Origin of the sequence: Prevotella sp. CAG:255, assembly GCF_000431195.1 — a bacterium.
GTDB lineage: Bacteria > Bacteroidota > Bacteroidia > Bacteroidales > Bacteroidaceae > Prevotella > Prevotella rara.
On record NZ_HF986801.1, the window covers coordinates 1 to 57,671 of the forward strand.

Genomic DNA, 57,671 nt, shown 5'->3' on the forward strand with positions numbered 1-57,671 from the left:
TCGAATTTATTGATTGGCAACTTGCGGACATTCATATAAAATATATAAACCATGCGGACTGAATACATTAACATCTGAAAACAAATCTCATATGAAGAATAATCACATTGCATTGTATATAGACCTTTTATTCTGCTTAATTATAATGCCATTGACCATAATGCTGCTTCCTGTTGACCGTTGGATTGTGCACAACACGGCCTTCCTGCTCACACTGATAGCCTATATATACATTATTTACTTCATATACCGATGGGTATGCCTACCAAAACTCTTCATGCAGAAAAAATACATACACATAGCCGGCTTACTGATCACTTTAACTGCAACAACATGGCTGTTCACTTATTTTCCTGTACCATCAGACCATACAGGCTCACCACGGCAAATGGAAGCCAGAATGAATATGCGCACACAAACAATATGGTTCTTTTTTCTCATGGTAACCGGATTTTCGCTTGCAATCGAACTGACATTCGAACTATTTAGGCAAATACTGGCAAAACAGGAAATTGCCGCAGAGAAAAACAAAGCAGAACTGGCACTCTATAAAGCACAAATAAATCCACACTTCATGTTCAACACTCTCAATATGCTTTATGCACTTGTACTTTCTGGGTCTGATAAAACAGAATCTGCCTTCGTGAAATTTTCAAATATTCTGAGATACATGTATGCACAAACACATTCCGAAAACATTCCCATAGGACAGGAAATAGAATATATCAGGCAATACACTGATTTGCAGAAACTCAGATTAAACCATCATACAAGGGTTACACTAACAGCCCAAACCGACAACGAAACGACTCCTGTACCATCTATGATATTTATCACTTTTGTAGAGAACGCATTTAAGTATGGCACATCTGCAGACACAGACTGCAACATCCAAATAAACATATGCCTAAAGAACAGTCTGCTAAGTTTCGATACTGTCAACACTATTATAAGACATGTAGATTCAGAGCACGAAGGCATTGGGATAGCCAACTGCAGAAAACGACTTGAACTATTATACCCAGGGCGATACGAACTTGAAAATGGCCCAATAGGAAACGTATATATAGCAAAACTAAAAATACAACTGTGATGAAAAATATAAGTTGCATTGCCATTGACGACGAGCCCATGGCATTGCTCGTTATCGAACAGTTCTGCCAACGTCGCGGCGGCATAGAACTAACGACATACAGCGAACCTCAAAACGGCATAGACGAAATTATAAGAACCAAGCCACAACTTGTGTTTCTTGACATACATATGAGCTGTATAAACGGCCTGGACATAGCGCGTAGCATACCTCACGAAACATGCATTATATTCACAACAGCACATGCTCAGTATGCTCTAGAAGGGTTTAATCTCGATGCCGTAGACTATCTGCACAAACCTTTCGCCTATGAACGTTTCTGCCGTGCTGTAGATAAAGCTATGCGACGAATGAGCACAACCTCAGTAAATCCACAACGCCACATCACAGTAAAACAAGAATACTCAAACGTAAACATTCTGCTAAACGACATCCTCTATATAGAAGCTTTAGGCAATTATGTAAAAATTGTCAAAGTCACAGGAGGAAATGTACTTACACGTACAAACATGAAAACACTAATGCAGATGCTTCCACAAGAAACATTTGTGAGGATTCATCGTTCATACATAGTTCCGTTGAATAAAATTAATAGTTTTACAAGACACAACGTATTCATAAACGGTACAGATTCCCCCTTACCTATAGGCCACCAATACGCAAATGAATTATCGGAGCGCATCCTGCACCATTCTCATCTGATATAGAAATTCTCCGTCAAGCTGCTGTACCATTCTGACCGCGACATATCATCATTATTAATACATTCTTCTGTTTGTTCAATCCTGTCTGCAGGATGCTTACGATATGCCAAAAGATAACGGCTGACGGGCTTACGTGGTATGGTTCTAATGGCACAGATCCTTGAAGGGAAAAGACCTGCCATGGCTGCTTCGGCATCAATGGCCGTGCGCAGTGCGGCTGGTATGACAACAGAGAACTCGCCATCGTCGGCCAATAACCGTGATGCACCGCTCACAAGTTCAGCATGGGTAAGTGTGTCGGCATGACGTGCCATGGCCTTTTGCCCGTCTCTGTTTTTCAGCGAATTGACGAAAAACGGCGGATTGCATACTATAGAACCGAACTGCCCTGCACAGAACTCTTGTAAAGGTTTTTCTATTATGGTTATCCTGTCGCTGAATGCAGAATTATATACATTGATACGCGCTTGTACGACAGCGCCGGCATCAACGTCAATGGCAACAATCTTCCCCGATGGATATCGTTGAGCCATGAACAAGGCAATTAGCCCTGAGCCCGTACCGATATCCAAGATAGTATCGCCACCACGTGCCCATGCTCCAAGCAGCACCCCATCTGTACCCACCTTCATGGCACACCTGGTATGCTCTACTGTAAACTGTTTGAATCTGAAATAATTATTTGACATGATGTTCCAATTATTTGCATCTTATCAGGCTTAAGCCATTAAAGCACTAAAAACATATAAGATGACTGATAGCTTTTATTTTCGCGAATAAAAAAGACGCTTTCGAACGCTCAATATTCGTCCATAACCCCTAAGCCGTCAGCCATCCAAACAATCATTTTTCCAGGTCCTCGATGACACCATGCATAATATGGTATAAGCTTTACAGTGCGATTAGCAGTGTTTATGCGTCCGTCTGGCGTTTGATCCAACAAAGTACCTCTTGCCGTTATCATCTTTATGCCGCCCAAAAGTCCCGGACTGTCGGTCACAGTCATAGAACTGTCAGCGTCGAAAACAAAACGGAATAAATCATAATCATTATCAGCCCATTCTGCACAATACACAAGAGGGCCTCGCTCAACAGCAATACGGCCATGACAGGCAGCAACCTTATCATCCGCCTTCACGATACGAGGCTTCATATCAAAATGTACGTCTATGCGGTCACCACGCTTCCATTTCCTGTCGATGACAAAATATCCGTCAATCAACTCTGCCGCAACATTTATACCATTTACAGCAACAGAATATTTCAGACTCAAGCCATCTGCATAGCTGTAAAGACCACCCGGTGTAACCTGATCGCGTACCCATCCCGGCACTCTTATCCTGATACAGAACTTTCCGGCACTGTTGTTCACGACATTGAGCCGCACATCGCCGTCCCAAGGATAGTTGGTTTCCTCACGCAACACAACCTCACCTTTTCCGACAGAAATAGTCGAAGTGTTGTCTGCAAACAGGTTTACATAAACATCGTTATCCCTTACAGCATACATATATCCTGGTACTGATGGTATAAACCTGCAAAGATTACTAGGACAACATGCACATCCGAACCAAGGCTGACGCTCAAGCGTATTGTCGGCGTTAAACCTGTATTTGCCATCTGAAGCCAGCGGATTGGGATAAAAGAACCTGCCGCCGTCAATGCTCATGCCACTTATAACGCCGTTATACAACGTACGTTCCAGACAGTCTATATATTTTGAATCACCATGCAACATGAACATTCTCTGGTTTAAATACACCATTGCAATGGCCGCACACGTCTCGTTGTACGCCGTAATATTCGGTAGTTCATAATTCCGTCCGAAAGCCTCACCGTCATGCAAGGCTCCCACTCCACCCGTTATATAATACTTTTTAGCAACAATGTTGTTCCATATATCATCTATTGCCTTGATATAGGCCGAATCGCCTGTAAGTGCAGCCACATCTGCCATACCTGAATACATATAGCCCGCACGGACAGCATGACCTACAGCCTCATGTTGTTCTACAACAGGCAGATGGCTCTGACTATAAGAATTTCTGACCTTTGTCTTCCCTCTATAGTCGAGAAAAAACTTTGCCTCGTCAAGATATTTCTTTTCACCCGTGAGTACGTAAAGACGGGCCAATGCCATCTCTGCTATCTGATGTCCTGGCACTACACATGCCTGACCATCAGAAGGTCCAACCTCGCGGACGACACAGTCTGCATAGCGCCGGGCTATATCCAAAAATTTCGTTGAACCTGTAGCCTGATAATGTGCACATGCAGCGTCAACCATGTGGCCAAGATTATACAGCTCGTGGCTCAGCACTTCTTCATTGCTCCAACGCTCCATGCCCGCCCATCTATGCGGATTTTTCGGGTTTATGGTACGCGCGGTATAAAGATATCCGTCGGCTTCCTGCGCAGCAGCTACTATATCAAGCACACTGTCTATATATTCCACAAGTTTTTTATCAGGGAAAGTCTGAAGCACATAACTGGCCCCTTCAATGGTTTTATATACGTCCGTATCGTCAAACGAAAACCCCATAAACGACGACACATCATAACTGTCATCTGGATGAGCAGCCTTAACAAAGTTATCATATCGGCCTTCTGTCTTACATTTACTAAAAGCCAAAGGTATCGTGACATCACGCACAGCCTTTATCCTACTACCCCAAAAAGAATTTTGGCTTATCTTCACAGATGTAAACGGCACCTGTCTTACTGAATAAAAATATTTCTTTATATTTCCGGCAACTCCACGGCAAACCATAGAAGATATAACCAATGAAGCCAATAAAACTCTTTTATTCAACATGGTATATTTAAATAATAACGTATATAAACGAAAAATTATCTTTAATATGCAAAATTAAGTTATTTTATACAGACAGCAATAATATGTTTTTAATTTAACACTAAAAAATGCCGACAACTTAAATATGACATAAAAATTTGTTATGCACCGGCAACCGTAAAATATGACCCTAAAAATCGTAACATTTCACGTGATGAATATTTCGAATCAAACAGTATCAGCCACTATTTTATTCATTTTATAAGAACAGCATCCCTTTTTATTGCAAAATATAAGTAATAGAGTTTTGAAGCAAAACTCAGCCATTTTTGCATGAAAAACGGCAAGTTTCTGAATCAGAAATCAATGGTTTTCCAATCATGATACATATTAATTAAATGAAAATAATTACTGGGTATCAATATTATATCAATTAAAATGAGTAAATTTGCACCCCAATAACGAATTGCAAATTATGAGAAAAGATATAAACAACGCATTTTCTATGATAGCAGACTACGAAGGAGATGTTGCCAAACTTTTTGAAGAGAGCATTGACGGTGACGTACCTGTATTAGCCACAAGAAATTTGGTATTATTTCCGGGAGTAGTTTCGCCGGTGTTGATTGGCAGGATTCAAAGCCTTAACTTGATAAACCATCTAAAAGAAAATCAAAATTCCATATTCGCTATATTTTGTCAGAAAGACTCTGACCAGGAAAATCCGTCTCTGAAAGACTTATACGAAATTGGAGTATATGCCAAGATTATACGTGTATTAGAGATGCCTGGCGCCGGCAACAATCTTACTGTCATTGTACAGGGCCTTGGACGCTGCAACCTCTCTGACATAAAGAAAACCCAACCTTTCATTGTTGGAACGGTAACAAATGCACCGGAAGAAATCCCGTCTTCTGACGACAAGGAGTTTATGGCTGCCGTTGATGACCTTAAGAACACATCAATAGAATATGTTAAGAAAAACGAGGATATACCAGATGAAGCCCAGTTTGCATTACAGAACATCAACAATGCAGTAATACTGTTGAACTTTATCTGTACCAGTCTGCCATTCAGCGTTGAAGAAAAAATAAAGCTCTTAAAGGCCAACTCACTGAAAAACAGAGCATTAAAAATGCTGAAAATAATATATCGCGAGTTGCAGCTATTAGAGATAAAGCATAATATCAGAACTAAGACACGTGAGGATATTGACGAGCAGCAGCGAGAATATTTCCTTCAACAGCAAATCAAAAACATCAAGGAAGAATTAGGCAATGGCGATACTTATCCTGAACGTAAAGAGCTGCTCGAAAAGGCCAAGAATAAAAAATGGCCTGAGGATGTTGCTAAGACTTTCAGCAAAGAATTAGACAAACTTGACATTCTGAATCCGCAAAGTCCGGAATTCAGCGTACAGCTGACATATCTGCAGACCATGGTAAATCTGCCGTGGGAATATTACACCCAAGACGATCTTAACCTTAACCGTGCTGAAAAGATATTGGACAAGGACCATTATGGCATGAAAAAGGTTAAAGAGCGCATCTTGGAATATATGGCTGTGTTAAGTTTAAGAAAGGATCTTAAATCACCGATTATATGTCTTTACGGCCCTCCCGGAGTAGGTAAGACGAGTCTGGGAAAAAGCATAGCCAATGCCATGAAGCGAAAATACGCACGCATATCTCTGGGTGGTCTGCATGATGAAGCTGAAATCAGAGGTCACAGAAGAACGTATATCGGAGCCATGCCCGGCAGAATAATAAAGAACATACAAAAGGCAGGTTCGTCCAATCCTGTATTTATTCTGGATGAAATTGACAAGATTACACAGAACACCGTAAATGGCGATCCCGCATCAGCGCTGCTTGAAGTTCTTGATCCGGAACAGAATCATGCATTCCACGACAACTATCTTGATGTAGACTATGACTTGTCGAAAGTGCTGTTCATTGCAACTGCCAACGATTTGAACACCATTCCGCGCCCACTGCTCGACCGTATGGAATTGATTGAAGTGAGCGGATACATCACAGAAGAGAAGGTTGAGATAGCCAAGAGGCATCTTATACCAAAGGAAAAAGAGAATACAGGCCTGACTGACGAGAAAAAACTTACGTTCAGCAAACAGGCTATTGAGAAAATAATTGAACAATATACAAGAGAAAGCGGAGTAAGACAACTTGAAAAACAAATTAACAAGTCGCTCCGCAAGCTGGCATACCTGAAAGCGAAGGAGGCAACACTGCCATACTATAAGATAACGCCCAAAGAAATTGAGTCGCTATTAGGCAACCCGCCATTCTATCGCGACATATACCAAGGCAACGATTATGCAGGAGTTGTAACCGGTCTTGCATGGACAAGTGTAGGTGGCGAGATATTGTTTATCGAAACGAGCCTGAGCAAAGGAAAGGGTTCTAAGCTCACGCTTACAGGAAACTTGGGAGATGTCATGAAAGAATCTGCCATACTAGCTTTAGAGTATGTAAAAGCCCACGCAGACAAACTTGGCATTGACTATCGTATATTCGACCACTGGAACATACATATACACGTCCCCGAAGGTGCAACGCCTAAAGACGGCCCATCAGCAGGTATTACAATAGCAACATCTCTTGCATCGGCACTTACTCAGAGAAAAGTACGCAAGAATACGGCCATGACAGGAGAAATAACTCTGCGTGGAAAAGTGCTGCCTGTCGGCGGTATCAAAGAAAAGATTCTTGCTGCAAAACGAGCCGGTATAACGGAAATCGTTATGTGCAAAGACAACAAAAAAGATATTGAAGAAATATCACAGGAATATATTGACGGGGTTAATTTCCATTTTGTTGAAAATGTTCAAGATGTCTGGGACTTTGCCCTGACTGACGAGAAAGTAAAGAACCCAGTAACATTTGATATAGAAGATTAAACATATATGTTATTTGAATTACAGCATACAGACACCGGCAGCGATGCACGCGCAGGACTAATAACCACAAGCCACGGACAGATAGAGACTCCGATTTTTATGCCCGTTGGTACATGTGGCAGTGTAAAAGGCGTACATTTCAGTGAACTCAAAGAAGAGGTGCAAGCCCAAATTATCTTGGGCAACACCTATCATTTGTATCTTCGCCCCGGACTTGACATTTTAAAATCTGCCGGTGGACTGCACAAATTCAATACTTGGGACAGACCGATTCTGACTGACAGCGGCGGATTCCAGGTGTTCTCACTTACAGGAATACGCAAGCTCAAAGAAGAGGGCTGCGAATTCCGTTCGCACATTGACGGCTCAAAACACTTTTTTACGCCGGAAAATGTCATGGACACCGAAAGAATTATAGGCGCTGACATCATGATGGCTTTTGACGAGTGTCCTCCCGGCCAAAGCGACTATCAGTATGCCAAGAAAAGCCTAATGCTAACACAAAGATGGCTTGACAGGTGTATCAAACGCTTTAATGAAACCGAACCGCTATATGGATACGAGCAGACCCTGTTCCCCATTGTTCAAGGCTGTACATTCAAGGACCTGCGCCGTGATGCTGCCAAATTTGTTGCAGACAAAGGAGCAGACGGAAATGCTATCGGAGGATTGGCCGTAGGCGAACCGACGGAAGTCATGTACGAGATGATTGAAGTTGTAAACGAGATATTGCCAAAGGACAAGCCAAGATACCTGATGGGAGTTGGCACACCGCAAAATATTCTGGAAGCCATAGAACGCGGAGTTGACATGTTTGATTGTGTCATGCCGACAAGAAACGGCAGGAACGCCATGCTGTTTACATATAATGGTACAATGAACATGCGAAACAAGAAATGGGAAAAAGATTTTTCACCAATCGATCCGGACGGATGTCATGTAGACCAGATATATTCTAAAGCATATTTACATCATCTGTTTAAGGCTCAAGAACTGTTGGCCATGCAGATCGCAAGCATTCACAACCTGGCCTTCTACCTTCGCCTTGTAAAAGATGCACGTAAGCATATAATATCCGGAGATTTCGTTAAATGGAAATCATCGGTAATTGACCAACTTGGCAAACGCATATAACACTTACGATGAAAATTAAGAACATCAGAAGATTTAGGAGAATATTAAAATTATTGAGATGGATGAAAGTTCATCTTAAATGGTTATTCGCCTTATTTTCATGGTTAGGTAAGAAGCTTAACTGGATGAAATACCTCAATCCGTTCAGACATCTGAAGATACTGGATTGGTATATCATAAAGAAGTTTATTGGCACATATTTCTATTCAATTGCTCTCATCATTTCAATTTCCATTGTATTTGATATTAATGAGAACTTGGCAAAGTTCACACAATACCACGCTCCGATTAAAGCTATTGTGTTTGATTATTATATGAACTTTGTGCCATACTTTGCCAACCTGTTCAGTCCGCTGTTCGTTTTTATCGCAGTAATATTCTTCACTTCAAAGCTTGCCGGTAATTCAGAGATTATATCCATGCTTGCCGCTGGTGTAAGTTTTAAGCGACTGATGCGGCCATATATGGTTTCTGCAGCAATCATTTCTGTTATGACATTCTTTTTGGGAGCATATATAATTCCCAAAGGAACCATCATCAGGCAGAACTTCGAATCAATGTATAAAAACAAGAAAAAGATAACAGCTGCAGAAAACGTACAGTTGCAGGTAGGCAAAGGTGTTATTGCCTATATTCAGCATTATGACAATAATCTAAAAAAAGGCTATGGATTCTGTCTTGATAAATTTGAAAACAAGAAACTGGTAAGCCACCTTACTGCAGCCGAAATACAATATGACACAATATCAGATACGAAATATCATTGGAAAGTCAGCAACTGGAGAATACGCCAACTGAAAGGACTACGTGAAACCATTACCAGTGGTGCCAGTAAGGACACAACGATTATGATGGAACCTACAGACCTTGTATTCTCTAAAGGACAGCAGGAAACATTCACCAGCCCGCAACTTAGAGACTACATAACCAAACAGATTGACCGTGGTTCTGGAAACGTTGTGCAATATGAAGTGGAATACCATAAACGTATTGCAACGTCATTTGCTTCATTTATTCTAGCAACTATAGGTCTTTCATTATCATCAAGAAAAAGAAAAGGCGGCATGGGAATGTATCTTGGCATAGGACTGGCCCTCAGCTTTACATACATCATGTTACAGACAGTTTCTGCAACATTTGCGATAAACGCAAATACCCCTCCAATGCTAGCTGCATGGATTCCGAATATAGTTTTCACAATAGTGGCATATTTCTGCTACCGTAAAGCCCCTAATTAATAAATATGGATTTTTACAATTTAGATTTAAGCGATAACACCCTTGATGCAATCGACGACATGAGGTGGACAACATGTACGCCCATACAGGAAGAGTGCATCCCCGAAATACTTGAAGGAAAAGATGTTCTTGGAATAGCCCAAACCGGAACTGGCAAAACTGCGGCATACCTTCTTCCTATATTGAGCCGTCTTGACGAAGAAAATTTCCCGGCCGACTCAATAAATTGTGTAATTATGAGTCCAACAAGAGAACTCGCACAACAAATTGATCAGGCTATGCAAGGATTCTCTTATTATATGGAGGATGTAAGCAGTGTTGCTGTATATGGAGGAAACGACGGCAACAGATATGAGCAAGAGAGTCGTAGCATGAAAATGGGTGCAGACATAATAATTGCAACACCCGGCCGCCTCATAAGCCACATAACGATGGGAAACGTCGATTTCAGTAAGGTGTCTTTCTTTGTATTGGATGAGGCAGACAGAATGCTTGACATGGGTTTTTACGATGATATTCTGTCAATAACAAAGCTGTTGCCGAAGACATGTCAGGTAATAATGTTCTCAGCTACGATGCCGAACAAAATAGAGGAATTGGCTAAAACAATATTAAAGAATCCGACTATTATAAAATTAGCAGTAAATAAACCAGCTGAAAAAATAAAGCAGATTGCATGTGTCTGTCATGAAAATCAAAAGCTAGGCGTTTTAAAGGATATATTCAAAAAATACGGGCATAAGAGAGTTATCATATTCTCAAGCTCAAAACTGAAAGTAAAAGACATAAACAAGACACTCAGATCAATACATATTAATAGCGGAGAAATGCATTCAGACCTCTCACAAAGCGAAAGAGATGAGGTTATGTTTATGTTTAAAAGTGGACAAATTGATGTGCTTGTTGCCACTGATATTGTTGCAAGAGGTATTGATATTGATGACATATCAATGGTCATCAATTATGATGTGCCTCATGACTCTGAGGATTACGTACACCGAATTGGGCGTACTGCAAGAGCAGACCATGACGGAATTGCCATCACTCTTGTAAGAGGCAAAGAAGTATCTTGGTTTATGCAAATCGAAAAATTCCTCGGATATGAAGTTGAAAAAATGCCTCTGCCAAAAGGATTAGGCAAGGCTCCGGAATATAAGATAATAAAACCTAAAGGTAAAAATACCAGAAAGCGTGGCGACAAACCATCAAATAACAGAAAAAGGCCTAGAAGACGCAAATCTAAAGAACAGCATAAGTGAGCAAACAATTACAGAAAGTTCTATAATAAACACTCACATTCCTATTTCTAAAGATATTTTTTGCAGTTATTATCCCAGTTGAATCATTTCCATCAACAGATAATAACTGCATTTTGTTAAAAGTCAGGTTATCCTCTGGAAACAGTTTATACATAGTTTCTTTTGCACACCAATGCATCAGTAACTTAACCTGTGATGACGCATTTTCATCATCACGCATAAACTTACTCCTTATTCGTTCTATTCTATTGCTGAAATATTCAATATCAACAGAAACTTGCTTACTATGAGAAACGATAATTACAGCAAAGCCACGTGTATGGCTTATGCTAATATTCATACCAGAAGACAAATATGGCATTCCGTTATCCTGATGCAAAAGCTGTACGTTATCACCAATAATTTCTTTTATCAATAAACTCACCGCTAACACTTCGCACTTTCTTTGCTCTGATTTATACAAAGCATTAAATTCACTACGCGAGCTCTCTACATATGGCGATAAAGCCCAAAAATCATCAGAGGATTCACTAATAGCCCAAATACCCAATCTGACATCAGGAAATATTTCCTCGTTTAAGAACAACGGCATATATAATATCTTTTGATATCCTTAAATATATAGCCTTCAAATTATAAAAGACGAAATATTAAATTAACAACCAAAACTAGAATGGTGCATCATCATCTTCATTATTAGTAGCAGATGAAATTGCCGTTGACTGATTTGTTTCCTTTGCAGATTTTGGTGTTAACAGTTCCATATTATCGGCATAAACTTCAGTTACGTAATGTCTAAGTCCTTTTGCATCATCATAAGTACGATAATGTATACGGCCCTCTATATAAAGTTTATCTCCCTTATGGACATACTTTTCGACAATCTTGGCCAATCCCCGTGAAAGTACTACATTATGCCAGTCTGTTCTGTCTGGAACTTGTGTTCCATTTGGTAATGTATACCCACGTTCTGTTGTTGCTAATGGAAACGTAGCAACGGCCTGATCGTGATCATAATAACGCACGACAGGTTCTTTACCAACATTACCGATAAGCATTACTTTATTCATAGCTCTACTTCCAAAGACCTAAATACTTAAATTTAAAGTTCTTTCCCTTAGCCGACGGAAACTGACTACGACTGTCAACGCGTCCACGAAGATGTTCAACAATTCTATTATAGCAGTCCAAGCCAGAAACAGCTTTACAGCTGGCTACAAAATGTGTATCACGATATTCGTGCTTTCCTGTAATGGGCACCAATACAACACGTTTAAAGTCTAATGAACCTTCATACCAACCAGGTCTCTCCTCATTAAGACGGGCTATAGTCGGAGAAACATTATCACGTTGGTCATCAGCTGCACTAATATTTGAACGTAAAGCTTTTTTCTGCTTAAAATCTAACATTGTAGCAGCCTCTGTTTTGATTATAATAAAATAAACTCTTGGTCTTATTTTATATCGTTTGGGATAATAAACATCGCTTGCAACATATTCACGAATGTCATTCTCCAAATCAGGATTCATACCGACCTCCTCAATTGAAGCCAAAAAGGCAATAGCATCATCAACATTATTTACTAATGTCTCTTTATCAAAATATCGCAAATATAAATTCATGATTGATTGTATTTTTCTTTTTTAATATGAGCGGAAAACGGGACTCGGACCCGCGACCCCGACCTTGGCAAGGTCGTGCTCTACCAACTGAGCTATTTCCGCAAAAAGACCAAAAAAGATTGGTGAAGAGGAGGAGACTCGAACTCCCACGAAACAATTTTCACTACCCCCTCAAAGTAGCGCGTCTACCAATTCCGCCACCTCTCCATCATAAAATCATTCTGAATAAACAATGTGCCCAGAACAGGACTCGAACCTGCACGTCGTGAAACACACGCACCTGAAACGTGCGCGTCTACCAATTCCGCCACCTGGGCAATACAATAGGAAAATATTTCCAAGTGTCATTTATTCAGAATGTGCGAGCGGAAAACGGGACTCGGACCCGCGACCCCGACCTTGGCAAGGTCGTGCTCTACCAACTGAGCTATTTCCGCTTATTCCTTTTAGTGAGGAGCATTTCTCTAAATGCGGTGCAAAGATACCGCTTTTTTTGAAACTCACAAAATTTTTCGGACTTTTTTTTCAAAAAAATCGTTTTTTTCTTCAATCCATACGATTTAAGTAGTCTTCATACGTGAATTTCCTCAATATTTCAAACTCTCCATTTGTATGCATAATGGCTATAGAAGGATGGGTGATTCCGTTAAACATATTAGTTTTTACCGTTGTATAATGCAACATATCTTCAAATATGACATTATCTCCTATTTTTAATTCATTATGAAACCGCCAACATCCCATAAAGTCACCAGACAAGCAACTATTGCCACCCAACCTATACACATTATCGTCGTCAAGCGAACATTTCATATTTACATTCTCTATAATCTCTGCCCCTCTAACAACAGGCATATATGGCATTTCCAGGCAATCTGGCATATGACAAGTGAAACTGACATTTAAAATAGCCGTTTTTATACCTTTGTCTTCAACCAAATCTACTACTTGAGCCACAAGACATCCTGTCTGCCATCCAAAAGCACTTCCTGGCTCCAATATAATCTTCAGCAAAGGATACCTGTCATGGAATCTATTCAAAGTATCAATCAAAAGATCCACGTCATAATCTTTTCGCGTCATCAAATGCCCGCCGCCGAAATTAATCCATTCAATCTGCCCAAACCATTTTGAGAATTTATCTTCAATATGTCTTAATGTACGTAAAAAGACATCAGCCCCACTCTCACAGTGACAATGACAATGAAAGCCCTTAATATCATCAGGTAGAACTTCAGGCATCTTATCTGCGGTAATGCCAAAACGAGTACCGGGCGAACAAGGATTATACAAATCCGTGCCGATTTCAGAATATTCAGGGTTAATCCTCAAACCAAAGTTCAAATCTGGATTCACTTCTTTTGCCTTTTTCCCATAACGTGAATATTGTGACAGGGAATTAAAAGTTAGAAAACTTGAACATCTCGAGATATCCTCTATTTCATAATCCGTATAAGCAGGAGAATACGTATGCGCCTTTGTTCCAAACTTTTCATAAGCCATACGCGCCTCATAAAGAGAACTTGCCGTTGTTGCCTTTATATATTCTCTAAAGATAGGGAACGTCTTCCATAAAGCATAAGCCTTGAACGCGAGTATTATTTCAACGTTGGCTTTTTCTGCAACACTTTTTATCAGTTCCAGATTTCCACGCAGGCGCTTTTCTTCTAATATATAATAAGGAGTACTCAATCCTTCAAACGTATTTAAATCAAATGTCATACTAAGAATTTATTTTTTGTCCGCAAACTTACACATTTTTTTTCATTCAGTACCATTTATAATAAAGATTTCGTACTCATCACCCCCATCCAAAACTATTATTCTGCAAAATCAATCAAACAATACCTTCATCACACGCCTCAACAAGATATATTAATGCTAAATACAATTGAATTACGCTAATGTCCAAAAGTATTTTCCGAGCCTATTCGTTTAATCACAATTACTCCAAATGCCGCACAAATAATATATGTCAAGAATAATTATTTGTCGAAAAAATACATTCTTCATTTTTATTGCATTATAGATTGTAGGTTTGGCTTTTTTTTTATACATTTGCATTTGAAAAAAAGAAATAAACGATGAAACTCGTTATAATGACTCAACCTACGTTTTTTGTAGAAGAAGACAAGATCCTGACAACTCTTTTCGATGAAGGGATGGACAACTTGCACCTATACAAACCGGGAGCATCACCAATGTATTCCGAACGCCTGCTCTCGCTTTTACCGGAAGCTTATTACAACAAAATAACCGTCCATGACCATTATTATTTAAAAAATGAATATGGTCTTGCCGGCATACATATCGACAATAAAGAAAAAGAAATTCCCAAAGACTATAAAGGAAAATTCAGCAGAACGTGTACAAGCATAAACGATCTCTATGAAATAAAGAAAAAAGCTGAATATGTGTTTTTATACAATGTGTTTGACAACCATAACAAAAATGCTGAAGATAAACTCATTGCATATAAAGACATAGAAGGCGCAGCGAAAAAGGGACTCATCGACAAACACGTTTACGCTTTAGGAGGCATCAGCTTGGAAAACATAAAAGCCGCTAAAGACCTTGGATTCGGCGGTGTTGTCATATGCAATGACCTATGGAACAAGTTTGACATCCACAATGAATTGGATTATAAAGATTTAATAAACCATTTTGAGAAATTAAAAAAAGCTGTATCATAATAAATAATAAAACAAAAGACAGAAATGAGTGCCAAAAACTCTTTTATGGTATTTTCTGGAACAAACACCAGGTACCTGGCAGAAAAAATCTGCCAAAGCCTTGATTGTCCGCTAGGCAATCTTCTTATTACTAAATTCTCTGATGGAGAATTTGCCGTATCGTATGAAGAATCTATACGTGGACGCGACGTGTTCTTAGTCCAAAGCACATTCCCCAACTCTGACAACCTAATGGAATTGTTGCTTATGATAGACGCTGCCAAACGTGCTTCTGCCAAAAGCATAAATGCTGTCATCCCATATTTCGGCTGGGCACGTCAGGACAGAAAGGACAAGCCGCGTGTAAGCATTGGTGCCAAATTGGTGGCAGACCTTCTCGGAGTAGCAGGTATCGACAGACTCATTACAATGGATCTTCATGCAGATCAGATACAAGGATTCTTCGATGTTCCAGTGGATCACCTATATGCGTCAGGTGTAATACTCCCATACCTTCAGAGCCTAAAACTTGAAGACATGGTCATTGCATCTCCAGATGTAGGCGGAAGTAAACGTGCTAATACTTACGCTAAATACTTTGGATGTCCTCTTGTTTTATGTAACAAAACACGCGCAAGAGCAAATGTTGTTGAAAGCATGCAGATTATCGGTGACGTCAAGGACAAGAACGTAATTATCATTGACGACATGGTAGACACTGCAGGCACAATAACAAAAGCTGCAGACATAATGAAAAAAGCTGGTGCAAAAAGCGTCAGAGCATGCGCTTCGCATTGTGTAATGAGTGGCCCTGCAAGCGAAAGAGTTCAGAACTCCGCACTCGAAGAAATGGTTTTCACTGACTCTATACCATATTCTAACAGATGTGCAAAAGTAAAACAGCTCTCTGTTGCAGACATGTTTGCAGAAACAATCAGAAGAGTCGTAAACAACGAAAGCATCAGTTCGCAATATTTAGTATAATAAGTATGAAAATATTTCGACAGATAACATTTTCAACCATTATAATTATGTTTTTGACAGCGTGCCATTCACAAAAGAATGGCACGCCTCAAAACGACAATACGTCCAACGATACAGAAATCAGCGAACAGAAAGAAAGCGAAACACAGTCTGAACAAATCAGCTTCGTAATGGAAGACATCAATGGTAATCAGGTATCTGTAAAAGACGTATTTTCAAAAAACAAAATAACAATCATTGACTTCTGGGCAAGTTGGTGCGGTCCATGTAGACAAGAAATGCCTAATTTAGTAAATACATATAATAAATATAAAGAACAAGGATTGGGTATTGTCGGTGTCTCTCTTGATGAAGACAAAGAGCAATGGAAAGACGCCGTAAAAGAAATGGACATGACCTGGATCCAATTGTCCGACCTTAAGGGTTGGGGCAACAGTGCCGCTCAGATGTATGGAATACAGGCCATCCCATTCACTATAATTGTTGACAAAAAAGGAAATGTTTTAAACATCGGACTGAGAGGGGAAGCACTTGAAAGCTTCGTACATAATTATATAAATAGCACAAAATAATATTGCAATATTATTTTGTGCTATTTATATCAAGGTAAAGACACAATCATCAAGCGTACTATACATAAATACTCTTAACCTCAGATTAAGGCAACAGTTAGCGTTTACGCTATTTGTCAAACATTCACACACATAGACATAAAACAAAAAAGACAAATGAAAGATACTTTTTGCTCTGTCTTCTGCCCTAACATGAGTTTATATTCAATACCGCATTTTCAAAGATTATTTTACCTAACGACCCTCTAATTAGAGACAAATTGGGTAATCACTTAATTGTTTTTGCATCCTTATAGGTAAAAATCATAATAGCGACAAAAAGATGCAACGATGATTATCGAAAACAAAATTATAGAACTTTATTATATAATTGACGAGTTTTTCCAAAGAAATTTGACTCTGAAGCAGACTAAGGCCTGAAAATATATAGTCGTAACGACAGAAAATGTCACCTCAAATGTCCGTGCCGTTTGTCGAAAAGTGAAACAATGTCCCTATTTGTATATTTTCATTTTGGCACATTCTGAAATTTCAAACACCATTAATCCTTCTTTACCAGGCAACACCTTCAATAGACAACCTTGCAAATTCATAGACTTATAGCTACCTTACCGAACTTACTTCAAACATGCACATGAATAGGACGATATACAACTTATGCACTTTTAACCGATGCCTTGTATGGGCTCAAATTGATTAAATATCACTATTATGAGTACAATACGCAAAATGCCATCTTTTATCACCCCAAAAGTGATCTTTTACAAGCCCAAAAGCCACCTATTGCAGGCTAATTTTGGCGCAGTAGAAATTAATGGGGTATCCGTAGAGCTTTGCGATTCTAAAGAGCAATAATTCAAAATTCATCAAGGTGAATATGAATCCCTGTCGAAGATTCTTCAACACTTACTATACTAACAGAATCAGTATTTCTGAAGGCAGCACTAGGCGGGCTAACACTTCCAATTGATTCGTTTCCATATTGCAAAGGTCGGAATTTATATGGAATTTAAACAAAAATCCCCATTAAATTTCTACTGCCCCCTGATGGGACGGATGGGAATGATAAGTAATGGAATCCGTTATTTTAAAATGAAAGGTTAGATAAATTATGGAAGCTGAAATTAAAATATACCAAAGTTGCTGGAAAACTAATGAATAGTGCTTATATATTTTATGCATTTTTGTATGGATTTTTGAGCATTTATCATTAAATAGAACTTTACAGAATTGAATATACTCTAGAAAATGTATTGAAATTTTACAATAAGTGATTCATTATATTAGTGCGTGACCATAATGATGATATGGTAAAATTAGCCGTATTAGTTAAATAAATACTTATTAAGTATAATTAGTTTTAAATAATTATTAATAAAATTCATAAAACATTCAATATTAAGAAATAATTTATATCTTTGAAAAAATAACATTTAAAATTAAACATATTAGGATTCCTGCAGCGATATAATACGATACATAAAAACTATATTGTAGTATAATCTGCAATCTTTTTTCAATTTTATAATAAAAAATAGTAGAACTATGAAAAACAAAACATTTAAACTAATGCTGCTGATGGTTGCAGCAATGTTGCTTTTTTCTTGTGAAAAATACAATGAAGACGATGATTTTAGTGCAAAAGAGGCTAATAGCACATTGATTATCAGAACTAGAGTTATGGCTGTGAATGAGACAGATGAAAGTAAGATAAGCTATCCAGTGAACATTTATGTATTTAGTGGGGATGCTTGTATTGAAACAGCCAAGATTGAATCAGAAGACACTCCTATATCATTAAGGCTTCCTGAAGGAAGCTATGATGTATATGCCATAGCAGGAGCTGATGCTGAAACATACAATTTGCCAACAAAGGAAAACGCAGCTAAAGAATATTTGATTAAGTTGAATGATGGAAAAACGCACTCAGATCTTATGGCAGCAAAAAACAATGTCACTTTGGCATATGGAGAAGAAAATACACTAACGTTGTCGCTTGAAAGGAAAGTTATGCTGATTGAGAATGTTAGTATAAAGAATGTGCCTTCAAATGTAATTGCTGTAAATGTTACAATTAGTCCGCTTTATGAAAATCTTCTACTAAACGGTAATTATGAAGGTACTGACGGCTCTCAGACAATAGATCTTATAAAAGGAAGTGACGGAAACACATGGGAAAACAATTATAATGCGTATCTTCTTGAAGCTAGCGGACAGGCAACAATTAAGGTTTCATTAAAGACTGAGAAGAACACTAAGAGCTATTCATATACGAGTACAGATGAGTTGAAGGCTAACTACAAAATTAATATAACAGGAACTTACAATGAAAACGGAATAACACTTAATGGGACTATAACCGGAGCAACGTGGCAAGGGGTTAAAAACATAAACTTCAATTTTGATGAAACAGGGAGCTCCATAGATGAAAATACTGGCTCGGAAACTGAAGAAGGAAAGGATGAAGAAGACACAGGGGAAACGACAACAGGAAATGCTCCTGAAGTTGGTACATTGTATAAGAATTGTTATGTGTTAAAATCAGAAAATGTTGGAAATGGTACAAAAGTAACATTGATGTCTACAACATTTGAACAAGGACTTATATTTACTGATAACGATCAATCTTCAATAAATGAAGCTATAAATGTGAAACTAAAAGATATGGCAGCAGCTTCTGATGGCCTTGAATCATTTAGAATACCAACTTTGGAAGATCTCAAGTATGTAAAAAATAACCTGGAAGCAATTAATGCCAATCTTGAAAAATTAGGTAAGACGTTGTTTTTTACAGGTACAGGTACATTGTATTCATATTATTTTCTTGATAATGATGGAAGTATAAAAGCATATTGGCCATCGCGTGACGAGCCTGATTCACAGATTCCGTGTATTAGTACAGATATTAAGAGTAAAAGAAACTCTATTATACTTCGTGGCTTTACAACAATAACATTCATAGAATAAAGTTCCAATAGCAATATATCTAATTTTGTTTACTAGTATAAATAATTTTGTATAAATAGAAATACGGGATTCAAGTTTGAGTCTCGTATTTTTTTGACACTGTCCAAAATTTTGTGTAAATGTAAACAGGATTTAACTGTAAGTTTCTTCTTGCATCTGGATTCTGTTTACAAAAAAATTGTAGTATAGATTATTTGCTTATTTCCAGCGGGAATTGGAAGAAAACAGTCTGATACAAGAGTTCCTGATCTGATGTACCACACAGATTTGGGTGGAAGACTGAGGGAATACGGTACGGATGGTATCCGTAAATCCATTCTGGTTGTTGGTACAGGTAATCAGTATATCCTGCACTCCACGGGCTTTTAAATCGGTCAGGACGCCGAATTGCCGACCCACATGCCAAGAACTTCCTTCAGGCCGTTTGTTTCAGACCGACACAAAGATAAACGGTCTTGTTTATAATCTTGCCGTTATCTCGTACCTTGAAGACGATACCGTCCATCCAGGCTATCAGGTAAACAGGATCAAGTGGACGGTTCTGCCACTCCTGGGCGGCCTGGCTTACCTTGTTTGTAATGATGGAAATGGCTGATGTAGAGAGTTCAATTTCATAAATCTCACGCATCTCTTCCTCTATGTCAGAAACGCTCATTTCTTTGGCATACAGTGAGATGACAAGTTTTTCAATAGAAAGTCCACGGCTTTCATGTTTGGGCACAGCTATAGGCTCAAATTGGCCATTACGGTCACGCGGAATGGGAGATGACTGCTTTCCCGTGTTCAGTCAGGATTCGCTTCGGATAGCTGCCGTTGCGTGAATTGCCACTGTTATTACCGGCCGCGGAATTCTTTTCATACCCCAAATGGGCATCCATTTCACCTTCACGCATCTTTTCCAATACCTGGGCATGCAACTGCTTCAGGAACTTGCTTATATCGGATTCTGTCTTGAACCGGCTAAGGAATTCCTTGCTTAACATCTCATCGGGCACTACTTGATTCTTTTCTCGCATAATCTTATTCTTTTGGCGTAAATATATAAAATAAAAAATACAGAACTCTATTTTGAATCCTGTATTTTACATTTACACAAAATATCTTATAGTGCCTATGGGTGGGATTAAATCTTTAGGTCTTTAATAAATTTTATTTCAATTTATGTTATGAATTACAAACCTGTTACAAGGACTGTATTAATAGACTTTTATAACGTATAATATTGATTATTGGTCATGCAGTATACGCCGTTCAATTTATTTTATACATGAGGTGATTTCATTTGGAGTTTCTACTAACGTTTGCGCTCCATTTCTTATCAGAAAATCTTTATCCCTGAATCCCCATAATACACTTATGCATGGCATGCAGCTATTACGTGCAGTTTGGATATCAACCTCACTGTCGCCTATATATACAGCATTATCGCGTTCCGCCTCAAGAAGTTTCAAGGCTTCATTAACTGTGTCTGGTGCAGGTTTCTTTCTTATTTTATCGCTTTCGCCTATTGCAACTTTTATATAATCACCGAAAAAGTACCGGCATAGTTCTTCTGTTGCTTTACAGTACTTGTTGCTCACTACGGCAATTTTTTTGCCATACTGTTTTAGTATTGCCAACATGTCTATTATGCCGTCGTATGGCCTTGTTGTATCGGCGTTGTGTTTCAGATAATATTCAATAAATGTATTATAAATATCTTCATAATGTTTGTTGTCTTTTCCTCCTGGTACAGCACGTTCAATAAGTTTTTTTATGCCATTGCCAACCATCATCCTTACTTCTTCTGTTGTATGTTCTGGCAAACTAAATGCACGCATTGCATAATTGGTACTTGCGGTAAGGTCATCAAGTGTATACAACAAAGTTCCGTCCAAATCAAAAATGTATGTGTCAAACTCTTTCATCTTTATACCTCCATCGTCTTTTATCACTAAATACTTTTTTGTTGAAGATTTTATGCAAAAGTACATATAAAAAGTATAATACAATGATATTCGGTCATCATTTTTGCTACTATTTTACTTATTAATAGTTTATAATAAACTATTGTTTTGTTCTGTCTGTTTATTTTTAACTTAAAAATAGTTAGGGCGTTTATTATTTATGAGTGTGGCTTTTGTCGTAAAATAGTTTCAACACAATAATTTATCCATAAATTATTTATTATGTTGCCATGTCTTATCATTTAAATGAGATAGGGTATTGATGACGCTTATCATATTATGTTTTTCATAGCATACAGTTTCATCATATATGGTAAAAAAATAAACCTGCTCCCTATATTTGTCAATATTTTCAGGGAACAGGTTTTCGTATTTATGGACCTTATTTAAAACAGACTAAATATTAATCTATTTAATTCTAATCTTACTTACATTTATGCTATTTTCTGATATCTGTTTTATTACGTAGATACCTGTTGGCAGATTTTCTTTCACTTTCTCTGCTGTCGTCATCTTATGTTTTGCTATCTTTCTTCCATTAAGGTCGTATACCTCGATGTCGCATTGTTCCACACTGATACCATCTATGCAACCTGCTACAGTATTATTTACAGATATTGGCACGTATATATCGGCTGCACCTCGTGAAGATAACTTCACATAAGCTTCATGAACACCTATTTCGTCAGAATTGAACGACACCATAAATGAGCCGCCTGTTACAGGTAATTGAGTTGTTGACAATTTAAATTTACTCTTATTTGGACCTCCCAAAGACAGCTTGATTGGCTCTGCAAGGTTGTTACCCGTTACAGTTATTTCATCTGATACTGCATCTTTTCCAGCCGTTGCAGTGAATGCAAGCTGTGTGAGCGAAGGCCTGATAACAGCTAGGTCTGTACGGCCGTAACTTACATCGTCAATATAATATGTTGCAGAGTTTGTACGTCCGCGTGTGCTCTTGAATCTGAATCCCATAAAGAACACGTCAGCGATGTTTTGTCCGGTCAGGTCTATATGATATTCCTGCCATTCTCCGCTTTGGTCTTCAGTATTCGGCATAGCGAATCCCTCAACTGGTGCCACAAACATATCACCTTCAGCCAGGTCAATATAGCATAACTCCAGCAGGTCTGTCTGGTTGTCCGCCAGATAGTCGCCTCTCACTCTGAACGTAAACATCTTCGATTCTGAATTCTTAAAGTCGAGTGGTGGAGTTACGAGCATCATCTCGCAAGTAGTCTCTTTGCCTTCGGCAACATTGCTGTCGTAAGGAGTAACTTTTGCAACCTTTTCACCCGCAGACTCATCTTCATCAGGCAGTTCATATCCCCACCATGCACGTTTACCAACCATTGCAAGGTTTTTCCATCCTTCTATGCTAAGAGGCTTGTTCTTTGTTACATTGTCAAAATGTTCATTTACGAGTTTCATCGGTGATGAAGCGTCGAGCGGCAACTCGTCGCCTTCCTTTTCAGGCTCCGGCTCAGTACTTTCACCTGCCTTACCGTTTATCTTCACTCTCAATGTGTCCAGTCCGAGTCCGTATATCTCAATCTCGTTTTCATATTCTCCGGCTTCTTTCGGAGCAAACGTAACTTTCACATTTGCTGTAGCGTCTTTCATCAGCATTGTCGTATTTAACAGGAACGAGCCTGATTCTTTCAGTTTCATGTATGCATAGTCTGGCAGATTGGCTGTCGTTATGCTTATTGTCTGCTCCTGTCTTTCGCCGACCTTGGCTTCAAACTTAGGCAATGTTTCAGGACTTACTGTTACTGTCGGCGGATTCAGCTCGTCTATAGCATAGGCTGACAGAGTAATGCTTTGTGACAGTAACGGCATTTCTGGACAGTCTATAAACAGGCGTCCTTCATGTTTTCCTATTGCTGTGGGCTTATATGTTATCACAATGTCGGTCTCGTTTGTTCCTGCGGGTACTGATGTTGCCGAAAGTTCAAACATATCGCGGTTTTTGCCGATAATCTCAAAATTGGTTGCTGCCGGCATGTTTACTGCATTTATATGCACCGTTCCAAATTCTGACGACTTACCAACCAGTCCTGCTGCCATTTCAAATTTTGAAGGGGTAACAGTCAACGATGGTTCTGACGCTACAGCCGACTTTATGTCTTCAGCCTTGCGCGGCGCAACAATTACAGCACTTGCTGATGTCGACAGTCCTGTTATATGTACTGTTTCTGTCGGTATTGCTTTTCCTATTAGGGTTGTACCTTTAAACAGTCTTAGTTTACCTTCTCCTGTTGCGTCTGTTATTGTGGGTTGAGACATGCTTTCGGTAAATGTGGCACCTTCTGAAATGTCTTTAAATTGTGCATCTGCAACTCTCACTAATCTGTTTGTATAATCAGTCGGTGCAGCCTTAAGGTCTGCCAACGTCACTGTTACAGGCTCAACAGTGTTGTTCTCTGAAACAAGTGTACCGAGTGATGCTGTCAACGGAATAAACGAGTTTACGCCGAACGAACTGGTTATCATTCCTATAAATCCTGTAACCATGTCGCCTTCCTTATACGTCTCGGTCATCATGTCGTAGTCGTTCTTCACTTGCAGTCCGCCTATCTCGTCCTGAAGGTAATAAACGGGACTTGCCTGACTCTTGTCTACAAACGTTACAACAGCCTTGCCTTTATATCGGTAGGTGAGATATGCTTCACCGTCTTCTGTTGCAAACTCTTTTAGGGTGGCAATGTCTTTCACAGCGATAGTGCTCCATGTCGCTCCGAGTGTTGCGTCTGTAGCTCCTTCACTGACAAATGTTATTGTTGCCTTGCCGTTCTCGCTTGTCGGTGTCAGCGTAAATTCTACATCCACACCTTCTATTGCCATTGCATCTGCTGCAGATATAGTTGTAACTGACGGCTTTAATTCATCGTTGTCTACAGTTATTGTTATGTCGTCCGTCAGGTTTACGCCTTTCATGTTTACGGTCTTGGTCTTTATGTCACCACTATACAACGTACCAAAATCCAAACCTCTTTCGCTCAAAGTTATTACCGGAGTGTCTTCTCCTGGTCCTGCATTTTCTGTAAAGAGTTCTGCATAACTGTCAGCTACACGCAATGATCCCACAAGTAAAGTAGGTGCTGTTGCGCTATAATTTGTTCCTTGGCGCAGTTCAAGTCCTTGTAATCCCCATGTTGATATACCGCTACCTGCTGATGACGGGTCAAACACAGCATCAGCAACTTTTGGCTCTTCAGTATAGCTTGCTGGATTAACATACAGCGTAACACCGTCATAACGCTCACCGGCTGCACCAATCTCATATTTAACAACAACGAGATAAGTTTCACCGATATTGAAACTTCTGTTTGCATAAACGGCTTTTGTACTTCCGCGTTCAACTCCCAGCTTATAGTGTCCTTCGTCGTCACCGGCATTAACATATAGTCGGCCTAATTCTGTAGGACTTGTTCCGTCTTTAACAACGCTGCTGAATGTGCGTGCCAGCAATGCCATTACATGTACAGGACCACTTGGTGCCTCAGAAACATTAATTAGAGCAGAATAATACATTGTACCATTCTTTATACCTTCTTCACTAGGATCAAATCTAACAAGTAAGTCTTCTCCTGACGAAGCAGCCCCTAGTTTTACTGATTTGCCTTTAACCCCTCCAGGATATCCTTCATAGTCTAGGGTTTGTTCTACTACCTGTATAGGATCGTTAGGATTAGAACCATACTTTCCCCATCCGCCATGGCCATAGAGGTTACCGGTTGGATAATTAAAATCTTCTTGCCACTTAATTTGTGCACCTACATCGGCAGGAATTAAGAACATAGACATAAGTAGCATGAGTGTGCATGCAAGCGTTGTGTTTCTTTTTCTCATGTTTTTAGTTGTTTGTGGTTAGTGAATTTGAGTTTAGGTTCTCAATGTGATTTATTAAATACAAATATAGTATATTTTTGCTATGGATGCAAAATTTTGTATATTAATTGCATGATTTTTCATCTATACCAGAAAATACAAAGTAAATTAAACGATTCTAATATGTTTTATACTTCATCTCATAATTTGCATATCCAATTTTTGTCGTATAAATATGTCATATATAATTTGAATTAGTTTTTCTTCTATTATTAATTATATTTATTTAAATCCAAGAGAATTACAGATTGTTGCTTATTAACAAATGAGCCAGAACTGCCATGTTCTGTTGTACAGTTCTGGCTCTTAATGCTTACTTATTAATAATTTAAATCTTTATCTTATCACAAATGGTTTTGCCTTATATATTCTTCCTGCTGATGTTTTGGCTATAGCTACATAGACACCAGGCATAAGGTTGACTTTATATGATGTAATTTGACCATTCACTATTGTTGACGCAACCATAATACCAGCAGTGTTTACTATTTTAACTTCTGCAGTCTCGGCATTTTCAAGCGGTAAACTTATGGTCAGGTTCTTTTCGTCTGGATAAACTATGAATTTACCGTCATTACCATTCATAGCGTTTATTCCGCTTGCAGTATGATCATAAACAGTGTATAGGCAAACTAGTTCCGATGCGTTATCATTATAAATTGCCGTTCCTAACGGTGTCAGTTTTGCCGTCTCTGGATTCACTTCATATAGCTCGCCTTGACTTTTTGCACCGGTATGCACCCAGAATAATCGCCCTGTATTATGGTCAAATGCCATTGACTGAAGATACGCCACGTCTGCTATTCCTGTATTTCCTATTGTTGTCGGTATACCCGTGGCCTTATCTATAGTACATAGGTCACCATCTGAAGATATGGCATACAATATTCCGTCCTTGCTGCAAGCCATTGCATGCAAGTTTATTCCGGTATTGCCTATCAGTTCTGTCTCACCGTTAGTCAGGCTTATTTTTACAAGTTCACTGGTAGTGTTTGTGGCACGCAATCCAAACATCGTCTTCGACGAGTAGTCAAATGCCATATCCTGTATATAGTCTTCTGTTGTAGCTGATGCTACAGGAGCCCAAGTTATTGTGTCAAGAACAACAAATTGTCTTGGCTCAGAATACCATGTTGCCGTGTATGCATATACACGTCCGTCATAATATTCTCCGGCATTTATTAATGCTTCATCCGGTATTACTTCTTTTATGAACGAAGCCTGTTCCGGTATGTTAGAGTGTATTTTCATCATACCGGCATTCCCGTAAGCGTCCCATCTGTACGCACGCAGGCCTACATCATCAAAGTTTGGCAAAGAGAATGTCTTGGCATCGTTGTTTACTGCCTCGTCTCCTTCAATTTCAGTATATGCCTTGAATATGTATAGAGCCTTTTCTTTCAGTTCATAAGAACCAAGAGTCAGGTCTGTGGTTTCGCCTTTGTTTAAGTTTACCGTGAATGTTTCCCCAATAGGTTCATTGTCGTTTACGGTGAAATATGCAGATACATTTGTCAGCGGTTTTTCGCCATAGTTTTTGACCCTTACCTTTACTTCAACTTTACCTTGTGGATCTATAGTCTTTATAGGTGATATGAATTCAGCTATGCCGGCATCAATGTTGATGGCCCTTACAATAGTGTCAGTATATGCACTGGCAGACTCCTTGTCTGTGTTATAAACTGCTTTCACGCAATACATATATTTCCCTGCTGTAAGTTCGTCCCAGTCGTTATCAGTAAATGTCAGTTCCGTTAGCGGATCCTTGTTAAGTTTTGTCTCTTGTTCTGGTTGCGACGTATCTATTCGGTATATGTTATATGAGCATTTCGGCGCTTCTGTTTCTGTTGTTACTGGCAATTCTGTTCCTGGTATGCCGCAGTATGCAGAAATATTCCATGCATAATATCCGTCATATAAATACTGATTATTGCTCCATTTCAGATTATTCTTTCCGTCAATGCTGCTTCCATAGCCGGCGGTGCCTATTGGGTCAGTAGGACCATTCTTGCAGTTTACTCCTATCAGATAGTTTTCTCCTTCCTTAATCTCTACGCCAGGCGAATCAAACTCGACTGTTACCCATGCTCCTTCTGCCGTGATTTCAGAAGCAGGTATTTCTTTTGAAGCTATTTCCACGTTATTGTCACGCTTTCCTTTCCATATTTTAGCTGTATAGGTACCTTGTTCGGCTTTAATAAATACTTTCATTTTCAGAAAACTTTGTCCTATCATCATTGAGTCTTTTATGTCGTCTGCCGTAAATGCGTGAGCTACATTATAGTCTGTTGCACTATAGTCACCTCCGGTGCTCTCGTTATATTCCGAGTTGCCCCATTTTGTCCACATTATGCGTCCTTTTCTCGAAAGTGGGTCTTTCCAGCTTATTGTTGAATAAGAGCCGTCAGAACTGATTTCGCCAGACACTCCATAGACGCTGATAAGGCTGCGTGTAAGTATAATTTCTTCCATATTCAAGTCTTTATCGCTAGGCAATTCCTGTCTGTATACGTCATAAAGAGGTGTTTCTATGCTGAGCGAATAACTCTCGTTGGCATATATTCCGCCCAATTCGAATGTACCGTCGTCTGCACTCGTTGTGCTTACATCAGAATAACCGTAAGCATTAATTCTTACATTCTTCAGCGGTTTGCCTGTGTCTTCTGCTTTTATGCATCCTCTTACAGTTATTGTAGGTTTGGCTTCTATACTGAAATTCTCGGTCTGTTCACCTTCATTCTGAATTGTTATGTCTTTTTCAAAATCTAGATATCCTGTTGCTGTTATCGTTACATGCTGCAGTCCGCTTGGCACCACATAGAAACTGTATTCTCCATTGTTGTCAGTTACGGTCGACAGTTTAAGTTCAGGTATCGAAATTATTGCTCCGCCTATAGGCTTGTCGGTATCTTTATCAGTTACAGTTCCATGGAGTCCGGCCGCGTCTTTCGTGTTCATCACAAATCTGGTCATAAGCATAGCGTCATAAAGTCCGCCCGTGCTCTCTGTAAGCATGGACTTGTCTATCGGTTCATACGACATATAGCTGCGTGTGCGTTTAGGCTTATCCGGTGTTTGTTCGATAAAGAATCTGTCAAAATACCCTCCATTGCCTTGACTATAGTCCATCGTCATTACAACTACAAGATTCTTTCCCGTATATTCATATGGTTCAGCCAACTCTACAGGAACATCATTTATACCGTTGACAAATGCTATATTCCCGTTATATACTTCTTTCATATTTTCTGTGCTTATCCAGCCTTCCGATAAATCCTGCTTGTCTGTTTCACCTAACCATATCCGTATAGGCTTTTCCAACTTGCTCGAGCTAAAGCTGTTCTTATATACAATATGGCGTATGGTGCCCTTGGCATACATTAAGTCCTCAGGATAGAATACTGCCTGATAAACACCGTAGCGCTGACTGAAATCAAATGGCAGATACGGATTTCCGTATTCTGTATTTGCATTCATGCCGGCAGATATGTCTTTCATGTCATCTCCGTAACTTATTACAGCATTAGAAGTTATAGGCTTACTGGTACCTGTATTGTTAGATGCCGTAACGATATATGAGTGCAGAGCTCCAGCCGACACTTTGTCTGTGTATTGTCTTTCTTTTATTCCTTCGGCTATCACTTCAGTTCCATTATCCGTTTTTCGCTCAATAGTATATGTCAGATTTTCCGTGTTTATATATCCTTTATTCATGCCTTTGGTAGGAGCATTCCATGTTATTATGGTTTGTCCTTCCGACACATAGGCATTTAAGTTCTCTACTTCTGCAGGAACGTCTTCCCCTATGTATGCTCTTTTTGATACAGCCTTTGACTGTCCTTCGCCAGTCTTGGCGATTACAGAGTATGTATGCATGCCATTATCCATACTTGTGTCTGTATATGATGATGTTCCGCCTGGAGTAACGTTTTCTGTTATTGCGGTCAGCAGTTTATTGTCGCGGTATATGCCTATAGCCAGTTCTCCCGTAATATCTGTTCCTGTGCCGTCTGTTTGTGGATTTTTCCATGTAAGTGTTGCCGACAAAGCTCCGTTCTCTCCAGGAGTAACAGTAAGATTGCTTATTGCTTTCGGTCCTTTCTGGTTTGTCACTTCCACGTCGTCAATTCCAAGTGCATAACTTCCTGAACCTTTGTGTACAAACGCTATATATATTTTTTTCCCATTATATTCGCTTAATGAGCGTGTTAAAGTCTTTAATGTAGGATAGTCGTCATATCCGTTGTCTACGGTTTCTTCATATAGTATGGTAGTGAAGTCTTTAACATCAGTTCCTGATTCAGAAATCCTCACTTCAATTTTTTCTTTGCTGTCAAGGTCTTGAGCGCAATATTTAAATGAAATCTGGAATGTTTCGTTTGTAACCTCAATTTGAGGTGTTATCAGATAATTGTCCTGTACGCCATATTCTTCTGTAGGACTATTCGGGTCTACAGTATATGATATAGCAGTTTTCTCTCCACTGACAGTAGCATCACTTCGTGTTGCTGTCTGCCAGCAGTGTCCGTCTCCGTCGTTATCAACAATTTTCCATTCTTTAGGCGGAAAACCTTCGCCCTCGAAACCTTCGTTAATCAAATACGATTGTCCGTTGGCGGTAATGCTTGTCCCCAAAAGCACAATTAAAGTGACAAAGGACACGACCTGAAGATGATAATCCTTTCTCATAGTAAATAGCGCAGGGTTCACGGGTTAAATAATACTGCCGGATTTTACATTGGAACCCTTTTAGATGCAAAATCCGGATTCTTAATAAATATATATATGAAAGTTTTCAAATATAGGTATTAATATTCTAGCCTTGCATCTCGTTTGGTTAAAAATAATTAACACAAATACAATATCCGTCAAATCGTAGAGTTTTCAGGTAAAGTAGTATATAAATATGCTTTGACTTGCATGTGCTTTTCTTTAAAAAATAGCAATTATAAAAATATTTATTCAAAATTAACTATAAACGTGTTACACGTATTTATTATGTTTTGTAATAAAACATGAGTATCAAAATTTTATAAAAACTTAATTGTATTCAATTATTAGTATAATCTTAGATACTGTAGGTAATACATTCATAAAATATTTACAAAAAATAAATTTCTATAGTGGTTATTAAAATTCTTCAAAACTTTAATGATTTTGGGCTAAAAACTCATTGAGTTTCGATACGAAATTCATTGAGTTTTGTATCGTATTTCAATGGTTTCTAAATCATATTAAATTTATATTTACTATTGTTCTATTTTTCATTAAAAAAATAACTATTATAGAGTGATTTGCATAGCAAAAGTACATAGACAAGAAGACATTTCTATTGATGATAAAAACATCTGTAACTATAATTTTAATCTTTTGTTATATGTCGCTGATTAACATATGTTTATCCGTAAATATTAAAGTTTAAATTGCATTATGGCATATATGCCATAATGCTTAATTCAAATTGATTATTAGGCTTAATACGGTTTAAACCAACAGGCAATTTGGTGTTTTCAAGTTGTATGTTGGTCTAATATTATCACATTTCATTATATGGCTCATTATGTTTAAAAGTGAATGACAATATACTTACGTTGAATCCAAAGACTGATTTGGATTAATAATATAGTTTTATCAATCTATCAGGTATAACATAAACTTTTCTAAAAGGAGATTCCTTTTTAAGAAAAAAGACGGTAATTATGCTTTACATTTTATCTTTATATTTTTCAAAAAAATGGTTGTTTTTGCGAAATAGAAAAAGAATAAAGATGGAATATGTAAACTAGCAGATTTAAGTTAAAAGCTGATGTGTTCGTATAATATTCTGAAACCTATCAGAAGAAGAATCACTCCTCCAATAAATTCTGGCTTAAGGCGCTTTACTATCGACTTGCCACACATTACGCCTAGAATGTTGCCTAATATAGACATAACGAACGAGCATACGCCAATGACGATAAGCGGCAAGGTTAGCTGTTCTATATTTTTATATCCAAGACATGCGAAAGATATGCCTACAGCCAGGGCGTCAATACTGGTTGCAACAGCAAAGAGTAGTTGGCTTGTCAGTTTTGAAGGGTCAAAATGAGCCTCTTCTTCGCTTCCGAACGAGTCTTTTATCATTTTCCCACCAAGAAAAGCCAAAAGACCAAATGCAATCCAATGGTCGACAGACTCAAGGTAATGGCTGAAATAGCTTGTTCCTAACCAACCAATAAAAGGCATCATTGCCTGAAACAGACCGAACAGAATTGCCATGCGCAAAATAATCGAAAGAATGTATTTACGGATAATGACTCCACTGACAATGGAAACTGTAAAGCAATCCATTGCTAAAGCCAAGGCAAGAAATGTGATATCAATAAGACTCATCGTGTCAATTGGTAAGATGTATGATATTTATGTGCCGTAGGATATTGTTTCCTTGATACGGCAAATTGCTAGTGCAAAGGTAATAAAAAATATTTTAACACAAATGGTCATTGAACTTTTAGTGATTGGTGACAAACAATTATTTGGAATCAATAATTTATTGCACTATCATAAATATAAACAAATCATATATATGCTGACAGAACCTTTGTTTTATCGGTTTATTTGGTGTAACATGCGGTAAAAGCATAAATATAGATGATTTTATTTTGACTTGCATCTGATTTGCATTATCTTTGCATAAGCTAAGCTGCATCTCGGCATAACGCTCAAGCAAGACTTGGATGATTCTGCTCTCGATTTGCATTATCTTTGCATAAGCTAAGCTGAGTCTCGGCATAAACGCTAAAAACGGGAATTGGCTATTTTGCTCCTGATTTATAACAACAACAATTATATGCGCACAAATTATAACGACAATAATTATCTGCATTTAACGGTAAAAGAAGACAAACCGCTGCTGGAATTTCTGCTTGACAGCATGGAGAATACAAGCCGCACGAAGATAAAATCTACGTTGCAGGGCAGGGGGGTGAAGGTTAACGGTAAGGTGATAACACAGTTTGACTATCCCTTAAGTTGCGGTATGAAAGTAGCTGTAAGCAGGAGTAAGCAAAACGCTGAAATGTTTAAAAACCGCTACATCAAGATTGTCTATGAAGACCGTTATATAGTTGTTGTAGAAAAGAATGTTGGCATATTGTCGATGGCTGCAGGCCATAGTTCGCTGAACGTCAAGACAGTGCTTGACTCGTATTTTAAGACGAGCAGGCAGAAATGCACTGCACATGTCGTACACAGACTTGACCGTGACACCAGCGGGCTAATGATTTATGCCAAAGACATGCAGACAGAACAGATACTGGAACATGAATGGCATGACATAGTTTATGACCGCAGATATGTTGCTGTGGTAAGCGGTGAAATGGAGGACGACTATGGAACTATGACCAGTTGGTTGAAAGACAACAAGGCTTATATTACATACTCTTCTCCTTATGACAACGGAGGCAAATACGCAGTAACGCATTTTCATACGCTTGACCGGACCACTGATCACAGCCTTGTTGAATTCAGGCTTGAGACAGGCAGAAAGAACCAGATACGTGTGCATTCTGCAGACATGGGACATCCTGTGTGCGGTGACATAAAATATGGTAATGGTGATGATCCAATAGGCCGTCTGTGCCTTCATGCTTATGTCCTGTGTTTTTACCATCCTATAACAAGACGCCGTATGGAGTTTGAAACGCCTATACCGGTAAATTTCAGAAAACTTTTTAAATAGTCTTACTTAAAATTGCAGTATTCCACGAAGAACGGATACACAATTCTAATGTAGTTTGAAAATGGAAAATTTTGGATATTATATTTTTTGTATTATTGCGCTCATTGTAGGCATTTTTATATTCAAGAAAGTTGCGGGTTGTCTTATGAAGACAATCTTCTTTATCATAATACTAGCCGTTCTTGCGGCATGTTATTATATGTTCTTTAAATAGCACGACAGGAGCGCCTATGGATGTTGAAGCAGTGAAACGACTGATAGAGCGGCGTCCGAATCTGTCGACCGCCTTAGGTATGGATTTTGTCTCTACGCCAGAGAACGATATATGCAAGGCAACGATGACGGTTGACGAACGTAATCGCCAACCCTTCGGCTTCCTTAGTGGCGGTGCCTCACTGGCATTGGCTGAAAATGTTGCCGGAGTTGGGTCGTTGGCTTTGTGCCCCGACAAAATATGTGTGGGCATAAGTGTCAGCGGCAATCACGTCAAGGCGGTGGCAGAAGGTGATACTGTTACGGCTACGGCACGACTTGTCAGCAAAGGACATAAACTGCATGTATGGGATGTTGATATAACCGATTCGTCTGGCGGACTCATCTCTACCATACATGTTACCAACTATATCATTACTCCAAAAAATCAGACTGATGAATAATAGCTTTGTCATGTACAGGTTGCCGCATGAGACAACCTACACCATTATGCGACAGTGTGACGGCGAAGCTGAAATATTGCCGTCATATGCAGATTTAAACGGAAGGACGGGTTTTGTCTTTTCACCGTTTATGATGTCTGAAAAGCATCCGTTGCTGCTGATAAGACCCGACGAGACTGAAACTTGCAAGATTGATGATTGTAGTAAGCATAAGTCGCTGGCTTTTAGCAATCGTGACATTGACAAAGAGCATAGGCAGTATAAAACTGATTTCAACAAATTTCATTCCCAATTATGTAAAGGAACATTTCGGAAGATTGTATTGGCGAGAAATAGTGTGGAAAATGCTTGTGAAGATATTACCCCGGAATTGATATTCAAACGAGCTTGCCGTATATATCCAAATGAATTTATAGCGCTTGTATCTACACCTTACAGCGGAACATGGATCATGGCAACGCCAGAGACATTGGTTGAAGGACATGAAGAAGAATGGCATACAGTGGCCTTAGCCGGAACAAAACGTATTGGTATTGTAGACGAGTCGGAAGTACAGAAAATGCAAAACTGGAATATATACGATGTGTGGGACGAAAAAAACATACACGAACAGCAATATGTTGCCGACTATATACAAGAGCGCCTGCGGCGTTTTACCCCAAAGGTTGATGAAGCAAAACCACAGACACTTGTGGCCGGTCAGCTGATACATATTGTCACACATTTCAGATTTAACTTGAATGTCAATGCAGGTATAGGAAATCTTATAAAGACACTTCATCCAACGCCTGCAGTATGCGGACTGCCCAAAGAAGAAGCCTACAAGTTTATATTAGATAATGAAAGCGGTGACAGAGGATATTATAGCGGCTTCTCAGGACCGCTGAACTACGAAGGCTCCACACATCTCTTTGTGACATTACGATGCATGCAGATAGAAGGCAGATGCTGCAAACTATATGCCGGTGGTGGATTGTTAAGTGAAAGTGAAGTAGAAACAGAATGGCTTGAAACAGAAGCCAAAATGGATACAATGAGACGATGTTTAGCGATAAGAAGAATATAAATATACTAACCTCATTGCTTGTTGCACACGGGGTGAAACGAGTGGTGGTGTGTCCTGGGTCAAGAAATGCGCCCATAGTGCACAATTTTAACGAATGTGCAGACATAATATGTTACCCTGTAACAGACGAGCGCAGTGCAGGCTTTTATGCTTTAGGTATGGCTTTGGCTGATAATAGTCCTGTGGCCGTGTGTGTTACTTCAGGCACTGCATTGCTTAATGTCGTTCCGGCAGTGGCAGAAGCATCCTATCGGCATAGGGGAATAGTTGTTATATCAGCAGACCGTCCGTTGGAGTGGATTGATCAGCTTGACGGACAGACGCTGCCTCAGAGCGGTGCGTTCGGTAAATATGTGAGCAAATGCGTATCGCTGTCAGAGCCAAATAATGAACAAGAGCACTGGTATTGCAACAGAGTAGTGAATGAGGCTCTTATTGCTGTGAAGACACACGAAAGAAAGTCTGTGCATATTAACGTACATATCAACGAGCCATTGTTTAACTTCACTCAACAGGAACTGCCACTTGAGCGTAAAATAAGCTATATGCCATCTGTAATGAATTTAGACGCTTTAAGAACGATTGCAGAACGGATTCAGGCAGCACATAAGCCTATGATTATAGTAGGACAGACAAGATCCAGAAACAGTGAAGTTACAGATGCCATAAAGACTATAGGACGTAAAGTTGTAACGATATCAGAGACACTGGCATCTGACGTTATTACACATTTTGACTTGATGCTGTCACGTATAGGAAAAGACGAGCGCTATATGCCTGACTTTATTCTTTTTCTAGGCGACAATATGGTGAGCAAACGTCTGAAAAAGTTTCTACGTCTGTCGCATCCAGCTGAAAGCTGGGCTATAAGTGAAGACCGTGAGATACACGACACTTTTATGCATCTTACAGGGATTATTGAGGCCGACTATAAAGAGGCACTGACGGCATTGGCCAAAATGATAAACGAAACAGAGGGTATGCAAGACGGCGTGTCTGACCTTGACAACGCTGAGTTTAGACATATATGGCATGAACAGATCAAGATCATAGACGAAAAAATTGCCGCTTATGATCCGCAATACTCCCAGATGTCTGCTGTAAAAATATTTGAAGAGTCACTGGCAGACATGGACTATGAATATCACGTGCATTATGCCAATAGTTCGGCAGTTCGTTTGGCTGACATATATTCAGATCATTATGTATGGTGTAACCGCGGTGTAAACGGTATAGAAGGTAGCTTGTCAACAGCAGCAGGATTTTCTGTTGCATGCCGCGATATGGTGTTCTGTGTGATAGGTGATCTCAGTTTCTTTTATGACCAGAATGCTTTATGGAACACAAATCTTAGAGGCAACTTCCGTATGTTGCTGCTGAACAATGGCGGTGGTGGAATATTCTACAATTTGAAAGGACTGAAAGAGAGTAATGCGTGCGAAAAACTTGTTGCGGCATGCCACATGACAACTGCTCAAGGTATATGCACACAAAACGATATAGGATATATGTCTGCACGTAATGCAGAAGAGTTGCGCTTTGGCATTGCCATGCTGCTCGCCTCGGATGCAAAACGCCCGATGTTGCTTGAGGTGTTTACGGACATATCTGATGATAGTAATGCATTAAGTGAATTAGTAAAAAATATAAAATAAATATGGCACAGAGAAATTGGGAATCAATAAAGGGATTTGACTTTAAGGAAATATTGTTTGAACAATACAATGGTATTGCAAAGATTACCATTAACCGTCCGCGTTATCGAAATGCGTTTACTCCTAGGACAACATTTGAAATGAGTCAGGCTTTTGCCTACTGTCGCGAAGCTCAGGATATATGCGTTGTTATATTAACAGGTGCAGGCGACAAGGCTTTCTGCTCTGGAGGAGACATGCATGTTAAGGGGCGAGGCGGATATGTAGGAGAAGATGGTGTGCCGCGCCTAAATGTACTTGACGTTCAAAAACAAATTCGTTCTCTGCCTAAGCCTGTTATTGCCATGGTTAACGGTTATGCCATTGGGGGCGGTCATGTGCTCCATGTGGTGTGTGACTTGACTATTGCTAGTGAGAACGCAATATTCGGACAGACTGGGCCTAAGGTTGGTTCGTTCGATGCCGGATTTGGAGCTTCATATCTTGCACGCATAGTAGGACAGAAGAAGGCAAGAGAGATATGGTTCCTGTGCCGCCAATATACAGCAGAAGAAGCTGAGCGTATGGGACTTGTTAATTGTGTAGTTCCTTTTGACAAGTTGGAGGATACATGTGTAGAATGGGCTGAGACTATGATGGAACGCAGCCCGTTGGCCTTGCGTATGATTAAAGCCGGACTAAACGCAGAGCTTGACGGACAGGCGGGAATACAGGAATTGGCAGGAGACGCTACAATGCTCTACTATTTTTTGGATGAGGCACAGGAAGGCGGAAAAGCTTTTCTTGAAAAGCGTAAGCCTGACTTCAAGAAATATCCTAAACTGCCATAAACAGATAGTTGTAATATAAATACTTATGTTTAATTCCGGTTGCAGTATGTATCTATATGTGCATACCGTAACCGGAATTAAACAACCATAAGTAATTTACCAAATCTGTTTTATAAATAAAAAACATATGGCCGACAGGACAAAAGATAATGATGACTATAAGTTAATGCCGAAAATTAAAGTTACGTATGAGATACGAGATAAAGATTATACCACGTACATTTCACTTTAAGCAACCAGCTGGCACTTCACGTGGAGTGTATATGACAAGGCTATCGTGGCTGCTGGAGCTTACATCGCCGGATATGCCGGGACATAAAGGTATTGGCGAGTGTGCACCACTGCCAGACTTAAGCTGTGACTATGCTCCTGATTATGAAGAGACATTGCGCAAGATGTGTGACAAGTTCATGAACGAGGGGCAAATAGATTATAAAGAAATGCGTGATTTTCCGTCAATGCTGTTTGGTCTTGAAACTGCGCTGAAACATTTTGAATGTGGCAGCATCAACTTCTATGATACTCCGTTTAGCCGTGGTGAAGCCGGAATACCGATAAACGGTCTTGTGTGGATGGGAACTTTCGAAGAAATGATGCAGCGTATAGACGAAAAAATAAAGCAAGGTTTCAGATGTATCAAGCTGAAAATAGGAGCAATAAACTTTGACAAGGAGCTTGATATGGTTAAACATATACGTGAACGATTTTCGCATAATGAACTGGAAATCAGGCTTGATGCAAATGGAGGTTTTAAATTTAATGATGCTCTGTACAAACTGGAACTACTTTCACAATATTCGATACACTCGATAGAACAGCCCATACGGCAACATCAATGGGGCAACATGGCTCAGCTATGCCGTGAGTCACCAATGCCTATTGCACTAGATGAGGAACTTATTGGCGTAAATGATCCGGACATGAAAGAATATATGCTCAATGTGATAAAACCGGCATACATTATTCTGAAACCTTCATTACATGGAGGAATAAACGGTGTGAAGGAATGGATAGATATTGCTACGGACAAAGGCATAAAGACATGGATTACTAGTGCTCTTGAAAGCAATATAGGGCTGAACTCTATTGCACAACTTACAGCTCAAGAGTATGGACCAGATATATCCATTCCGCAAGGACTGGGCACGGGTATGCTCTTTACAGACAACATAGACATGCCTTTGGAAATAAGAGACAATAAACTTTGGCGTAAATTGGCAGAAGACAGAGAATGACACTTGATGATTTTTATACCGAATGGAACAATGATTCTGATATGATGCTTGTGCACACAAGCGGATCAACAGGCAAACCGAAACCTATGATGGTTGAGAAATGCAAGATGGAAGCTAGCGCAACCATAACTTGTGATTTTCTGAACCTAAAGGAGGGTGACACGGCATTATTGTGCATGCCTCTCGATTATATTGCCGGTAAGATGGTGGTAGTACGCTCTATCGTGCGTAAGCTCAAACTTATTAACGTGAAACCGTCAGGGCATCCATTGTCTGGAATGACCGAAGCTCCTGTATTTGCTGCAATGATACCTATGCAGGTGTTTAACAGTCTGCAGGTGCCAGAAGAAAAAGAAATACTTATGCGGATAAACCACCTGATAATAGGCGGAGGAGCGATAGACGATAAAATGGAGAGAGAGCTCAGGGATTTTCCAAATGCGGTATGGAGCACATATGGCATGACTGAAACTTTGTCACATATAGCCTTAAGACGCCTTAACGGCAATGAGGCTAGCTGTTGGTATACGCCTTTTGAAAGTGTTGATGTGAGTGTAAATGAGGATGGATGCCTTGTAATTGACGCCCCAAAAGTATCAGATTCGATGATTATAACGAATGACATAGCTGAAATTGGGAAAGATGGCAGGCATTTTCGCATATTGGGACGTAAAGATAACGTCATAGACAGCGGGGGCATAAAAATACAGATAGAAGAAGTGGAAGCCTTGTTAAAGAAATATTTGACCGTACCATATGTTATAACAAAAAAGAGTGACCATAAATTTGGTGAGGTTGTCGCAATACTCGTTGAAAGCGACGATATTGAGAAAATAAAGAAACTATGCGAAGACAATATGCCAAAATATTGGCAGCCAAAGATATATATAAGTGTGAAAGAAATACCTCGCACACAGACAGGGAAACCGGCTCGCAGATTGGCTGCAGAAATCGCAGAGAACAATACAACCGGATAATTAGAACCATAAAATTTGTCTGACTATTTTGTTTATTAATTATTTGCATGTAATTCAGTAAAGGAACGAACACGTCTTATGAACTCAAAGTTAAAAGGAACATTATGCAGCATCGGTGCTGCCGTTAGCTATGGATTAAATCCGTTAGGCGCATTGCCACTCTATTCGCAGGGCATAAATACAAATACGGTATTGTTCTTCAGATATGGACTTGCCGTGGTGTTATTGGCTCTTTTTATGTTTTTCAAGCGCCAGTCATTTGCGATAACAAAGAAAGAAACATCAATATTAGTGGCATTAGGCATATTGTTTGCGATGTCATCATTGACACTATTCTTGAGCTTCCATTACATGGGAGCAGGAATAGCATGTACGTTGCTATTTGTCTATCCAGTGATGGTGGCTGTAATGATGACCGTATTCTTCAAAGAAAAACTAACCATAATAACTATATTATCGATAATTCTTGCTCTTAGCGGCATTGCTCTGTTATATAAGGGAAATGACGGGGATGTGTTGAATATCACGGGTGTGATACTTGTTATGATTTCGTCTTTAACTTATGCTATATATATAATTGTTGTAAACAAATCTCCATTGCGAATATCTTCTGTCAAACTCACATTTTATGTGTTATTATTTGGTGTAATATCTCTCATCATTTATTCGTTGGCAGGTGACCAAAACAATTATATTCAAATGCTTACGACTCCAGAGATGTGGTTCTATGCGTTGATTTTGGCATTATTCCCAACGGTAATTTCGTTATTGTTGATGGTTGTTGCTGTTCACGAAATAGGCTCAACACCTACAGCTATAATGGGGGCATTAGAGCCATTGACTGCCGTTGTGATTGGAGTGGTGATGTTTGGCGAACAGCTGACATTAAGAATGGCTACCGGAGTGCTGATGATATTGGTGGCTGTACTTTTTATTATAGCAGGGAAATCATTGACTGTAAACAAAATAACTACAGTCATCGGACGTCTTGGCCATGTTGTCGTAAAACATTGGAGATGGAGATTGTAAAAAAATGAGGTGACTTAAGGAAACAATTGGGTGGAACGCAGTATAATTCATATCGACATGGATGCCTTTTTTGCTTCTATTGAGCAGAGAGACAATCCTGAATTGCGGGGAAAGCCTATAGTAGTAGGCTTTGATGGTCCACGTGGAGTTGTGTCTACAGCAAGTTATGAAGCCAGAAAATATGGAATACATTCAGCAATGTCTATATTTAAGGCAAAAAAGCTGTGTCCACAATTAATCGTTGTTGCAAGTGACCATGACAGATATAAGTCTGTCTCAATGCAGGTTTATGAAATATTCTGCGATTTCACCGATAAGATAGAGCCTCTGTCAATAGACGAGGCCTTTCTTGATGTCACTGATAATATCAATAATATGCCGGCTGAAGAGATTGCACTAAAGATAAAGGAACGGATAAAAAACGAACTGTATCTGACTGCGTCTGCCGGCATCTCATACAATAAGTTTTTGGCAAAAATAGCGTCTGACTATAACAAGCCTGACGGAATATTTACTGTTAAAGCAGAAAAGGCACTAATGTTTCTGGAAACTCTGCCAATAGAGAAGTTTTGGGGTGTTGGTCCGAAGACAGCTGTCATTATGCATAAAATGGGCATTTTTAACGGTAAACAGCTGCGTCAATGCACCCTTAACCATCTAACTGAGGTGTTTGGAAAGTCAGGAAAAACGTATTATAATTTTGCACGCGGCATTGATGAAAGAGCTGTGGAGCCGGTGAGAATAAGAAAATCCGTGGGATGTGAACAAACTTTTTTGACTGACCTTAATAGAAAATCGGCCATTTATATAGAGCTATACCATATTGTCCTAGAATTAACAGAAAGATTGGATAAAAGCAAATTCTGCGGCTATACTCTAACGCTAAAAATAAAGTTCAGCGATTTTATGCAGACAACAAGAAGTATAACGTCATTTAAACCTCTTACTGATAAGGATACCATACTTCCTTTAGCAAAAAAACTTATTGAGCAGGTGGATTATTCTACTAAACCGATAAGACTAATAGGGCTATCAGTTTCTAATCCACATAACGAAAAAACACGTCAAGAATGGATTGAAGGAGAACTTAAGTTCAAAGAATGGGATGATTTTGCTGCACAATAGCTTGCATTTATAGAATTTGTTTTGTAAATTTGCAACCTAATCAAGGTAATATAACCGTATATTTATGAAACAAACTAAGATTGTAGCTTCTATAAGCGATCGCAGATGCGACGTTGATTTTATTCGCCAACTTTTTGATGCAGGAATGAATGTGGTACGAATGAATACCGCACACGCCACACCTGAGGGAATAAAACAGATAATACGGAATACACGTGCGGTTAGTAAGCATATTGGTATTCTGATTGATACCAAAGGCCCTGAAGTAAGAACAACGGGAAATGATGCTCCTATTGAATATAAGACAGGAGACGTCGTAAAAATTTTTGGACGTCCAGAAATGAAAACGGAGCACGATATATTAAATCTGTCATACGAAAACTTTGCCAATGATGTGCATGTTGGAGACGACATCCTGTTTGATGACGGCGCGATAGACATGAAGGTAATCGGCATAAATGGTCCTGCTGTCGTAGCACAAGTACAAAATGACGGATTGTTAGGATCTAATAAAAGCGTTAACGTGCCAGGTGTTCATATTGACCTGCCTGCACTTACAGAGAAAGACAAGCGCAACATACTACTGGCAATAGAGGAAGATATCGACTTTATAGCTCACTCTTTCGTAAGAAGCAAGGAAGATGTACTTGCGGTTCAGAGGATTCTTGATGAACACAATAGTGATATCAAGATTATCTCTAAGATCGAGAATCAGGAAGGTGTTGATAATATTGATGAAATCATAGAAGCGTCTTACGGAATCATGATAGCACGAGGTGACCTAGGTATTGAAGTCCCTATAGAAAAGATTCCTGGAATACAGCGAATGATAATTCACAAATGTATGAGAGCTAAAAAGCCTGTTATTGTTGCGACACAAATGCTTCATACTATGATTAATAATCCGCGCCCGACACGTGCAGAAGTAACAGATATTGCAAATGCTATTTATTATAGAACAGACGCACTGATGCTGAGCGGTGAAACTGCTTCAGGAAAGTATCCTGTTGAAGCTGTTAAAACTATGGCTTCAATAGCAGAACAAGCTGAACAGGATAAGATGTATGATCACGATTACGACTTTCCGCTCAGTGAAAATTGCGATGTAACAGAATTTTTGGCACGTAATGCAATTGAAGCGACCGAAAGATTGGGCGTGAAGGGTATCATTACAGATAGTAAGACAGGTCTTACTGCACGTAACCTTGCTGCATTCAGAGGTCCCAACCCTGTACTTGCAATATGCTATAAGGAAAAGACACAGCGATGGCTGGCACTGAGCTATGGCGTTATTCCTGTTGCTCAACATGAGCAAATTGGCGCACAGGAGCAATTCCTTGCAGCTCTGCGTATGTTACGCCAAAAAGGCTACTTACGTATGGAAGACAAGATAGCTTATCTGAGTGGCAGTTTTGGAAGGGGAGGAGGAACCACATTCTTGGAAATAAATAAAGTACAGGAAGTATTCGACCGCTCATATGAGTTTCATCTGCCAAATAAGACCAGGTAATAAGATTGCTCGTTTTGAACATTTCAGATGATAAATATTGAACATAATTTATATAAGCGCGTGGAGACAACAAAAGATTGTCTCCACGCGTGCTATATATGAGCAAATTGGAAAACATATGCAAGCGTTTTTAAATGCATCTATTCATTACTTATATATACTTTATTAGTCTTATTTGTTTTCTAATCTTCCATACGTCTTGACGTAGCTGAAAAGCAATCAACAATGCAGCATAATTATATTGAAGGTTTAGCATAAAGAAAAGGATACACCAATTCTGATGTATCCTTCATTTAGATTTCAGGAACCAAGAATCCATTTACACTTTAAAATATCTTCTCACTAATGCATTTTGAAAGCGATGACATTCTTTAATGTGTTATCAAGATAGAATGTATAAGGAACGGTATCTTTGCCATTGCATATTTTGGTCTTTGTGAATATATATGGCTTATTACCATTTCCGTATTCTATGTTCTTCTTGAAAAGCCTGTTTTTTTTCGCACTATTTTTCATTACAATTATCATACTGTCAGTAAGATTCTTCGTTGAATCAATTTTATTGAAGCTTATCGAATAGTCGGCAGCCGTCATGTTTTGATTAAGAAAATCTTTAACAGCACTCTCTGCTTTATGTTGCTTTCCACAACTTACAGCAACAAGAGTAATAGAACAGATGATAATAATCTTAATATAACGTTTCATCCTGCAGAAGCGTTATTTCTCGGGAACGTTCTTCATTATCTCCAAAAGATGATCCCAAACCATTTGAACTGTAGGTATAAGCAAGCGCTCTTCAGGAGAATGTACTCCTCTAAGAGTCGGACCCATTGATACCATGTCAAGATGCGGATATTTTTCTGAGAACAGACCACACTCCAAACCTGCATGGATTCCGATTACCAACGGTTCTTTGTTAAAGAGTTTCTTGTATGTGTCTACAACAATTTGGGTGAGCTTACTGTCTTGCTTCATCTGCCATGCCGGATATTTGTCCCCTTGGGTAACTTCAGCACCAGCCAACTCAAACAAAGCTTTTATTGTGTTGCCCATATTGTTAAGATTGCTCATTACGTTAGAACGCTGTGATGCGACAATCTTTATATCGCTTTCTGTAGTATTTACACTAGCAACATTGCTTGAAGTTTCGACCATCCATGCAAGTGCTTCATCCTGACACATGGCCATAACACCATTGTCTACAGCCTGAAGTGCCTGTATGAATTTTGTATTTACTGGCTCTTTTATTACAAGCCCTTTATCTGTGCTTTCAAGACTAAATTTAATCTCCTTTTCTGTAACATGGAATTCAGCCTCGACTTCAGCAGTAAATACATTTAGGTCAACACTGACGTTTTCTTTGTATTGAGCAGGTACTGCAAAAATAACAACACCATCACGAGGAATAGCATTGTGCATACGTCCAGAATTGAAACTAACAAGTTTTACACCATATTTTTCGTTTATAATATAAATAAACCTTGTCAGTAACTTAATACCATTTGCGAATTTTTTATTAATATCGTCACCGCTATGTCCGCCATGCAAACCCTGAAGTGAAAGTTTTAAAAAGAAATAATTTTCAGGAGCCTCTTCTCTTTCTATATTGAATGTGGCAACTGTAGTCATACCTCCGGCGCAGCTAATGAAGAACTGACCTTCATCCTCACTGTCAAGGTTGATGAGCATATCACCTGTCATAAATCCTTCTTTCATGCCACTGGCGCCTGTAAGTCCTGTTTCCTCATCTCTTGTAAATACACATTCTATAGGACCATGTTCCAAAGAGTCGTCATCAAGCACGGCAAGTTGCATAGCACAGCCAATACCATCGTCTGCACCTAATGTCGTACCTTTAGCCTTCAGCCACTCACCATCAACATAAGTTTCAATAGGATCTTCCTCAAAGTTGATTTCTTTATCAACAAGTTTTTCGCAAACCATGTCCATGTGGCTCTGAAGGATAAGGGTCTTTTTATTCTCATATCCTTTTGAAGCCTTCTTTCTTATTACAACATTTCCGGTTTCGTCTACAATGGTTTCAAGGTTTCTTGCCTCACCAAAATTCTTTAGGTATTCAATCATTTTTTCCTCGTGCTTTGAAGGACGTGGAATCTTGTTGATCTGTGCAAAGTGCTCAAAGACACTTGCCGGCTTTAGTTCAATTTTCTCCATTATTATTGCTACATTTATGTTATTTTATTAAAAATAAATATTTCTGTTTACAATAAGCAATATAAGAACCGCAAAAACAAACGGGTTTGTTTTGTTTTGTCTCCGAATTGCATTATCTTTGCATGCAAAAATAAGAAAAATGGCAGAAACTTTCCTTCTTGGCATGTTAATAATTGCTATATCTTTAATATTGCTTTGTATAAAGCTTATATTATTAAAGAACGGGAAGTTTTCGTCTCCACACGTGGGTGATAATCCCGGTTTGCGCAAGAACAAAATACACTGCGTAATGGATGAAGATAAAGAAGCCCGGAGACATGTCGAAAGATTGGACAAGAATAAATCAGTGTAATAATTTAAAACAATAATGGGTATGAAAAAATTAATCCGTTCAGCAGCTGTTGTTGCATTAATGTCACTCGTTGTGGCTTCATGTAACAAACAAGCACCAAAGGTAGAAGAAAAGTCGGCTTCTACCAACACCGCAAATGCAGGTATGAAGATTGCATATATTGAGGTGGATTCAATTATGTCTCAATATAAATTCTGCAAAGAATATTCTTTGATTCTTGAAAAGAAGAGCCAGAATATTCAAAATACAGTAAATGCCAAAGGACGTTCTCTTCAGGCAGCAGCCGCAAAATTCCAGCAGGATATACAGAACAATAAATATACCCAGCAGCAGGCAGAAGCTGTTCAAGCCGGTTTGCAGAAGCAGAATGCGGACTTACAGGCTTTACAGCAAAGATTAGGTGCTGAGTTCCAGGCTGAAACAGAAAAATTTAATAAAGCTTTACGCGATAGTATCCAGCACTATTTAGCTGTATATAACAAAGATAAGAAATTCTCTCTCATCTTGAGTAAGGCTGGTGACAATATTCTGTATGCCGACAAAACTTATGATATAACAAACGAAGTTATTGCAGGTTTAAATAAAGCATACAAACCAGTTGCTAAAAAGAAATAATAGAATATTTTGTGAAATAGAAAAGACACGTTGAAAATTCCAAGATCATTTTCAACGTGTCTTTTTGTTGCTGAGGCATTCGCCTATTTATTCCCAAAATAAGACATGGAATTTATTAATGCATAGAAAACTACATTAACTTATTGTTTCTAGTTATTATGAGACTTTATCATTTGTAAAAATGATTACTGATTAACCCCATAACCAAAGAGAGCAAAGTCACCTTTAAGCGGATCGTCAGGAAAAATATCCCTAAGTTTCTCTGTAAGCTTTATTGCCACACTCATTGAGGCCGTTTTATTGTTTATCAAATGTAATTTATTCGCTTCTTGAAGAACATGTGTATCCAATGGTACAATTAAGGTACGCTTGTCAATAAAATCACTCCATAAACCTATATCTACTGGAGAATTATCTCTGACCATCCATCTTAGAAACATACAAACTCTCTTGCACGCGGATGTAGTATTTTTAGGGATAATTGTCTCTATGCTGGTTTTTGCGGAATAGCTTGTTATTGCTTTTATTGCAGATAATCCGTCAGAAGAATTCCTTTTGACAAAATTACCAATTGATTCATATTCTATCAGCAGATTGTGTAAAGATTCAAATAATTTATACATCATGCTGAAATTATACAATCTGTAAAAGCAGCTTTTATCATCTTCTTTAAAGCTATCTTTATAATAGTCTTGCTTTATCCAATTATACATATCGTTATCAGCATAATCGAGTAGTGCTTGTATTTTGGGCATAAACTGTTTTCTGCTTCCATAGCTCAAACATGATGCAACAAAAGCAGCAACTTCTTTATTTTGTCTGCCTTCAACCTGATGCATAAATCGACTTGGATCATCATGCAAGAAATCAGATGTCTCATATCGTTGAGCGTACTCCTCTAATATAGATTTTATTTTACTATCCATATAAATAATATATGAAAAACAGGCTCTGCATGTAAAAATACTACTGCAGAGCCTGACTTATTATTTAATTTGTACTAGACAAATATTTGGTATACATTACAGAATTGTCTTAACTGCTTCAAGCATGCCTTTCTCCTGAATGAGATCGAGATCCTTCTTAACCAATGCATTTAGACCTGCAATGTTATTCAAATCTTCACCCCAAATCTGTGTCGCAGAAAGAACACCATCTGTAACTTTCTGAGTGTCGCCAGTAGCCCAAAGATTCTTAAGCAAGTCCATAATCTCCTGAGAGTCATTAGGAACAATCTCAGTACCATCTTCGCGTTTGCCACCCTTGTAGTATGTTATGATGGCTGCAAGACCGAACACAAGACCTTGTGGGAGCTCACCTTTACGCTCCAAATATGTCTTAACACCGGGCAGGTCACGTGTCTGATATTTCGGGAAAGAGTTAAGCATGATGCTAGTTACCTGATGATCAACGAACGGATTCATAAAGCGCTCTAGAACATCACTAGCAAACTTCTGAAGTTCGTCCTTCGGAAGGTTAAGTGTTTCCATAAGCTCCTCGAACTGAACTTTATGTATATACTTGCCAATAACAGGATCTTTGCAAGCATCACGTACAATATTAATACCACTCAAGAATGCAACAGGACTCAATACTGTATGAGGACCATTAAGCAATGTAACCTTACGCTCATGATATGGCTCTTCTGAAGGTACAAATAATACATGAAGACCAGCCTTATCTGCAGGGAATTCTTCTGCAATCTCTTTAGGTGCTTCAATTACCCATAAATGGAATATTTCTGCCTGAACGACGAGATTGTCTTCGTAACAGATTTTCTGCTGAATATCCTTGATTTCCTTGCGTGGGAAACCCGGTACAATTCTGTCAACTAATGTTGCATAAACGCCGCAGCATTCTGTAAACCATTTTTTGAAGTCCTCACCAAGATTCCAAAGTTCGATATACTTATAAATGCAATCTTTGAGAACATGACCATTAAGGAATATCAGCTCACATGGGAAAATAATGAGACCCTTTGTTGGATCACCATTGAATGTCTGATAGCGACGATAAAGCAACTGTACTAATTTTCCGGGATACGAACTTGCAGGAGCATCCTCTAGTTTACAGTTAGGATCAAATGCAATACCAGCTTCTGTCGTATTTGATATTACAAAACGAATTTCAGGCTGATCTGCAAGAGCCATGAAAGCTTGATTTTGTGTATAAGGATTCAATGCACGGCTTATAACATCAATACGTGTAAGGCTGTTTACCGGCTTACCTTCATCAAGTCCCTGAAGATTTACATGATATAGGCAATCTTGACCATTAAGCCAATCAACCATACCTTTTTCAATTGGCTGAACAACAACAACAGAACCATTGAAATCAGTTTTCTGATTCATATTGTAAATAATCCAGTCAACGAAAGCACGCAGGAAGTTTCCTTCACCAAACTGAATGATCTTCTCAGGCATTACGCTTTTAGGCGCAGTCCTTTTGTTTAAAGCTTGCAATTTTTTCATGATTTATACTAATGAGTTTGTTTTTCTTTTACGATGCAAAATTACTATTTTATTTTATACCTTGCTACGTTTTTCCTGATTAAACTTACGTAAAGGTTTGCGTAATTGTAATATGCAGATATTATGTACTGATTACATTGCATAGGTATTAAAACCTCCATCAACTACAGCAACTGTACCTGTTACAAATTTTGCTGCATCACTCATTAGATAATGTATTGTTCCGCAAAGCTCTTCCGGATCACCCATTCTGCCAAATGGTGTCTGATGTATAACGTCTTTACCTCTCTGAGTATAAGAGCCATCAGGATTTGTAAGCAAAGTTCTGTTTTGTTCTGTTATAAAAAATCCAGGAGCAATAGCATTAACACGAATACCTTCACCAAACTTTTTAGCACACTCTGTTGCCATGAATGCCGTAAAATTACTTATACCAGCTTTGGCTGCTGCATAACCGCATACACGTGTTATAGGACGGAATGCTGCCATTGAAGAGAAATTGATAATCGACCCCTTGCCTTGTTTCACCATAGGCTTCAGGAATATCTGTGTTGGTATAACTGTACCTGTCAGATTCAGATTAAGAACTTTTTGAAATTCTTCAACTTTTAAGTCAAAAAAGTTTTTGTCTGGTGCTATTACTGCGCCTGGCATATTTCCACCTGCAGCATTCAGTAATGTATCAATACGTCCATATTTTGCAATAATATCATCACAGTTCTTTTGCACTAATTCTTGATTCATAACATCAGTTTTCATGAATTCAGCATGATAACCTTCTTTTTTAATGTCCTCAACGATTTCGTTTCCGACGTCTTCTTTTCTACCAAGAATGATAACTTTTGCACCATTTTTTGCAAGATATTTTGCAATTGTACGTCCTAATACACCTGTTCCGCCTGTTATGACAGTAACGTTGTCTTTAATATTAAATAGTTCGTTCATAATTTTGTGATTTTATTTTTGATTTATTCCTAATACTCTGTCAACTGTAGCTAGAATACCCTGTACTTGCCCCATAGCAAACATACGTCCAAGGAAAGTATAACCTGCATTATAACCTTTATCAAGATCGCCTAACATATTGGGTCCATGGTCAACACGCATCGGTAAGTTTGGATTTGTTTTTTCAAATATTCGTGCTAATTCTATCAAGTCGGCACGTCCGCCAAGATGTGAAGCTTCTGTAAAATCTCCGTTAGGGAAAACTTTACAAGATCTCATATGCACGAACCATGTACGATCTGCATATTTGCGTGCAAGTTCAGTAACGTTGTTATGGGCACCAGCAGACAATGAACCTGCACAGAATGTCAATCCGTTATGCGGGTCATCTACGGCTTTTAAGAACCAGCTGATGTCATCATCGCATGTAACAATACGTGGGAGACCGAGAATAGGGAATGGAGGATCATCCGGATGTACACACATATACATGTCGTATTCATTACATGTCGGCATTATTGCAGAAAGAAAATATCTCATATTTTCTCGCAACTGTTCCTTTGTTATACCTTTATATAAATCTAAAAGTTGTCTGAAGAGTTCTACAGGATGTTCGTCATTTTCAGAAATATTTCCGTTTACAAAGCCTTGAGTCTTAACAATAATATTTTCAACAAGCCTATGATCATCTTCTGGTGTCATTGTTTGTTTAAGCTTTTCAACCTCCTCTAGAACTTCTTGACTATATTGCTCTTCTGCATTTTCACGCTTCAGTATGCAGCAGTCGAAATAAGCGAACTGAGCATGACTGAAGAATAAATTACTGGTTCCGTCCGGATTTGGATGAGCTAAATCTGTCCTGGCCCAATCCAACACAGGCATAAAGTTATAGCATATAGTATGGATACCTTCCAGACTAAGATTTTTAAGACTCTCTTTATATTTTTCAATGAGTCCATCCCTGTCTGGTCCTGCATATTTAATACTTTCGCAAACAGGAAGGCTTTCAACAACAGACCAACGCATACCATAACTCTCGATATATTCACGTAGGTCGCGTATCTTTTCTCTAGTCCATACCTCACCATTAGGAACATCATGTAATGCCGTGACTATTCCTTCAACGCCAATTTGTTTTAGCATCGACAAAGTAATCTTATCTTTTTTGCCGAACCATCTCCATGTCTTTTCCATATTAGTTTTCTTTATATAAAATCATAAATTACTCATGATGATAATGTTCATTTTTTATTATCGTGCATGCACGATAAACCTGTTCCATAAAGAGCAATCTAACCATCTGATGAGAAAGTGTCATCTTTGATAATGACATTTTCTCATTGGCACGATCATATACGGCTTGAGAGAATCCATAGGGGCCACCTATCACAAAAGTCAACTGCTTTATAGTTTGTTGCTTGTTTCCCAACCACGCCGCAAATTCTACACTTCTGAACTCTTTTCCGTGTTCGTCTAATAAGACGACATAACTTTTATCGTCTATATTCTTTAAAATCAGTTCTCCTTCTTTTTCTTTTTGCTGTTTTTCATTAAGGCTCTTGGTGTTTTTAAGCTCAGGAATAATTTTCAAACAAAAAGGTGTATAATGATTTGTTCTGGCTACATAGTCTTCAATCCCTTCGGCATATAGTTTGTTGTCAGTTTTTCCTACAAGTAACAATGTCGTTTTCATATTCAATACTCTTTTTTGCGTTTAGGATTCATTGGAAACCATCCTTTCTTAACCCGGTCACGTTGCTCAAACAATTCTTTTATTGACCATAAAGATGAAGCACCGAATATGCCTAATATAGCTGAACAAAGTGAATCTGCAATTAATAGGGCCAATAACAGGCAGACAATTCCTACAATCAGGAATATCCACCAAAACTTTGTACCTGTATAATATTCTGTTTTTATTACTATCGGATGAAAAATGCCAATAATCAAAAAACATGATATTGCTATAATAATTCCAGAAAAATACATCTATGCTTATGTTTCGTTATTATTTCCGCAAAAATACTCATTTATTTTTAATAGGGCAAAAAGAAATGATAGAAAAACTTCGCATAAATTAAATTTAGATGAAAAAAAAGAAAAAAAAAATCTTGAGCGTAATTTTTGAATTTAATTTATTACCTTTGTAAACAATAAAATTACTAACACTAATATTAATAATATGGAAAAAAACACGGAATTAATTGCATTATGTGAAAATAAGGCAAAACAATGGCTATCACCTTTTTTTGATCAGGAAACACAAGAAAAGATTAAGGCCATGTTGGAAAATGAAGACAAAACCGATTTAATAGAAAGTTTTTATAAAAACCTTGAATTCGGTACAGGTGGCCTTAGAGGTATAATGGGAGTAGGTAGCAACCGTATGAATATTTATACCGTCGGCATGGCTACACAAGGATTTGCTAATTACCTAAAAAAGAATTTTGCAGATCGTGAGCAGATTTCTGTTGTTGTTTGCCATGACTGTCGTAACAACAGCAGACTTTTTGCAGAAACCGTTGCTGATATCTTTTCTGCAAACGGCATAAAAGTATATCTGTTTGACGACATGAGACCAACGCCAGAATGTTCTTTTGCCATACGTCACTTGGGATGCCAAAGTGGTGTTAACATTACTGCTAGCCATAACCCCAAAGAGTATAATGGATATAAAGCTTATTGGGCAGATGGCGCACAAGTACTGGCACCTCACGACAAAGGCATTATAGACGAAGTTAACAAAGTTAACGTTGAAGACATAAAGTTTGAAGGAAATAAAGAACTCATAGAAATTATAGGAGAAGAAATAGATAAAGTATATCTTGATCTCATACACGGGATTTCTATCGACCCAGAAGTAATTAGCCGTCAGAAGGATCTTAAAATCGTATATACGCCACTACATGGAACAGGCATGACGCTAATACCGCGTTCTTTGAAATTATGGGGATTTGAAAACGTTCATTGTGTAAAAGAGCAAATGGTTAAAAGTGGCGATTTCCCGACAGTGGTAAGTCCTAACCCTGAAAATGGTGAAGCCTTAACATTGGCATTGCGTGACGCCAAAGAACTTGATGCTGATATTGTAATGGCAAGCGATCCTGATGCAGACCGTGTTGGAATGGCATGCAAGAACGACAAAGGGGAATGGATACTTATAAACGGCAACCAGACCTGTTTGCTCTTCTTGTATTATATAATTAAAAACCGTCAGGCTAAAGGTTTGATGAAACCGACGGATTTCATTGTTAAAACGATTGTAACCACTGAAGTTATACGAAAAATAGCAGAAAAACAAAACATAGAAATGCGCGACTGCTATACAGGCTTTAAGTGGATTGCCCGTGAAATTGCCTTGTCAGAAGGCAAACAACAATATATAGGTGGAGGTGAAGAGAGCTACGGATTCTTGGCAGAAGACTTTGTACGTGACAAAGATGCTGTTTCTGCATGTTCTCTATTAGCAGAAATCTGCGCATGGGCAAAAGACCAAGGTAAAACACTCTATGATGTTGTGATGGACATTTATCTTGAGTATGGATTCTCTAAAGAATTCACAATAAATGTTGTCAAACCAGGAAAGAGCGGAGCAGATGAGATAAAGCAGATGATGACAGACTTCAGAAACAATCCCCCAAAAGAACTTGGCGGAAGCAAGGTCGTTACATGGAAAGATTATCAAACATTGGAGCAACGTGATGCAAACGGAAATGTTTCTAAATTAGAAATGCCAGAAACAAGCAATGTTCTGCAATGGTTCTGTGAAGATGGAACAAAAATAAGCGTTCGTCCGTCAGGAACAGAGCCTAAAATCAAATTCTATATTGAAGTTAAAGGCACAATGAAATGCAATGGGTGCTATGACCGTTGCACAAGCGAAGCAAACAATAAAATTGCAGAAATAAAAAAATCGTTAAACTTGAATTAACTAGGCAATTCCTATATCATTACAAAAAGGAGGAAATGTTATCATATTTCCGCCTTTTTGTATCATTAAATCATAAGTACATGATGTCATTCAAAATCTTTAGACTTACATCTAAATTTCAGCGATCATATATTTATAATTTATATGTCTTATTATTTTAGTATTTTATCACGTAATTGGCAAAATGCTTTTATTACCATTTTGTAATGGCGAAGCAATAAAATAAAGATTTAGAGTTTTCTTGTTTATAATAAAGTTTAAAATTATATGTTTTGCCCTAAATGTTTTTTGTAGGTCGAAAAAAAGTGTTAATTTAGCAGGCCCAAAAAGATGTAAAACGTCTTAAAACGAAAGCAAATGGCCTCAAACGGCATTTTATAGAAAATTAATACAATTAAAATTAATGGATAATAACACATTTGATCAAGACAGAATCATAAAGATTAATATAGAGGAGGAAATGAAATCCTCTTATATTGACTATTCTATGTCTGTTATTGTTGCCCGTGCTTTACCCGATGTTCGTGATGGATTTAAACCTGTACATAGAAGAATATTGTACGGTATGATGGGAATTGGCAACACGAGTGATAAGCCGTATAAGAAATGCGCCCGCGTAGTAGGTGAAGTCCTAGGTAAATATCATCCTCATGGAGACAGCTCTGTATATGGAGCATTGGTAAGAATGGCGCAAGATTGGAATATGCGCTATACTCTTGTTGATGGTCAAGGAAACTTTGGTAGTGTCGATGGTGATTCTGCCGCCGCAATGCGTTATACAGAATGCAGATTGTCAAAGATGGGTGAACACATTATGGACGACCTGGAAAAAGAGACTGTCGACATGATGAATAACTTTGACGACTCACTTCAGGAGCCCTCTGTAATGCCGACCAAGATACCAAATCTTTTAGTTAATGGAGGTAATGGTATTGCCGTTGGTATGGCAACAAATATTCCAACGCATAATTTAGGAGAAGTTATTGACGGATGTTGTGCATATATTGATAATCCAGATATTGATACAGAAGGCCTTATGCAATATATAAAAGCTCCAGATTTTCCGACAGGTGCTTATATATACGGCATTCAAGGAGTAAAAGATGCATACGAAACTGGTCGTGGACGTATAGTGATGCGTGCAAAGGCAGAAATTGAAAGCACAGAATCACATGATAAGATTGTCATTACTGAGATACCTTATGGCGTAAATAAGGCTCAATTGATTGAATATATCGCTGATTTAGTAAAAGAAGGAAAACTTGATGGAATAAGTAATGCAAACGATGAATCCGGTCGTCAGGGCATGCGTATTGTGATTGATGTGAAAAAAGATGCTAATGCGAATGTCATCCTAAATAAATTATTTAAGATGACTGCATTACAAAGCTCATTCTCAGTCAATTGCATCGCATTGGTTAAAGGACGTCCGCGTTTGTTAACATTGAAAGATTGTGTGCATTATTTTGTTGAGCATCGCCATGATGTAACAATACGCAGAACAAAATTTGACTTGCGTAAGGCTCAAGAAAGAGCACATATACTTGAAGGCTTAATAATTGCTTGTGACAACATTGACGAGGTTGTCCATATTATCCGAGGCTCGAAGACTCCATCTGACGCTCAGCGTAATTTGGAAAAACGTTTTGAACTTGATGAATTACAATCAAAAGCTATTGTAGATATGCGTCTTAGTCAGTTGACTGGACTTAGAATGGATCAACTGCATGCTGAATACGAAGAGCTTGAAAAGCTAATCACATATTTACAGTCAATACTTGACGACCCTGAGCTTTGTAAGAAGGTTATGAAAGACGAACTTTTAGAGGTAAAGGAAAAATATGGTGATCCACGTCGCACTGAAATAAAATATTCTAGCGAAGAATTCAACCCTGAAGATTTTTATCCAAACGATCCTGTTGTGATAACAATAAGTCATTTGGGATATATCAAACGCACTCCGCTATCAGAATTCCGTGAACAAGCCAGAGGTGGAGTTGGCAGCAAAGGTGCAAATAGTCGTGAACAGGACTTTACTGAATACATTTATCCTGCAACGATGCATAATACAATGATGTTCTTCACAAAGAAAGGACGTTGCTATTGGCTTAAATGCTATGAGATACCTGAAGGGGCAAAGAATTCAAAAGGTCGCGCAATACAAAATCTGTTGAACATAGAAAGCGATGATAGTATTAATGCGTTCCTTCGTTTACGCGGATTGGATGACCCTGATTTCATAAATAGTCATTATGTAGTATTTGCTACCAAAAAAGGATTAATAAAGAAAACAAGCCTTGAAGCATATAGTCGACCAAGAGCAAATGGTGTGATTGCCATAAACGTACTTGAAGGAGATGAGGTCGTTGGCGTAAGACTTACTAATGGGCATAACGAACTGCTGCTTGCAGATAGAAATGGCCGTGCTGTAAGATTCAACGAAAATACTGTACGTGCGATGGGACGCGTTTCAACCGGTGTCAGGGGAATGCGTCTTGATGAAGGAGACGATGAGGTTGTAGGAATGGTTGTCGTCAATAAGCCGGAAGAAGAAACTATAATGGTTGTCAGTGAAAATGGATATGGAAAACGAAGCCAGGTAGAAGACTATCGTGTTACAAATCGTGGCGGAAAAGGCGTAAAAACGCTAAATATCACAGAAAAGACAGGCCGTTTGGTTGCAATAAAGGTTGTTACGGACGAGAATGACCTCATGATAATAAACAAGAGTGGTATTTTGATTCGTCTTAAAGTGTCAGAATGTCGTGTAATGGGTAGAGCGACACAGGGTGTCAGACTTATAAACTTGACAAAGAAAAATGATGTAATATCAAGTGTATGTAAAGTAATGAGCTCGGATCTAGAGGCGTTAGTTGAAGCTGAAAGTAGAAAAGAATGGGCACAAACAAGTGAGGCATTCAAAAATGATACTCAAGCTATACCAACAGATACAGACTCTGACGATGATACTCTTCCAGAGATATCAGATGAGGATAAATTCGATGAACAATAACAATTATTTTTTAATAAATCTATTATGAAAAAGTTTATGACCTTGGCCGTAGCTTCTATACTAAGTATGTCGGCCTTTGCACAGGATGTGTATAAACAAATTTCGAAAATTAAAGATTATAATGAAGCTTATAATCTTCTGAAAAGTAACCTCAGCAATATGTCAGCTGAGCAAAAAGCTAAATGCTACAACAAACTTGTTGATTTAGCCTATGAGAAAGTTGTCAATGAGCAGGCTACAATTACCAGTAATCAGATGGCAGCACAGCTAAACACAAAAGTTGAGCCTTATGATACCATTGGACTTTACAATGCCGTGATGCAGGCTTTAGAAAATGGTGTACTCTGCGACGAATTTGATAATCAGCCTAACGATAAGGGTAAGGTGAAACCCAAGTTCCATAAGTCAAATGGCGACAGACTTTATCCAATCCGTTTCCATCTCATCAACGCTGGTATTTATTATCAGAATAAAGATGAAGCACTTGCATACAAGAATCTTGCAACTTATGTAGATAGTAATGATTATCCTTTGTTTAAAGAGCAGGATAAGAGCACAGACGC

General features: G+C 38.6%; 41 protein-coding genes, 4 tRNA genes and 2 pseudogenes (1 of these 47 running past the window's edge). 24 read left to right on the top strand and 23 right to left on the bottom strand.

The window, feature by feature from the left end:
* The first annotated feature begins 91 nt into the window (after window positions 1-91).
* Window positions 92-1,093 carry a sensor histidine kinase gene (locus QVO66_RS05360; RefSeq protein ID WP_021854390.1) on the top strand — a complete coding sequence of 334 codons (1,002 nt, stop codon included), beginning with the start codon at window positions 92-94 and terminating at the stop codon, window positions 1,091-1,093.
* Window positions 1,093-1,800 (top strand): LytR/AlgR family response regulator transcription factor, encoded by a 708-nt coding sequence (locus QVO66_RS05365; protein ID WP_021854391.1) that lies wholly within the window; start codon window positions 1,093-1,095, stop codon window positions 1,798-1,800. The genes QVO66_RS05360 and QVO66_RS05365 overlap by 1 nt, the downstream gene beginning before the upstream one ends.
* Here QVO66_RS05365 and QVO66_RS05370 read toward each other — a convergent pair.
* Together QVO66_RS05370 and QVO66_RS05375 are read right to left on the bottom strand one after the other, a co-directional pair.
* A complete protein-coding gene (locus QVO66_RS05370) occupies window positions 1,788-2,486 on the bottom strand; it encodes a tRNA1(Val) (adenine(37)-N6)-methyltransferase (RefSeq protein WP_021854392.1) in 699 nt (232 codons plus the stop codon). The two genes, QVO66_RS05365 and QVO66_RS05370, sit on opposite strands and share 13 nt — an antisense overlap.
* 110 nt (window positions 2,487-2,596) lie before the next feature.
* A complete protein-coding gene (locus QVO66_RS05375) occupies window positions 2,597-4,567 on the bottom strand; it encodes a glycoside hydrolase family 127 protein (RefSeq protein ID WP_288172650.1) in 1,971 nt (656 codons plus the stop codon).
* Window positions 4,568-5,066: 499 nt separating this feature from the next.
* On the opposite strand from QVO66_RS05375, the gene lon reads away from it, so the two are divergent.
* The 4 genes and pseudogenes from lon to QVO66_RS05395 form a co-directional block, all read left to right on the top strand.
* Window positions 5,067-7,511: an endopeptidase La gene (lon, locus tag QVO66_RS05380; protein WP_288172624.1), complete on the top strand. Its 2,445-nt coding sequence runs from the start codon at window positions 5,067-5,069 to the stop codon at window positions 7,509-7,511.
* Between the two features lie 6 nt (window positions 7,512-7,517).
* Entirely contained in the window at window positions 7,518-8,645 is a 1,128-nt protein-coding gene (gene tgt / locus QVO66_RS05385) for a tRNA guanosine(34) transglycosylase Tgt (protein ID WP_021854395.1), read from the top strand.
* An 8-nt stretch (window positions 8,646-8,653) separates the two neighbouring features.
* A complete protein-coding gene (locus QVO66_RS05390) occupies window positions 8,654-9,883 on the top strand; it encodes an LptF/LptG family permease (protein WP_053398071.1) in 1,230 nt (409 codons plus the stop codon).
* A 5-nt stretch (window positions 9,884-9,888) separates the two neighbouring features.
* Window positions 9,889-11,133: pseudogene (locus QVO66_RS05395) on the top strand (DEAD/DEAH box helicase); the annotation flags it as partial.
* On the opposite strand, the gene QVO66_RS13635 reads toward QVO66_RS05395, so the two are convergent.
* The 8 genes from QVO66_RS13635 to nspC form a co-directional block, all read right to left on the bottom strand.
* On the bottom strand, window positions 11,123-11,734 hold the full coding sequence (locus tag QVO66_RS13635) for a 4'-phosphopantetheinyl transferase family protein (protein WP_021854398.1): 612 nt from the start codon (window positions 11,732-11,734) through the stop codon (window positions 11,123-11,125). The pseudogene QVO66_RS05395 and the gene QVO66_RS13635 sit on opposite strands and share 11 nt — an antisense overlap.
* Before the next feature lie 76 nt (window positions 11,735-11,810).
* Window positions 11,811-12,212 (bottom strand): single-stranded DNA-binding protein, encoded by a 402-nt coding sequence (locus QVO66_RS05405; protein WP_053398068.1) that lies wholly within the window; start codon window positions 12,210-12,212, stop codon window positions 11,811-11,813.
* Between the two features lie 4 nt (window positions 12,213-12,216).
* Window positions 12,217-12,765: a hypothetical protein gene (locus QVO66_RS05410; RefSeq protein WP_021854400.1), complete on the bottom strand. Its 549-nt coding sequence runs from the start codon at window positions 12,763-12,765 to the stop codon at window positions 12,217-12,219.
* A gap of 29 nt (window positions 12,766-12,794) precedes the next feature.
* Window positions 12,795-12,867, bottom strand: a tRNA-Gly gene (locus QVO66_RS05415).
* A gap of 18 nt (window positions 12,868-12,885) precedes the next feature.
* A tRNA-Leu gene (locus QVO66_RS05420) sits at window positions 12,886-12,972 on the bottom strand.
* Between the two features lie 28 nt (window positions 12,973-13,000).
* Window positions 13,001-13,082, bottom strand: a tRNA-Leu gene (locus tag QVO66_RS05425).
* A gap of 47 nt (window positions 13,083-13,129) precedes the next feature.
* Window positions 13,130-13,202, bottom strand: a tRNA-Gly gene (locus tag QVO66_RS05430).
* Window positions 13,203-13,311: 109 nt separating this feature from the next.
* Window positions 13,312-14,487 carry a carboxynorspermidine decarboxylase gene (nspC, locus tag QVO66_RS05435; RefSeq protein ID WP_021854401.1) on the bottom strand — a complete coding sequence of 392 codons (1,176 nt, stop codon included), beginning with the start codon at window positions 14,485-14,487 and terminating at the stop codon, window positions 13,312-13,314.
* A gap of 362 nt (window positions 14,488-14,849) precedes the next feature.
* Here nspC and QVO66_RS05440 point away from each other — a divergent pair, with 362 nt between their 5' ends.
* The 4 genes from QVO66_RS05440 to QVO66_RS05455 all read left to right on the top strand — a co-directional run bounded on the left by QVO66_RS05440 (window position 14,850) and on the right by QVO66_RS05455 (window position 19,960).
* Window positions 14,850-15,458, top strand: a complete 609-nt coding sequence (locus tag QVO66_RS05440) for a thiamine phosphate synthase (protein WP_021854402.1) — start codon at window positions 14,850-14,852, stop codon at window positions 15,456-15,458.
* A 24-nt stretch (window positions 15,459-15,482) separates the two neighbouring features.
* Window positions 15,483-16,421 (top strand): ribose-phosphate pyrophosphokinase, encoded by a 939-nt coding sequence (locus QVO66_RS05445; protein WP_021854403.1) that lies wholly within the window; start codon window positions 15,483-15,485, stop codon window positions 16,419-16,421.
* A 5-nt stretch (window positions 16,422-16,426) separates the two neighbouring features.
* Entirely contained in the window at window positions 16,427-16,993 is a 567-nt protein-coding gene (locus QVO66_RS05450; RefSeq protein WP_021854404.1) for a TlpA family protein disulfide reductase, read from the top strand.
* Between the two features lie 1,545 nt (window positions 16,994-18,538).
* Window positions 18,539-19,960: a FimB/Mfa2 family fimbrial subunit gene (locus QVO66_RS05455; RefSeq protein WP_021854408.1), complete on the top strand. Its 1,422-nt coding sequence runs from the start codon at window positions 18,539-18,541 to the stop codon at window positions 19,958-19,960.
* A gap of 234 nt (window positions 19,961-20,194) precedes the next feature.
* Here the strand turns inward: QVO66_RS05455 and QVO66_RS13640 are convergent.
* The 5 genes and pseudogenes from QVO66_RS13640 to QVO66_RS05490 all read right to left on the bottom strand — a co-directional run.
* A pseudogene (locus QVO66_RS13640) lies at window positions 20,195-20,943 on the bottom strand (IS256 family transposase); the annotation flags it as partial.
* Between the two features lie 273 nt (window positions 20,944-21,216).
* The gene (locus tag QVO66_RS05475; protein WP_288172633.1) at window positions 21,217-21,867 is read right to left on the bottom strand and encodes an HAD family hydrolase; all 651 of its coding nucleotides are present in this window, start codon (window positions 21,865-21,867) and stop codon (window positions 21,217-21,219) included.
* A gap of 447 nt (window positions 21,868-22,314) precedes the next feature.
* Window positions 22,315-25,764: a T9SS-dependent choice-of-anchor J family protein gene (locus QVO66_RS05480; protein ID WP_021854412.1), complete on the bottom strand. Its 3,450-nt coding sequence runs from the start codon at window positions 25,762-25,764 to the stop codon at window positions 22,315-22,317.
* 375 nt (window positions 25,765-26,139) lie between these two features.
* Window positions 26,140-30,492: a choice-of-anchor J domain-containing protein gene (locus QVO66_RS05485; protein WP_021854413.1), complete on the bottom strand. Its 4,353-nt coding sequence runs from the start codon at window positions 30,490-30,492 to the stop codon at window positions 26,140-26,142.
* 1,107 nt (window positions 30,493-31,599) lie between these two features.
* A complete protein-coding gene (locus tag QVO66_RS05490) occupies window positions 31,600-32,175 on the bottom strand; it encodes a manganese efflux pump MntP (RefSeq protein WP_021854414.1) in 576 nt (191 codons plus the stop codon).
* Window positions 32,176-32,632: 457 nt separating this feature from the next.
* Between QVO66_RS05490 and QVO66_RS05495 the strand changes: the two genes are divergently transcribed.
* The 10 genes from QVO66_RS05495 (at window position 32,633) to pyk (ending at window position 43,606) form a co-directional block, all read left to right on the top strand.
* Entirely contained in the window at window positions 32,633-33,523 is an 891-nt protein-coding gene (locus tag QVO66_RS05495) for an RluA family pseudouridine synthase (RefSeq protein WP_053399082.1), read from the top strand.
* 230 nt (window positions 33,524-33,753) lie between these two features.
* Window positions 33,754-34,179, top strand: a complete 426-nt coding sequence (locus tag QVO66_RS05500; protein ID WP_021854418.1) for a PaaI family thioesterase — start codon at window positions 33,754-33,756, stop codon at window positions 34,177-34,179.
* On the top strand, window positions 34,172-35,245 hold the full coding sequence (locus QVO66_RS05505; RefSeq protein WP_288172637.1) for an isochorismate synthase: 1,074 nt from the start codon (window positions 34,172-34,174) through the stop codon (window positions 35,243-35,245). The genes QVO66_RS05500 and QVO66_RS05505 overlap by 8 nt, the downstream gene beginning before the upstream one ends.
* A complete protein-coding gene (gene menD, locus QVO66_RS05510) occupies window positions 35,221-36,900 on the top strand; it encodes a 2-succinyl-5-enolpyruvyl-6-hydroxy-3-cyclohexene-1-carboxylic-acid synthase (RefSeq protein ID WP_021854420.1) in 1,680 nt (559 codons plus the stop codon). Before QVO66_RS05505 ends, menD begins: the two co-directional genes overlap by 25 nt.
* 2 nt (window positions 36,901-36,902) lie before the next feature.
* Window positions 36,903-37,730, top strand: coding sequence for a 1,4-dihydroxy-2-naphthoyl-CoA synthase (gene menB / locus QVO66_RS05515; protein WP_021854421.1), 828 nt, complete (start codon window positions 36,903-36,905; stop codon window positions 37,728-37,730).
* 188 nt (window positions 37,731-37,918) lie between these two features.
* Window positions 37,919-38,965, top strand: a complete 1,047-nt coding sequence (menC, locus tag QVO66_RS05520) for an o-succinylbenzoate synthase (protein ID WP_021854423.1) — start codon at window positions 37,919-37,921, stop codon at window positions 38,963-38,965.
* On the top strand, window positions 38,962-39,942 hold the full coding sequence (locus tag QVO66_RS05525) for an AMP-binding protein (RefSeq protein WP_021854424.1): 981 nt from the start codon (window positions 38,962-38,964) through the stop codon (window positions 39,940-39,942). Before menC ends, QVO66_RS05525 begins: the two co-directional genes overlap by 4 nt.
* Before the next feature lie 78 nt (window positions 39,943-40,020).
* Window positions 40,021-40,971: a DMT family transporter gene (locus QVO66_RS05530; protein WP_021854425.1), complete on the top strand. Its 951-nt coding sequence runs from the start codon at window positions 40,021-40,023 to the stop codon at window positions 40,969-40,971.
* A gap of 30 nt (window positions 40,972-41,001) precedes the next feature.
* Window positions 41,002-42,096, top strand: coding sequence for a DNA polymerase IV (dinB, locus tag QVO66_RS05535; RefSeq protein WP_288172642.1), 1,095 nt, complete (start codon window positions 41,002-41,004; stop codon window positions 42,094-42,096).
* A 64-nt stretch (window positions 42,097-42,160) separates the two neighbouring features.
* Window positions 42,161-43,606: a pyruvate kinase gene (gene pyk, locus QVO66_RS05540; RefSeq protein WP_021854427.1), complete on the top strand. Its 1,446-nt coding sequence runs from the start codon at window positions 42,161-42,163 to the stop codon at window positions 43,604-43,606.
* A 342-nt stretch (window positions 43,607-43,948) separates the two neighbouring features.
* Here the strand turns inward: pyk and QVO66_RS05545 are convergent, their stop codons facing one another.
* The gene (locus QVO66_RS05545; RefSeq protein WP_021854428.1) at window positions 43,949-44,311 is read right to left on the bottom strand and encodes a hypothetical protein; all 363 of its coding nucleotides are present in this window, start codon (window positions 44,309-44,311) and stop codon (window positions 43,949-43,951) included.
* Between the two features lie 12 nt (window positions 44,312-44,323).
* Window positions 44,324-45,781 carry an aminoacyl-histidine dipeptidase gene (locus QVO66_RS05550; protein WP_021854429.1) on the bottom strand — a complete coding sequence of 486 codons (1,458 nt, stop codon included), beginning with the start codon at window positions 45,779-45,781 and terminating at the stop codon, window positions 44,324-44,326.
* Window positions 45,782-46,154: 373 nt separating this feature from the next.
* Between QVO66_RS05550 and QVO66_RS05560 the strand changes: the two genes are divergently transcribed.
* On the top strand, window positions 46,155-46,748 hold the full coding sequence (locus QVO66_RS05560) for an OmpH family outer membrane protein (RefSeq protein ID WP_021854431.1): 594 nt from the start codon (window positions 46,155-46,157) through the stop codon (window positions 46,746-46,748).
* A 185-nt stretch (window positions 46,749-46,933) separates the two neighbouring features.
* On the opposite strand, the gene QVO66_RS05565 is transcribed toward QVO66_RS05560, so the two are convergent.
* From QVO66_RS05565 to QVO66_RS05590, 6 genes are all read right to left on the bottom strand, one after another.
* A complete protein-coding gene (locus tag QVO66_RS05565) occupies window positions 46,934-47,674 on the bottom strand; it encodes a TIGR02757 family protein (RefSeq protein ID WP_288172643.1) in 741 nt (246 codons plus the stop codon).
* A 96-nt stretch (window positions 47,675-47,770) separates the two neighbouring features.
* Complete coding sequence (locus QVO66_RS05570; protein ID WP_053399219.1) at window positions 47,771-49,210, bottom strand: tagaturonate reductase; 1,440 nt, start codon at window positions 49,208-49,210, stop codon at window positions 47,771-47,773.
* A 141-nt stretch (window positions 49,211-49,351) separates the two neighbouring features.
* The gene (locus tag QVO66_RS05575) at window positions 49,352-50,164 is read right to left on the bottom strand and encodes an SDR family oxidoreductase (RefSeq protein ID WP_021854434.1); all 813 of its coding nucleotides are present in this window, start codon (window positions 50,162-50,164) and stop codon (window positions 49,352-49,354) included.
* 12 nt (window positions 50,165-50,176) lie between these two features.
* A complete protein-coding gene (gene uxuA / locus QVO66_RS05580) occupies window positions 50,177-51,358 on the bottom strand; it encodes a mannonate dehydratase (RefSeq protein ID WP_021854435.1) in 1,182 nt (393 codons plus the stop codon).
* A gap of 28 nt (window positions 51,359-51,386) precedes the next feature.
* On the bottom strand, window positions 51,387-51,857 hold the full coding sequence (gene rlmH, locus QVO66_RS05585; RefSeq protein ID WP_021854436.1) for a 23S rRNA (pseudouridine(1915)-N(3))-methyltransferase RlmH: 471 nt from the start codon (window positions 51,855-51,857) through the stop codon (window positions 51,387-51,389).
* 2 nt (window positions 51,858-51,859) lie between these two features.
* Complete coding sequence (locus tag QVO66_RS05590) at window positions 51,860-52,153, bottom strand: DUF4491 family protein (protein ID WP_021854437.1); 294 nt, start codon at window positions 52,151-52,153, stop codon at window positions 51,860-51,862.
* 193 nt (window positions 52,154-52,346) lie between these two features.
* Here QVO66_RS05590 and QVO66_RS05595 point away from each other — a divergent pair, with 193 nt between their 5' ends.
* From QVO66_RS05595 to QVO66_RS05605, 3 genes are all read left to right on the top strand, one after another.
* Window positions 52,347-54,095 carry a phospho-sugar mutase gene (locus QVO66_RS05595; RefSeq protein ID WP_021854438.1) on the top strand — a complete coding sequence of 583 codons (1,749 nt, stop codon included), beginning with the start codon at window positions 52,347-52,349 and terminating at the stop codon, window positions 54,093-54,095.
* 403 nt (window positions 54,096-54,498) lie between these two features.
* A complete protein-coding gene (gyrA, locus tag QVO66_RS05600) occupies window positions 54,499-57,108 on the top strand; it encodes a DNA gyrase subunit A (protein WP_021854439.1) in 2,610 nt (869 codons plus the stop codon).
* A gap of 24 nt (window positions 57,109-57,132) precedes the next feature.
* Window positions 57,133-57,671, top strand: partial view of a tetratricopeptide repeat protein gene (locus QVO66_RS05605; RefSeq protein ID WP_021854440.1) — the 5' end (the start) only. Its footprint extends 703 nt past the window's final position; only the first 539 of its 1,242 coding nucleotides appear in the window; it begins with the start codon at window positions 57,133-57,135; its stop codon lies off the right edge, out of view.

What these genes read in the sequence shown, in the direction of transcription:
- QVO66_RS05360 (WP_021854390.1), top strand. Translation starts at nt 92, where the DNA reads ATGAAGAATAATCACATTGCATTGTATATAGACCTTTTATTCTGCTTA.
- QVO66_RS05365 (WP_021854391.1), top strand. Translation starts at nt 1,093, where the DNA reads ATGAAAAATATAAGTTGCATTGCCATTGACGACGAGCCCATGGCATTG.
- QVO66_RS05370 (WP_021854392.1), bottom strand. Translation starts at nt 2,486, where the DNA reads ATGTCAAATAATTATTTCAGATTCAAACAGTTTACAGTAGAGCATACC.
- QVO66_RS05375 (WP_288172650.1), bottom strand. Translation starts at nt 4,567, where the DNA reads ATGGTTTGCCGTGGAGTTGCCGGAAATATAAAGAAATATTTTTATTCA.
- lon (WP_288172624.1), top strand. Translation starts at nt 5,067, where the DNA reads ATGAGAAAAGATATAAACAACGCATTTTCTATGATAGCAGACTACGAA.
- tgt (WP_021854395.1), top strand. Translation starts at nt 7,518, where the DNA reads ATGTTATTTGAATTACAGCATACAGACACCGGCAGCGATGCACGCGCA.
- QVO66_RS05390 (WP_053398071.1), top strand. Translation starts at nt 8,654, where the DNA reads ATGAAAATTAAGAACATCAGAAGATTTAGGAGAATATTAAAATTATTG.
- QVO66_RS13635 (WP_021854398.1), bottom strand. Translation starts at nt 11,734, where the DNA reads ATGCCGTTGTTCTTAAACGAGGAAATATTTCCTGATGTCAGATTGGGT.
- QVO66_RS05405 (WP_053398068.1), bottom strand. Translation starts at nt 12,212, where the DNA reads ATGAATAAAGTAATGCTTATCGGTAATGTTGGTAAAGAACCTGTCGTG.
- QVO66_RS05410 (WP_021854400.1), bottom strand. Translation starts at nt 12,765, where the DNA reads ATGAATTTATATTTGCGATATTTTGATAAAGAGACATTAGTAAATAAT.
- nspC (WP_021854401.1), bottom strand. Translation starts at nt 14,487, where the DNA reads ATGACATTTGATTTAAATACGTTTGAAGGATTGAGTACTCCTTATTAT.
- QVO66_RS05440 (WP_021854402.1), top strand. Translation starts at nt 14,850, where the DNA reads ATGAAACTCGTTATAATGACTCAACCTACGTTTTTTGTAGAAGAAGAC.
- QVO66_RS05445 (WP_021854403.1), top strand. Translation starts at nt 15,483, where the DNA reads ATGAGTGCCAAAAACTCTTTTATGGTATTTTCTGGAACAAACACCAGG.
- QVO66_RS05450 (WP_021854404.1), top strand. Translation starts at nt 16,427, where the DNA reads ATGAAAATATTTCGACAGATAACATTTTCAACCATTATAATTATGTTT.
- QVO66_RS05455 (WP_021854408.1), top strand. Translation starts at nt 18,539, where the DNA reads ATGAAAAACAAAACATTTAAACTAATGCTGCTGATGGTTGCAGCAATG.
- QVO66_RS05475 (WP_288172633.1), bottom strand. Translation starts at nt 21,867, where the DNA reads ATGAAAGAGTTTGACACATACATTTTTGATTTGGACGGAACTTTGTTG.
- QVO66_RS05480 (WP_021854412.1), bottom strand. Translation starts at nt 25,764, where the DNA reads ATGAGAAAAAGAAACACAACGCTTGCATGCACACTCATGCTACTTATG.
- QVO66_RS05485 (WP_021854413.1), bottom strand. Translation starts at nt 30,492, where the DNA reads ATGAGAAAGGATTATCATCTTCAGGTCGTGTCCTTTGTCACTTTAATT.
- QVO66_RS05490 (WP_021854414.1), bottom strand. Translation starts at nt 32,175, where the DNA reads ATGAGTCTTATTGATATCACATTTCTTGCCTTGGCTTTAGCAATGGAT.
- QVO66_RS05495 (WP_053399082.1), top strand. Translation starts at nt 32,633, where the DNA reads ATGCGCACAAATTATAACGACAATAATTATCTGCATTTAACGGTAAAA.
- QVO66_RS05500 (WP_021854418.1), top strand. Translation starts at nt 33,754, where the DNA reads ATGGATGTTGAAGCAGTGAAACGACTGATAGAGCGGCGTCCGAATCTG.
- QVO66_RS05505 (WP_288172637.1), top strand. Translation starts at nt 34,172, where the DNA reads ATGAATAATAGCTTTGTCATGTACAGGTTGCCGCATGAGACAACCTAC.
- menD (WP_021854420.1), top strand. Translation starts at nt 35,221, where the DNA reads ATGTTTAGCGATAAGAAGAATATAAATATACTAACCTCATTGCTTGTT.
- menB (WP_021854421.1), top strand. Translation starts at nt 36,903, where the DNA reads ATGGCACAGAGAAATTGGGAATCAATAAAGGGATTTGACTTTAAGGAA.
- menC (WP_021854423.1), top strand. Translation starts at nt 37,919, where the DNA reads ATGAGATACGAGATAAAGATTATACCACGTACATTTCACTTTAAGCAA.
- QVO66_RS05525 (WP_021854424.1), top strand. Translation starts at nt 38,962, where the DNA reads ATGACACTTGATGATTTTTATACCGAATGGAACAATGATTCTGATATG.
- QVO66_RS05530 (WP_021854425.1), top strand. Translation starts at nt 40,021, where the DNA reads ATGAACTCAAAGTTAAAAGGAACATTATGCAGCATCGGTGCTGCCGTT.
- pyk (WP_021854427.1), top strand. Translation starts at nt 42,161, where the DNA reads ATGAAACAAACTAAGATTGTAGCTTCTATAAGCGATCGCAGATGCGAC.
- QVO66_RS05545 (WP_021854428.1), bottom strand. Translation starts at nt 44,311, where the DNA reads ATGAAACGTTATATTAAGATTATTATCATCTGTTCTATTACTCTTGTT.
- QVO66_RS05550 (WP_021854429.1), bottom strand. Translation starts at nt 45,781, where the DNA reads ATGGAGAAAATTGAACTAAAGCCGGCAAGTGTCTTTGAGCACTTTGCA.
- QVO66_RS05560 (WP_021854431.1), top strand. Translation starts at nt 46,155, where the DNA reads ATGAAAAAATTAATCCGTTCAGCAGCTGTTGTTGCATTAATGTCACTC.
- QVO66_RS05565 (WP_288172643.1), bottom strand. Translation starts at nt 47,674, where the DNA reads ATGGATAGTAAAATAAAATCTATATTAGAGGAGTACGCTCAACGATAT.
- QVO66_RS05575 (WP_021854434.1), bottom strand. Translation starts at nt 50,164, where the DNA reads ATGAACGAACTATTTAATATTAAAGACAACGTTACTGTCATAACAGGC.
- uxuA (WP_021854435.1), bottom strand. Translation starts at nt 51,358, where the DNA reads ATGGAAAAGACATGGAGATGGTTCGGCAAAAAAGATAAGATTACTTTG.
- rlmH (WP_021854436.1), bottom strand. Translation starts at nt 51,857, where the DNA reads ATGAAAACGACATTGTTACTTGTAGGAAAAACTGACAACAAACTATAT.
- QVO66_RS05590 (WP_021854437.1), bottom strand. Translation starts at nt 52,153, where the DNA reads ATGTATTTTTCTGGAATTATTATAGCAATATCATGTTTTTTGATTATT.
- QVO66_RS05595 (WP_021854438.1), top strand. Translation starts at nt 52,347, where the DNA reads ATGGAAAAAAACACGGAATTAATTGCATTATGTGAAAATAAGGCAAAA.
- gyrA (WP_021854439.1), top strand. Translation starts at nt 54,499, where the DNA reads ATGGATAATAACACATTTGATCAAGACAGAATCATAAAGATTAATATA.